Below are 57,671 nucleotides of genomic sequence, written 5' to 3'. Positions count from 1 at the left end.
GATTCCGGCACAGCAATAGTCAGTCACGTGACCCCATGTGCCCAGTACGGTACAATTGGTGAGTTGCTGATAAGCATCGACCACGTTGTGAGCCGTAGGTACTAAGGCTGGCAAACCGTAAGAATTGAGGTCCCACATACAGTTGTGATCTTCGCGGAAGCCGGGACCTTCGAGTCCGAAACTCTCGTGTCCAAAGTCCATATTGGTTGTCAGGCCGGCATAGATGTCGTGTTTCCGATGGTCGTAGGATATTTCTTGACCGCATCCGATGTGGGCGTTGACCGTCCAATTATCATCACCATGACCGCCGGGACCTGCCGAGAAGATGTGGGGACCCAAGTCTTCCTCAATGCGTCCTATGGCAACTGTGAGTTGTGTAGCGTGTTTGGTCAGGAACAAATTACCCCCTTCTTCAACATATTGAGTGAGAATACCGATAACCTTATCGCTAACCATGTTGGCCGGCAAATTCTTCCATCCCATTTCAATGCCCACACGGTCAATCTGTATCCACACCACATTGTACTCGTCGGGGTAGAGCGTCGAGAGCGTTCCGGGAGTAAGAATAGCACCGTTGGGATAGGTGGCATGAAACCACTCGGCAGCGGCTTTCTCGTCATCGTCCTCAATAGCGTCTATGGTTTCGGCCGTAATGAGCATGGCTGGCCGGGCGTTGGCCTCGTATTGGACGTTCTGTTTGATGGATTGTCCCTCAGACACGCGGCCGTCGCTATATTTGGCCTTGACCGTGTACCATAGGTCGGTATTCACGGCTACGTGGCGATCGAGGAAGGTGGTGAAAATGCTGTCGTAGTTGGCTAGAATGGTATTATTCTTCAATATCTGTACACCGGAAGCGTCAGCAGGGTTGGACCAACTCAGGGTGACATTGCGTCCGCTGACCGATGAAGTGAGCGAAGAAACCGTTTCGGAGGTTACTGCCTCGGGAATTTCTACATCCGAGCAGGATGTGAACCCCAGACAAACAGTCAACATACTGATGAAACCTACTAATATTTTTTTCATATCCTATGATGATTTTTGCGTGATAAATGGTGAATTACTTATAAAGTCCGTGGGAATTGTCTACCTCGGAGACAGGTACGGGCAAATAAATCTCATTTTCAGTGAGCGAGGCGCCGTCGTAATAGGTGCGGAGTTCGGCTTCGCTCTTCATGTAATCGTTGATTGTAGATACCACATTGCCCCAGCGAACGAGGTCAAACCAACGGTTGTCCTCCATAGCAAATTCCAATCGGCGCTCTGTGCGCACAGCCTTACGGGCGTAGTCTTGCGTCCATCCGGTAGCGGGATAGAGCGCTACGGCATAGAAAGCCTTGTTGGGGTCAAGCTCTACCGGCATATACCTGGCATCCACCGAGCGGGCTGCCTTTTGGCGCACCTGATTGATAAGCTCGCGTGCATCGTCCAGATTCTGCCCGAGTTCAATTTCTGCCTCAGCCTTGAGAAGCAGGATGTCGGCATAGCGAATAAGATTGAAGTTCAAGCCGGAAGCTCCCCAGGGGAAACCCTGCACCATGTCGGGCGACGATGGGTCGATAAGACCTTTCTTTCCACTATACTCGCCATAAACATCGTAGGCACGGCACCAGCCCTTGGTATAGAGGTGTCCTCTGAATGGAAAGCCGATGCGTCCCACCGTAAAGTCCACACGCGGGTCAATGTTGCCATCGTATGTCTCACTCACATTTTCTGCCGGAGCATCGCCATTGAGATAAGGCAGACCGTTGTCGTCAGTCTTGAAGGCATTCACAAGATTCTGACTTCCGAGAAAGAAATCGTCACCGTTGCCAAAAAGATTGCCGTCACTGTAGGTAGTGTTAAGCAGATTATTGTAATTGATGTGCCCGTTGTTGTTTGCCGTAGAGAATTGAATGGCAAGAATAGCCTCCTTCTTGTTGTTGAAAGCCAGTTTGCTCATATCAGCGTAGTTATCGTAGAGGGCATACTTGCCACTTTTAATCACGGCATCGCTATAAGTGATAACGTTGGCCCAATCGGATGTCTGCGCACAGACTTTAGCCATGAGTGCAGCAGCCACATATTTATTGAAGCGTCCAACCTGAGCCTGTGTTTCCGGCAAAACCTGATAGGCCTCCTTGAGATCCTGTTTGATTTTGTCGTAGATTTCAGCCTTGCTGAACTCCGAAGTTGTCTTGCTGTTGGGGTCTTCGGTCTCATCAAAGTAGGCGATGTTCTTGAAAACGCGGTTCAAATCGAAGTAAAACCACGCCCGCAAGGTCTTAAGCTCGCCGAGCAGGCTTTCCTTATCTTTGAGATTGGAGTTCTCTATGGCGTTCATTGCTTTGTGAACACGACTGATAGCATAATAATTGTTCTGCCACTTAAAGAGACAGGTGGCGTTGTCGGAGGTAATGTTATTCACCTCCAACTGATGGATATTGGCCTCCATCGACACTCCGCCGCCGCCTTTGTAGGCATCGTCGCTGCGCACGTCCATCACCCAGTTGGTGATGGGTCCTGAGAAACTCTCATTGTTGCCAAAGAAGTGACATTCCAGTCCGGCATAGGCCGAGGCCATGAGTGCACTGACGGCGGCAGTGTCAATCTGCTCTTCGGTGATTTGACCCTGAGGCTTCAGGTCGAGCATATCGTCGCAAGACACTGCACCTATTGATAGACAAACCATCGTCATGCCCATAAATATCTTGTTGAATAATGATTTCATCGTCTTTCTGTTTTTAGTTTTTAGTCTATTGCTTGATGTTTTCATTCCTCTGCTTTAATCAAAAAGTGAGGTTAACGCCCAGCGTGAAAGTTCTCGAACGGGGATATGGTCCCATGTCGATGCGTGCGCCGTAGCCGCCAATCGGCACTTCGGGGTCAAGACCGTCGTAACCAGTTATGGTGAACACGTTTTCCATTTGGCCGTAAACACTCAATGCGGTGGCGTGGAGTGCTTGTAGTACAGACTGTGGGAAACGATAGGCCAGCTTGATGTATTTCATCTTCAGGTAGCTGCCGTCTTCTATGTAATAGTTGCTCATGCGCATCTCATTGTTCTTGTCTACAACTGAGAGGGCGGGGATGTCGGAGCTGGTATTGTTGGTGCTCCAGGCTTTCAGAATATCGGCACTTCGGTTGGTGCTCGTTCCGCCATAACTCATGAAGAGCAATTGTCGCTTCGTGGTGTTGTAGATGTCGAAGCCGAATTCTCCCGAGAAGAAAGTGCTAAGCGTCCAGTTCTTGTAGTTGAAGTCGAGGCTCAAACCCAACGACAGGTCGGGATTGGGGTCGCCGATGATAGTACGGTCGGCCTCGTTGATGCTTCCTTTACCGTCAAGGTCGCGGAAAATCATACGGCCTGTGTCCTTGCCCTCCTGTATGGCGTGGTTGGCCACCTGCTCATCCGATTGGAAAATTCCATCGTAGATATAGCCGTAGTACACTCCCATAGGCTCACCTTCGATCAGTCGGAAGTCACCACCTATGGTGCTTACAAAGTCGTTGAGCTTCTTTACCTTATTCTTATATTGGGATAAATTCAGATTGCCATCCCAACTGAAATCACCGTATTTGGGCGAATGATAGCCAAGATTGAGTTCCCATCCGTGATTCTCCATATTACCGGTGTTCATCCACATGGCTGCATTCTCGCCGGCAACCGAAAGTGTTGGCGGAATGGTGAGCATATCGCGGGTGTTCTTCCAGTAGTAATCGAAAGTCATGGAGAGGGTCTGGTCAAAGAGACTGGCGTCGAAACCGATGTTGGTTTGCGTAGTAGTTTCCCATTTGAGATCCTTATTTCCGGTAGCGGCTGCTTTCAATCCAGCCATTGTCAGGTTGTTGGTGCCGTTAAGGTCATAGGCTCCGTTGCCTTGATCGTAGGCATAAGTGGTGTAGGAAGCGTAGTTGTTAGAGATGGCAGAGTTGCCGTTCTGTCCCCATGCAAGACGCAGTTTCAAATCGTTCACCACCTCATTCCTCGGGAAGAAGTTTTCTTCTGAAACGCGCCAGGCAGCGCTGAAAGCAGGGAATATGCCCGAATTGTTGTCCTTGTGGAGCCGTGAAGTCTGGTCCCTGCGCAGCGTGGCGGAGAGCAGATAGCGGTCCATGAAGTTGTAATCAACCTTTCCAAACAGAGAGAACAAGGCCCATTCCGACTGTCCGCCACCGTTGGTCTGTGTGCCCTCACCGGCATCGAGCTGCATATAGTCTACATCCTCGAAGGCAAACTGGTTGCGGAAAGCCGCTATGTTGTCATACTTATACTTGATGGCTTCCGTACCAAACAAGAAATTGAAGTGGTGTTTGTCGTTCAGGTCGAGGATGTAGTTGGCCGTATTGGTCCACGTCCAAGTATCTCCCTCACCATAAGCACGGTTGAGACTTGTGATATCAGAGGGCTGCATCTTGCGATTCAGCGTCTTGTTGTTATACTGCACATGCTCGTAGCCGAGATTGCTCTTCAGAGTAAGTCCCTTGACGGGATAAACCTCCAAATAGCCGTTTCCGAAGATACGCCAGCTGGCATTGTCGTTGTCACGACCGTTATAAAGCTCGTGCACGGGGTTAGCAATGTCGCTCGAAGCAAGCTTCATGGGATTGGCAAACGTGCCGTCGGCCATATAGACTGGGATAGCCGGATGTTGCCGCATGGCCGTATAAGGGATGCCTCGGTCGTCTTGTGTACCATATCCACGATTATTCCAGCGGCTCACCATGAGGTTTTCTCCCACTTTGACAAACTTGGAAATGTTGTAGTCGGAGTTCACACGAACGCTATAGCGACGGAAGAAGGTCTCGTTCATCAAACCGTCTTGATTGATGAAGTTACCACTGAACAGCATGGAGCCACGCTCGGAAGAATTTTGCACACTGGCATTGAGGTTGTGAGTCCAAGCTGAGGAGTAAACCTCATCCTGCCAATCGGTATCAGCCACAGGTGTACCGTCAGCGAACGTAGACAACAGTTTCGGTGTGTCGCCGGAACCATAGAAAGGATGCGAAGGCACAACACCGGCATTCTTGTTGGCCGCCCAGTAGGCTTCACCCCATTGCTGTGCGTTGAGCATATCGTAGGTTTTGGCCATTGTTTGCAACGAAGCTGAGTAGTTCACATTAACAGTCAAACGGTTACCCTTGCCTTTCTTGGTAGTGATGATAATCACACCGTTGGCAGCGCGGCTACCGTAGATAGAGGCCGAAGAGGCGTCCTTCAATACTTGAATACTCTCGATATCTGCGGGGTTGAGGGAGTTAAGATTCTCCGTTGTGGCCACACCATCTATAATATATAGTGGGTTGTTGGCGTTGATAGTGCTCATACCGCGTACACGAATGCTACTACTGCCGCTGCCCGGAGCCGCATCGGTCACAATGTCCACACCGGCGAGTTTGCCCTGCATAGAACTGAGAACGTTAGGGTCGGCCTCGCTCATCGCACCCTTCATATCCATTGCCGACACCGCACCAGTCAAATCGGCTTTGCGTTGAGTGGTGTAGCCGGTCACGATGACCTCGTTCAGGTCGTTGACATTTTCCTTAAGGGTTACTTTCATGCCTTCTGCGGCCGCAAGTTCAATCGTCTGATAACCGATATAAGAAATCACAAGCGTTGCTCCTCGTCTCACTTCCAGTTTAAAGTTACCGTCCAGGTCGGTCACTGTTCCATTGGCGGTACTTTTTTCCATGACCGTAGCCCCGATAACGCCTAAGCCGCTTTCGTCAACAATGGTGCCGGTAGCTACAGTTTTTTGAGCACTGGCGACCATACAAGCCATGATGAGTGTAAAACTCAATAGGATTCTTTTTAGGTTTTCCATTGATTAATTGTTATTGTTAGTAATCTGGTTTTCAGCAGCAAATTTATACCACAATAACCATCGTGTACATAAAATTTTCGTTCATCTGTCCCCAAAATATGTTTCATGTAACATTATTTGGAGCAAATGAACGAAAATTACAGTAGCCAGTGGCTATGATAGGTTTGAGGTAGACTCAGCCGTTAAGTTCGCTTGGACTGATGTTAAACTCGTCTTTGAAACATTTGGTGAAATAAGAGGGGGAAGTGAATCCTACGGCATAAGCCACTTCCGAGACAGTTTGGTCAGTGGTTTCGAGAAGTTTCCGACCCCGTTGCAGGCGGGTGGTGCGGAGAAGTTCAACAGGTGAGTGACCCGTGAGCGCCTTCACTTTGCGGTAGAGCTGCACCCGGCTCAGTCCGATTTCCTCACCGATTTGTTCCACATTGAGGTCTGAGTTGTGAAGGTTTTGTTGAATAATGTCGCGCAGACGGGCGATGAACGTTTTGTCTCTGTCGCCCAAGACGGAACCTGATGACGTCGTCGTACCATCAGGAGCTGTGTTTGGAACAGAAGTCTGCGCTTCGCCGTTGGCAAACAACTGTCGCAACTGCGCACGATTTTTCAGCAGGTTGCTGATGCGGGCCAACAGCACTTTGGCGCTGAACGGCTTGGTGATATACGAATCGGCTCCCGTTTCGTACCCTTCAGCCATCTGTTCGTTGAGCGACCGCGCCGTGAGCAGAATGACAGGAATGTGGCTGGTGGCGGTGTGCGTTTTCAGTTCGCGCGTGAAAGTCAGTCCGTCCATCACCGGCATCATCACGTCGCACACTACAATATCCGGCACAACCCTGCGCGCCAAAACAAGTCCACTCCTGCCATCTACGGCTTCGCTCACATGGTATTGATCCTTCAATACTGACCGCAGATAGGCGCGCACGTCGTTGTTGTCGTCAATGACCAGAATTTCGGGCTTGTCGGTTTCTTCGGCCGACACCACATCGTCCGTGTGGCGTTCCGTATTGACCTGTGTCCCGACATACTGTCCAGCTGCCACCTCGACCGATGCGGCCCGTGCCGACGACTCCTCGACCGCACCCTCCTGCCGTATGGGAAGTTTCACCGTGAAGCAGGTGCCCCGCCCTTTCTCGCTCTCCGCGCTTACCTCACCATGATGCAGTTCGGCAAAGGCCTTGACCAAAGCAAGACCGATGCCGGTACCACCGGAGGCTTTTCGTCCCTGATAGAATCGCTCGAATATCTTTGCAATATCTTTTTCCTCGATGCCCACGCCCGTGTCTTCCACACGAATGACATAGCGGTCGCCCTCGCGGCCGAGCGTCGTGGTAATCGTTCCGCCAGCGGGCGTGTACTTCAGGGCATTGCTCATGAGATTGAGATAGAGGTGGTTGAGTTTTTCCTCATCGGCGATAATCATATCGTCATCGCCAATATCGCTTTCTGTCTTCAAGCTGATATTAGCATTTTCGGCAACCGATGCAAAGGCTCTACACCATTCATGCAAGGCTGTGCCAAGCGAGAAGCGCGTAAGGCGAAGTGTCATCTTGCCATTCTGCACCTTGCGGAAATCGAGAATTTCATTAACCAGCTGCATCAACACATGTACGTTGCGTTGCACCATCCGGAGCATTTTGTGGCCGTTGTCATCCGTTTTACCGTTTTCCAACAGGCGGTCCACTGGGTCGGCAATGAGGGTGAGGGGCGTACGCAACTCATGGCTCACGTTGGTGAAAAACGTGAGTTGTGCCTGCGTCATGGCTTTTACCTCGTCGTTCAGCCGCTGCAACTCATGGTTACTATCGGACAGCTGTGTACTGAGTCTGGCCTTGGAAAGGTAGGCTCGATAAGTCACGAGGATGGCGATAGCGATGAGCGCCAATGCACCGACGAGCACTGCGATAAACCATCGTTGCATGGTGTACTGATTGAAGTAGGAGTCTACTTTTTTGTGCATGATGTCGAGGTTGGCATTCTGCCGTTCCATGTCTTTGGCCTGCATGAGCAGCAGTTCGGCATTATCGCTGGTGACAATCGTCGTTGTGAGCGGATTCTCTCGCTTGAACGGCTGTCCGCGTAGTATTCTCATGGCCAGCGCAATGACCTCATCGCCCTTGGTGGGGTAGAGATAGGATGCCTCAAACAGGCCGTCGCGCACCAGTTCGAGCCCGCCACCTTTTGTGGCCATGCCGTCGATGCCAGTGAATTTCACCTGTTGTTCCAGTCCGTGCTGCTTCAGTGCTATGTAGGCACCCCACGCCATGCGGTCGTTCTGTCCAAACACATAGTCGAAATTGCGGGTCTTCCGCAGGATGCGGTTCATGGCATCGATGGCACTTTCCTCTTTCCAGTTGCCGGCCTCCGAAGCCACCAGCTGCACACCGGGGAAAGCTTTCAGTCCGTCTACAAATCCGCGATGACGTTCCTCAGCGGGCGACGAGCCATCAAGTCCACGGATTTCCACCACACGTCCCTGTCCCTTGAGCTGCCGGGCTATGAACTGTCCCATCGTCTTGCCCATGTTGTAATTGTCGCCTCCGATAAAGGCGGTGTATTTGTCGGTGTCCACCTTGCGATCGAAAAGTATCACAGGTATACCCTTATCGTAAGCACGATTCACGGCATGGATGATAGATGTGTATTGGTTGGGAGCCACGATGAGCAGGTCTACACCATCGTCTACAAACTTGTCGATTTGTGCGATTTGCTTCTTGCTGTCGTCGTTGGCCGAAGCCAGACGCACTTCTATGGAGTCGTTGAAATATTCGCTCGTCTTCAATTCCCGGTTGAGTTTGTCTCTCCAAATGTCGATACTGCACTGCGAAACACCAATGACAAACTTGCGGGGTTGCTGTTGACAGGAGGTGAGCAGCAATAAAAATAGCCATAGATATAGAAAATTCTTCATGGTGTCATAGCTTCGTAATGCTGCAAAGATAGAAAAAAAACAGCAGTAGAAAAAAGCTATCAGGAAACAATTTAATCATATTTCATATCCAGTCGAAACGTGCAACTTCTGTATGACCTACTTTTTTCATCAACAGTTTGCTGTTGCCAGCAATCGCGGAATCCTTATTGAGCAAAGTTTTTTGTTCACAGAAATAAAATATGTCTTGCTTGTTGGCCTTTGGGTCGTTTTGTAACTTTAAGGTGAACAGCACGCTAAATATCAGGTTGACCAATTCATCTTCCTACCTTATTATATAACATCACTCTTGTAATCGCTGGTATATTGCTTTTTGGATTCCTGCTCATTGTTACCGAGCATGTCACAAATGTGAACAAAGCGGCAGGGGCTATCTTTGCGTGCACGGTGGGATGGGTAGCCTAATGATACATATAATATTTACTTGGTTTATCCGTTGTAGCTCCTGATAGCAGGAATCACATAACCAATGTAAGAATGTTCACCCTGAGGTTAAATTTGAAGGTAACCAGCTGTAAATATCTACCTAACGAATAGAAGCTTTCTACAATTCATTTGACCATGGATGAAATTGCAAACTTAACCACCCTCCTAATAATTCAGAACAGTCAGTCGAGTTTCTAGAGCTTAGCAAACAAATGGGCACACATTGTGAGATGAGAAAGCACGAAATCGCTGTATGCGAAACCGCATGTACGGTGGTGTGGAAGGTTGGTGGACACGAAAGTAGGAGATATACACCTGTGATTAGTGTTTACCTCCTACTCGATATACTTTATCAATCCTATTACTCATGCAGTTGTTTCATGGCAGTTCTCACTGTGTTTCAGACTGCATGGCAAAGATATATTAACTTCTTGAATATTCCGAATAAAATCAGCCTGCAATTTGAGCCATATGGTAAAAAACAACTGATTAATATCCTGGATTTTGTTGATTTGCTATAACATTGTTACCTTGCATCTCTGCTAATGGGATAGGCATAATGCGACGAATGTTGTCCACATCTAGTGTCTTATTAATCATTGGTTTATATATTGGTAGGTGGAATCTACGTAAATCAAAGAATCGGTGACCTTCAAAACACAATTCTCTTCTTCTTTCTAGAAGAATCTCTTGTAAAATTTCTTCTTTCGTTAAGTAATTCTTATCCGACCAGTCTTTTATGCGAGCACGTCGCAGTTGGTTCAGTAGGCTATTGGCCTCTGCGATGTTTGAAATAGCCTTACATTCAGCCATAATGAGAAGCATCTCTGATGATCGTATCATTTTTTGGTTCGATAAGCCTACATTCTCTTTTGTACCCTTGTATTTGTTAACTCGTTTTACAGGAACATTATCACGATCAACACCGTCACCAATAAAGGTCTTAAGACGTATGTCTTTTTCGTCATAACTTTTAATAAGTTCTGTTGATGGTTCGAAAGAGCTACTGTTATCAGCACTCCAAAACAAAGTCCCTATCGTTTCTTCACCAGGTAGTCGTGTAAGTTCAAATATAATCTCGTCTTTAGTTTCATCAGACCAAATTTTTGGGTATTGTTGGATGCCAACTATAGGTTTTTGGTTAAGAACTTCGGCTGCATACTGATAGGCCTGGTTATAGTTTCGGGCATATAAATTGATGCGAGCTAAGAGTGCTTTGGCTGCTAACTGAGACGCATAACAAGGAGTTTCTGGCACAACCTGAGATAATAAGGGTATGGCTGTTTCCAGATCTTTAGACATTTCTTGATAGCACTCTGCGACAGTGTTACGACCGAGTGTTTCAAGAACAACTTTTTGCTTAGAATAAGGTATGCCAAGATTTTCTTTTTTATCAAAATCTGCAAAAAATCGTAATAAGTCAAAAGAGGTGTATGCTCTAATAAATAGAGCAGTGCCAATGCAATTTTGTTTAATTTTCTCTTCAACTTGATTGTTTGTCTGTACGGTTTTTGCACCTTCAAGAACACGATTCGCCATATTGATGACACCATAATAAGAAGACCATAAGTTATTGTGGTCACCTGTAGCAGCACTATAGGTCCATTGATAAGAGTCGTCACCGGCGCCACCATTTTGTCCGCCTTTGTAAACATCGTCTGATAGTATCGCACTAACATTGAGTGTTGTTCTTAAGGACATTTTTGCATAAATTCCAGTGGTAGCCTGTTCAAGTGTAAATACTGAGCTAAATATCTCATGATCTCCAACTTTGTCTGTTGGTTTCAAGTCCGTGTAGGAACATGACATCATTCCAATCAACATTCCTACTATAATTAAATAATGATAAATATATTTCATTTGAATATGTATTTTAGAAGTTAAGGTTTAGACCAAAAGTGACATTAATAGGTAATGGATAAGTCATGTAATCAGTATCACCAGTTACTTCAGGATCTTGTCCACGGTAGGAAGTAAATGTAGCTAAATTTTCTCCTTGCAGATACACTGTCATTGATTTTACAAACTTCATCTTGTTCATCAGTCACTACTGTCCACGAAAATCTTTTAATAATCTCTTGAAACGCCTATAAATACAAGCTTGTAGGAGATAAAATAGACTCCCTACTTTTGAAAAGAGTATCTTTGCCACAAATTACAATTTGAAAGCAGATACTTATGAACAAAGGTCGATACGTATTTTCACAGCTGTGCGACTTTCTGCCGACAGACCATTTCAAATGGTTGATAAAAAAGTATGAAGGTAATAAATATGTGAAGAGTTTCACTTGTTGGAATCATCTGATGGTTCTTCTATTTGGTCAGTTGTCTAATCGTGAGGGATTACGAGACCTTATTGTAACCATCACTCCGTTCAAGTCAGCGTTCCACCATCTTGGTTTTGGAAAGAATGTCAGTAGAAGCAATTTGAGCAAGGCCAATGAAATACGCGAAGTCAAGATATTCCAAGAGTTTGCAGACAAGATGGTTTCCATAGCAAGAGAGAAACGAGGAGTCGTCAAGGACTTCTTCATATCGAACAATGTCTATGCGTTTGACTCCTCAACAATATCATTGTGCCTTTCTGTATACTGGTGGACTAAACTGCATCATGGGAAAGGAGGAGTGAAATTGCATGAACTGTATGACGTGAAGACAGACATTCCGACATTTTCTGTCATTACAGACGCTTCAGTTCACGATTCTCAAGTGATGGAGCTAATTCCCTATGAGAAAGAGAGTTTCTATATATTTGACAGAGCGTATATGGCAACTAGGAAACTTTATATAATAGAAGGAGCAGAAGCTTACTTTGTCGTGAGAGAGAAGCATAAAATGCCGTTTGAGGTCATAGAGGATAAAGAATACAACAACCCTTCATCTGGAATTATGGCTGACCAAATTATACGTTTCAAGGGATACAAGACTAAGAAGCAATATCCAAATAAACTTCGACGAGTGGTATTCTATGACTATGATGGTAATAGGACATTTGTATTTTACACGAACAATTTTGAAATTACAGCGGAACAGGTTGCTATGCTTTACAAATACAGATGGAGAGTAGAACTGTTCTTCAAATGGCTGAAGCAACATCTGCGCATCAAAGAGTTTTATGGAACCTCGGAGAATGCTGTAAAAATACAAATCTATGCAGCTATCATTGCATATTGTCTTGTCGTTATCGTACAAGAATGTATGGGGCTAAAGCTTCAAACCTATGATGTTCTAAGAATTTTAAGCACGGCATTGTTGACAAAAATGCCATTGTGTGACTTGCTCATTGAACAGAAAGAGGAAGAATTTACTGAAGGAAAAAACCTGCAGCTCTGCCTCAATTTTGATGGGTAACTATCAATTTGTTACTTTTTGAAATGTTAAAGGGTTTTCGTGGACAGTAGTGTTCATCAGTATACGAGAAGGTGTGTAGGCAAGTCGCAACATTTTAAATTTCAAGAAAGAAGCATCTTCTAAGAATTGTGAAGCCCAAGGACTCGGATTATTTTTAGCATCGAATCTGGGGACGTTAGTGATATCATCTGGTTTTTTCCACATGTCAAGCATATAAGCAGGCTTATTTCCATTGAAATTATGGTTATCCAAATACCAACGACTTGAATTCATGATGTAGTAATTGAGTGCATAAGTAAATTGTGCTGTCAACGATAATCCCTTATAGGATAAACTTGTGTTAAAACCTCCGAACCACGGTACTTCTGAAGATTTAAATTTATCCACAGCAGGCGCAGCTGAAATATCTTCTGTTTTTCCACCTTTTTGATCGTAGAACCACACTTCACCCGTTTTGGGATTTACGCCAGCCCACTCAACCATACACCAGGTTCCTAATGACTTCCCAATCTCATAAAGAACATCTCCATCTATAAATTTGTTGTCTTTATTTGCCCAAGTTCCTAAGTCAGTAATTTTATTTTTATTATAGGTGATATTTGCACTAACACTCCATTCAAAATCTTTGGTTCTTACGGGTACTCCATTCATTGCAAATTCTACACCTTGGTTTAAGATCGAACCTGCATTTGTCTGAATTTGAGTAGATCCTGACAACTGTGAAATCTTTTTCCACATTAGTAAGTCTTTAGTAGATTTATGGTAAAAATCGATGGTGCCATTTATCCGATTACTAAACATTCGAAAATCTAACCCCAAATCAAATTGTGCAGATGTTTCCCATTTCAAATCTGGATTGCCCAATTCGTTATTGGTATAACCTGGCTTTCCATTATAACTTACTTTATTGTATCCATCAAATGCGCTAAAGTCCGCAATACCATCCTGATTGCCAGTTGTGCCATAACTTGTACGTAACTTTAGTTGATTCAGGAATTGATAATCTTCTGCAAACTTCTCGTTAGCTATATCCCAAGCAGCTCCCAACGACCAAAATAAGGCTCCTTTATTACTCTTCACAAATTTAGAAGATTCATCATAGCGTAAACTTGCAGAAACATTGTAACGATTATCATAAGTATAGTTCCATTGTGTAAAATAAGAGAGCAAATTGCTGTGAGTTTTGTCACCGCCAATTCGAGGAGGATTTTTTGAGGTTCCTGTTTTATCTCCAATTCCAGCAGGTGTATTAGTCATAAACTCGTCTAAATCGAAACCTTGTTGATGAAATCTGGAGAAAGTGCCATCGAATAGTTCTATACCAGCAACCCCAGCTACAGAATGAATATCTTGAAATGTTTGATTAAAATTCAATGTATTTGTCCAAGTGTAGCGTCGAGTGTCAGACGTACTTTGTCTGAGATATCCATTGTTGCTCGCAGATTTTGGATGTCTTCGATCTAATGAAGTCATTGACTTCCTATTGTAATAATCAATACCGAAATTTGTTTTAAACTTGAGCCAGTCCGTGATGCGAATATTCATAAAAGCAGATCCAAGTAATCGAAGAAGACCTTTCTCTCTGTTAAAATATTTTGTTATTAAAGTAGGATTGTCACCATTAAACCACGTATCTGGATTTTCGTAAGGATAAGCTAAAAGAGAAGTAAACCATGGATTAGTCCAACCTATTCTTCCATCACCAGTGGATGGATCTGCAAAATGAGAGTCGGTATAGCCTACACTTGAATTGATGCCGAAATCTATGATTTTATTGACTTGATGATTTATATTAAAACGTGCAGAATAACGTTTCAGTTTAGATCCGATGAGAGAACCTTCTTGATCTAAGAGAGAGCCCGAAAGAAAGAATTTCGTTTTTTCTGTTCCACCAGATAAGGTTAGGCTATGATCTATTTGTAAGCCTGTATGTGTCATTTCATCTATAAAGTCAGTATCTGTAGACCGTGCTGTAGCCAGTCTTTCTGAGCCCGCGTTGAGTTCTGCAAGTTCTGTAGATGTAATAGTGCCAGCTGCTTTTTTTTGTTCTAATCCCAATAGTCTCATCAACGGGAAAGATTTTGAGTTAGGATTTTGAGCAACACAGTAACTTTGATAAAGAATATTCTCTGCCCCAGTCATCATCCTGCTTTTAGGTTTGCGTAGCATAGCAGCTCCTAATTTAAGATTGTAACTAATTTGAGTCTTACCTTCCATGCCTTTTTTAGTTGTGACAACAATTACGCCATTAGCTCCTCGTGAACCGTAAATGGCTGTTGCAGAAGCATCTTTCAAAACTTGAATATCAAGAATGTCATCACTATTTAGAGAGGAAAACTGACCAGCTTCAATCATGACACCATCTAAAATATATAATGGAGTATTTGAACCATTAATGGATCCTGTACCACGAATTCTGATTTTTACATCATCTGTACCTGGTTGACCTGAACCTGTAGAAATCATTAATCCTGATATCTTCCCTTGCAAACGATCCTCCAGCGTAGCAGAAGTTTGTTGGGCTATGCGGTCTCCTTTTACCATATCAATAGAACCTGTAATCTGACCGCGCTTTACTGTGTTATATCCTACTACTACTACATCCTGTAGGCTTACAACATCTTCAAAAAGAGTGACTTCAATGTTGGTTTTCCCAGTAACATCTACTTCTACGGGAGAATATCCCATGTAAGAGAATGTTAATTTATCTTGTTCAGTCTTTATCTTAATAATAAAATGTCCATTAACATCTGTTACTACTCCACCACCCCCATCTTTTGGTATTACAGTTGCACCAATAATAGGCTCATGATTTTTATCTTGAACTGAGCCTTGAATTGTTTTAGTATCCGTTTGTCTCAACAACAACTGTTTATGATTTGGCAATGATGAAAATGCTGATCCAGCGAATACTGATGAAGCGTATAGTGAAAAGATTCCTGCTATACATACGCCACGTGCAACATTCCTGGCTTGTAATAAAAAGGTTAATAACTTACTCATAATATTAAATTGTTATAGTTGAAATAAAATTTATTGTAAAGATATGTTAGCAAAGATATATTAATTTATTTCATAGTTAATCAGTGAAGTCGATAAAAATAAATAACATTATCAAAAATTAACACATTCTATCCGTTATTCGTTGGTAGAGAGGATAAGTTTTAGTATAAAAATTTACAATAATATTTGACATATAATGTAAGTAACATGGGATCCACCTCCTAGCGGCGCCCTGATTATCCCATTCTTGGTTTATATAATATTTACTTGGTTTATCCGTTGTAGCAATATGCAAGGGCATAGCTTTAACTTTTTGTTGAGCAGGAATCTATGATTTTATAAATCAGAAATCATCATGAAGTGTAATTTACCTTTTTTCTTTTCGTTGTTGATGGCATTACCCATGTGGGCTTCGCACCCTGTTTGTGTGAATAATCGTGCTGTTGTGGGGGCATCAGACCAGATGGTAATTAATCAGAAAAACAAAGCTAAATCCCGCATCCACGCTCCAAAGGGTTACAAAATCACTGCTCCAAAGGATTACAAACTGGTGTGGCACGATGAGTTTAATGGCACAGCACTTCGGAAGGATTGGATGCATGAGTTGAAGCCAGCTGGGTGGGTGAATCAAGAGTTGCAGACTTATGTGAACGACGGAAAAGTGACCCAAGTGTCTGATGGTACCTTGAAAATTAACCTCCGACAGGAAGGTGACCAGTTTTTGTCGGGGCGTGTGTATGCTAAACGACATTCGGGTTGGCAATACGGTTACATCGAAGCGCGCATCAAACTGCCAGAAGGGCGCGGTACGTGGCCAGCCTTTTGGATGATGCCTGTCAAAGATGGTCCGTGGCCAGGTAACGGAGAAATTGATATCATGGAGGCAGTGGGGCATACGCCCAACGTGATTTATTCAACCATTCACTGTAACAAATACAACAATGGTGGCACGCCAATCGAACATGGTTATGTGACTATCGAGCAGGCTGCTGACTTTCATGTCTATGCCATGGAGTGGACAGCCCATGAGATGACATTTTATGTGGATGGCCAAAAAATCCTTTCCTATCAGAATGACGGAACGGGTAGGGATTCTTGGCCTTTCGATCAGCCTTTTTATATCATTCTCAACTTGGCTTGGGGTGGCCAATGGGGTGGTCAGAAAGGGGTAGATAACAGTTTGTTGCCGCTTACGATGGAAGTTGATTATGTTCGTGTATTTCAGAAGCGATGACGTGAGGTCATCGCTATTGCTGTCGTCGATGCGGCTATAGGACAGGCACGAAGCAGACAAAGTCTGGTGGCATGTGTCGAGCATGCTATCATGAACACATCCAGGCGATTACGCTCTCTTGAAATTTTACTTATTTGTGTCAATCGAGAGAAAAATATTTATTCGTATGATTCGCGGATGAAGTTTTTTCGCTATCTTTGTGAAAACATGCTAATATCTATCACATGAAAAAATCATTACTCCTGCTGTTGTTCCCATTAATCACACTGGGAATCAATGCGAAACAGTATAAATTGGTTTCGCCCAATGGTAAACTTATCGTTATAGTGAATAACGACAAGAATCTTACCTACTCCCTGTCGCTCGATGGGCAACAACTCATTGCTCCATCCCAAATAGCCCTGACCCTTGATCAAGGAAAATCGTTTGGCGAAAACGCTTCTGTACAGTCTGTAAAGACCACTATGAGCCATGGAACCATCAACGCCTTGTTTTACAAAAAGAAGGTTGTTGAGGATCATTATAACCAATTGGCATTGAAATTCAGACAAGGATTCACCTTAATATTTCGAGCATACGATGAGGGTGTAGCCTACAGGTTCGTTTCTGATCGGAAGAAAGAGATTATCGTCAAGGACGAAAAGGCCGAGTTCAACTTTGCCAAGGATTGGTCGTCCCTAGTACCTTATACAAGTCCTAACGGCAGTTTTGAAAACCAATTCAACAATTCTTTCGAAAGTACTTATACCCAGGGACACCTCTCTCAACTCAAAACGGATAAGTTAGCGTTCTTGCCTATCTTGGTGGAAGCTGACCATGGCGTGAAAATTTGCGTGACCGAGGCCGATTTGGAGAACTATCCCGGCATGTACGTCAATCGCACGGAGGGCCATGCCCTGCGTGGTGTCTTTGCCAAATACCCCAAAGAAGTTAGGCAAGAAGGCCATAACAAGCTGCAACTCTTTGTGAAAAGTCGCGAAAACTACCTTGTCAAGGCCACGGCGAAACAACAATTCCCATGGCGCATCATCAATGTGTCTACGGATGATCGCCAACTTCTGGACAATGACATGGTGTATCGCCTGGCCTCCCCATCACGGATTTCTTCCACAGAGTGGATTAAACCTGGTAAGGTAGCATGGGATTGGTGGAACGACTGGGGACTATATAAGGTGCCGTTCAAGGCTGGCGTTAATACGCAAACCTACAAGGCCTATATAGATTTTGCCAGCAAGCATGGCATCGAGTATGTGATTTTGGACGAAGGGTGGGCCGTCAATCTGCAGGCAGACCTCTTCCAAGTGGTACCCGAAATAGATTTGAAGGGCATTGTTGATTATGGAAAACAGAAGAATGTAGGCATTATTCTGTGGGCAGGCTATTATGCATTTGCACGCGACATGGAGCGAGTTTGCCGCCATTACAGTGACATGGGTGTCAAAGGATTCAAGATTGATTTCATGGATCGCGACGATGCAGCCTGTGTCAATTTTCTCTACGACGCTGCCCGAATGGCTGCGAAATATCGTATGCTGGTGGATTTTCACGGAGTCTTCAAACCCACAGGACTGCAAAGAACTTATCCGAACGTCATCAACTTTGAAGGTGTTAAGGGACAAGAGAACACCAAATGGTCGTCCCTGGAATCCTACAATCAAGTGCAATATGACGTACAAATCCCATTCATCCGTATGCTGGCCGGGCAGATGGACTACACGCAGGGTGCCATGTTGAACAGTACCAAGGAAACTTTTCATCCCTCTAACAGCAACCCCATGAGTCAGGGAACCCGCTGTCATCAGTTGGCCATGTACACCATATTCTTCTCTCCGCTCAACATGCTTTGTGACAGTCCGACACATTACGAAGAAGAACCCGAATGTACAGAATTCATTGCCAAGATTCCTGTGGTATGGGATCAATCAGTAGCCTTGACCAGCAAGGTGGGTGAGTATGTGGCCATGGCGCGCCGAAGCGGTAATACCTGGTATGTTGGCGTTATCAACAATTGGACAGCCCGCGACCTCACAATCGACCTATCTCCGTTGGGTGACATTCCTACCCGTGCGGAAGCCTATTTTGATGGCGCCAATGCCACCAAGTTCGCGCAAGATTATGTGAAGAAAACCATCTGCATCCCATCCAACAAACAGCTCACCGTGCACCTGGCTCCAGGTGGTGGCTTCACTATGAAAATGAATTAAAGCGTAATCTCTCACAGCGTTCCTTTTCTTAGAGTGTTAGCTAAACTGTGATGAGGAGTTGATGAGCACGGCGAATAATCGTGCCCCCCTCGTAAAAAGTACAAGATATAATTTTTTGTTCTAACGCATTTCATTAACTTTGCAGAAACAACATTACAACTCTTACTTCTTATTATAAAAATCAATGGATATTACTAAGCGTAACGGCTCAACTGAGCAATATGACAAAGAGAAGATTGCTACGGCCATTAAGAAGAGCTTTATCAGTACGAAACACGAGATAGACGATGCCACCATCTACCAAATGGTACAATCGGTAGAAGATATTGTTTGTACCAACCACATCAAGCAAAACGTGGAGAGCATTCAGGATGAGGTGGAAAAGGCGCTGATGAAAAACGGTTATTACGCCGAAGCAAAGAGTTTTATCCTGTTCAGATGGCAGCGAACCGAGATACGCCGTACCTACAGACGCATCGCCGAGGATTTGCAAGACGAGCATATCACAGAGGTATTGAAAAACATTGCCGCAGACTTTACAGACAAAGAATATAGTATATTGCTGCTCATTGACAAGTATGCCAGCTTCAGCAAGGCGGGTATGACCGCCACTGAACGCATGGACGCACTTATCAAGGCAGCAGTAGAGCTTACCACACAAGAGGCTCCTGAATGGGAATTCATTGCGGCCCGACTGCTCAATTACCAACTCAACAAACGCATCGCACGCTTTGAAGACAGTGAGGGACTGATGTCACTGTATGACAAGATGAAGTTCTTGACAGACAGAAACCTATATGGCGCATATATCTTACAACAATACAGCAAAGCCGAAATAGAACAAGCGGCAATATTTATGGATGCCAGTCGCAACCACTTGCTCAACTACTCGGGACTGGAACTGCTCATCAAACGCTATGTGATTCGTAATTTTGATAACAGTCCCATTGAGAGTGTGCAAGAAATGTTCTTGGGAATAGCCTTGCATTTGGCGATGAATGAACCGCAAGACCGCATGACGTGGGTGCAACGCTTTTACAACATGCTGAGCAAGCTACAAGTAACCATGGCAACCCCCACCCTTTCCAATGCGCGCAAACCGTTTCACCAACTGTCAAGTTGTTTCATTGATACCGTTCCCGACAGTTTGGAAGGCATTTACCGAAGCATAGACAACTTTGCGCAAGTGAGCAAGTTTGGCGGTGGTATGGGTCTCTACTTTGGTAAAGTGCGCGCTGCTGGCGGCAGGATAAGAGGCTTCAAGGGTGCCGCAGGTGGCGTTATTCGTTGGATGAAATTAGTAAACGACACGGCCGTTGCCGTCGATCAGTTAGGCGTTAGACAGGGTGCGGTGGCTGTATATTTAGATGTATGGCATAAGGATTTACCCGAATTCCTACAACTTCGCACCAACAATGGCGATGACAGGATGAAGGCACACGACATTTTTCCCGCCATCTGTTACCCCGATTTGTTTTGGAAAATGGCGGAAGAAAACCTCAACCAAGACTGGTATATGTTCTGTCCCAATGAGGTGATGACCGCTAAAGGGTATAACTTGGAAGACTATTATGGTGAGGAATGGGAGAAACGCTATTGGGATTGCGTGGCAGACACCTCCATCTCTCGGCGCATCATGCCCATTAAAGAGATTGTACGTCTTATCCTTCGGTCGGCTGTGGAGACAGGTACTCCCTTCACCTTTAACAGAGACACGGTGAACAGAGCCAACCCCAACCACCACAAAGGCATCATTTACTGCTCTAACCTCTGCACGGAGATAGCACAAAACATGTCGCAGATAGAGGAAGTGTCAAACGAGATACGCACCGAAGAGGGCGACACCGTAGTGGTAAGAACCGTGAAACCAGGCGACTTTGTGGTGTGCAACCTTGCCAGTTTGTCGTTGGGACACCTGAAACTGGAAGACGAAACAGAGATGAAGGAGGTGGTATCAAGTGTGGTAAGAGCCTTGGACAATGTGATAGACCTGAACTTTTACCCTCTTCCTTTCGCAAAAATCACCAATCGCACCTATCGAAGCATTGGCTTGGGCGTGAGTGGTTATCATCATGCGCTGGCCATAAGGGGCATCAAATGGGAAAGCGAAGAGCATCTGTCGTTCGTAGACAAAGTGTTTGAGCGCATCAATCGTCTGGCTATTGAAGCCAGTTCGGACATTGCAAAGCAAAAGGGAAGCTACAAATACTTTGAGGGTAGCGACTGGCAAACAGGCGAGTACTTCACCAAGCGACAATATACATCGCCCCAATGGAAAGCACTTGCCAAGAAAGTAAGTCAGCAGGGCATGCGCAACGCCTACCTCTTAGCCATCGCACCCACCAGCAGTACCAGCATCATCGCAGCCACCACGGCAGGCGTAGACCCTGTGATGAAACGGTTCTTCTTAGAAGAAAAGAAGGGTGCCATGCTGCCTCGAGTAGCTCCAAGCTTATCGGATAAAACCTATTGGGTGTACAAAAGCGCATACCTGATAGACCAATCGTGGAGCATGAGAGCGGCGGGAATAAGACAGAAACACATTGACCAAGCACAAAGTGTCAACCTATACATCACCAATAATTATACCATGCGGCAACTGTTGGGACTGTACACCTTGGCTTGGCACTGTGGTGTGAAAACTATCTACTATATCCGAAGTAAATCGTTAGAGGTGGAAGAGTGTGAAAGCTGCGCCTCATAAGACCGATAAAGATTGATGTGATAACAAGTTGATGAGGTAAAAAACAGACTATCAACTCGTAAACTTGTAAACTATCAACTCGTAAACTCATAAACTTAAAAACTCATAAACTAAAAAACATGACACAATTAAAGCGCAATTCGCTATTCAATCCAAACGGAGATACAGACCTACGATTGAGAAGGAGATTGGGGGAAACACCACCAACCTCAATGATTTCAACAACATGAAATACCAATGGGCAAGCGACTGGTACAGGCAAGCCATGAACAACTTTTGGATTCCTGAAGAAATCAACCTCACCCAAGACACAAAAGACTATCCACGACTGGACAAAGCCGAGCGCACTGCCTACGACAAGATATTGAGTTTCTTGGTTTTTCTTGACTCCCTGCAAAGCAACAACCTGCCTTCGCTGTGCGAATACATCACAGCCAACGAGGTAAACCTATGCCTGCACATACAGGCTTTTCAAGAGTGCGTGCACAGTCAGAGTTACAGTTACATGCTCGACACGATATGCAGCCCCGAGCAACGCAATGACATTCTGTATCAATGGAAAACAGATGAGCATCTGTTAAGGCGCAACACCTTCATCGGAAATTGCTATAATGAGTTTCATGAAAAGCAAGATTTGTATGCACTGATGAAGACCTGTATTGCCAATTTCATCTTGGAAGGCATCTACTTTTACAGTGGTTTTATGTTTTTCTACAATCTCAGTCGCAACGGAAAGATGTCTGGGTCGGCGCAAGAGATACGCTACATCAACCGTGACGAGAACACTCACCTGTGGTTGTTCAGAAACATTATCAAAGAATTGAAAAAAGAAGAGCCCGAAATGTTTACGCCCGAAAAGGTGAAAGTGTACGAAGAGATGATGCGAGAGGGCGTTCGTCAGGAGATTGCATGGGGACAATATGTGATTGGAAACGACATTCAAGGGCTCAATGCGCAAATGGTTACAGACTACATTCATTATCTGGGCAACCTGCGTTGGCATAGTTTGGGCTTTGATTATCTGTATGAGGACAATCAAAAAGAACCTGAAGATATGAAATGGGTAGCGCAATATTCAGACCCGAACATGGTAAAGACCGACTTCTTTGAGGCAAAAAGTACGGCATACGCTAAGAGTACAGCCATTGAAGACGACCTATAAGTGCGAATAAACATGCTCAGTATTGCCGTTGTTGGTGGTGGACGTTGCAATATCACAAATTCGTTCGCGCAAGATTATGTGAAGAAAACCATCAGCATCCCATCCAACAAACAGCTCACCGTGCATCTGGCTCCAGGTGGTGGCTTCACCATGAAAATGAATTAACGCGTAATCACTCACAGCGATCCTTTTCTTAGAGTGTTAGCTAAACTGTGATGACGAGTTGATGAGTACGGCGAATAATCGTGCTCAGATGCAAGAAAACAGTACACTTCCTAACATTGTTGGAAAACGATATAAGGGAGACGCTGAGTAAAAGGCCAAAAACATATCGTCCAGAGCATCGCTCTAGACGATATGTTTTTGGGTTTTCAATACCATTTAGCCCAAATCGGTCATTAGAAAATTTTGCTTTCATTTTGTCTTGAAATAGAGTGAAAGATGCATATTGTGTTAGTATATAGATGCTATAACGATGGAACAGCCTGCTATAATCTGACTTTTTGCACGAAAAATCTCTAATGACCGATTTGGGTTTAGTACGTACAATACTATTTGATTTCTACAGCTGAATAGCTGTCTTATTACTGCAACCTTTATTCCTGTTCGATTTCAGCACCAAGTCGCAGCGTGTTGCCAAGGTCGGCCAGCTTGACCCAATAATTGGATTTGCTCAATCCCAAAAGTGACTCCTGAAGTTCAAACAGGTCGTGACTTCGATATTGTGAGTAGTATTTCATCTCGATTCTTGAATGTTTTAACATCCAAAGGTAGTCATTTTGGGCGAATTGACCAAATTTTATACAACATAAATAGTTAATTGTCAGATAGTTATAGTTGATTAGTAGAACCTAATTAATTATTTGATTTTTTCACCGAAGGGTATCTTTTATTTTTTCCTTATAAATACAAAAAATGAGATAACGACAAAGAATAGCGCATAGGCTATGTTTACATATTCGCCTTTCGAAAAGTTTATTATCCCGCTATAAAAACAATAGTTTAATCTCCACACTGTACTATAGGGTATAAGGTAGATATAATCTTTATTTTGAGCAATAATACAAAAAATCGTCATGAGGCTAGCAAACCCAATAGGTAAAACAAAACTCTTAAAAATCAAACTAAGATAATATTGTATAAATGAAACAGCAGAAAGTGCTATAAACAAATACGAAAAATAAGAAGCTATTAGGTTATTAACATTATAACTGGAGAATTCATATCCAGGTAATAACTTATCCAGAGCAAAACCAGACAGGAGGAAAGCAAGATAACCTATAAGGAAAGAAATAAAGTTAATCTCTAAAAGGAAGACTATTTTGCTCGAATAAATTGTCAGCTTGCTAATTGGTCTTGTAAAAAGAAGTCTAAATCCATAATTCTTATATTCTACATCGCATAAAGAATAACTCAAAATGGCTGCAAGAATTGGATAAAGCAGAGCATAGAAGTCGAAGATGTATCTACCCAACACCCATACCCAAGGATTATAATCAATAGTTATTGCCGGATTATAGATATCATCAGCATGTTTATGCAAAACATATATATCGACGCATAAAGTCATGAACAAAGGAAATAGCAAGAAAAGCCAAATGGCAATATTAAATCTTAATTTATAGTGTTCACTTTTAAGAATAGTAAAGAACGATATAGGTTTCATAAGTCGGTTTTTATTAGATGAAGGAATACAGACTCCAAATTTTCTTGGTATGTATCTGCAAATAAAATTTGAATGTGGTTTTGTTGCATTAATTTTTTAAAACTGTCAAAGGAACCATCTTGCTCTATTTCTATAATAAGCGTTCCATCAGAGATCCTTTTTGTGGGAATCAAGTGTTCTTTACATATCTTCATGCATCGTTCCGGTTGGTCCGTATGTATTAAATAAGATTGCTTTTTCTGATTGAGTAGACTATTAATTTCTCCTTGAAACAATAATTTTTTATTATTTAATATTCCGATGTGTGTGCATATTTTCTCCATTTCAGCTAAGATATGTCCTGAAATGAAAATGGTTTTTCCTTTACTTTTAAGTTTGAGCATTAGCTCTCTCATTTCAAAAACACCTTGAGGATCTAGTCCATTGAGTGGTTCGTCAAGAATGAGTAATTTAGGATTATGAAACATTGCCATCGCAATTCCCAAGCGTTGTTTCATTCCTGTAGAATATTTTCTAACTTTTTTGTCTTTATCTTTAGTCAAATTCACAAGCTCTAGAACCTCTTGAATGCGTTTTTGTCCACAATGATATAGTATATCCAAATAGTTTAGATTCTCATAGGCACTCAAATCTGCATAGAAGAATGGATGTTCAATCAAGCATCCTATATTTTGAAGGATATGCAATCTGTTGGAATGAAATTCTTTTTTATTGAAAAATACCGTATTTATTTTAGTTTGCTCCAATCCTAAAAGTATCTTTATCGTTGTTGATTTACCCTCTCCATTTTTGCCTAAGTATCCATAAATGGAACCTTCTGGAATCTTCAAGTTAATGTCTTCTAATACAGAATGATTTCTGTAGTTAAAAGTGAGATGGCTAGTTTCAAGTATATTCATAATCAACACTTTCTTTTAAAATTATTCTTATTTAAATGATTTAATATAATCCTGTAGCTCTCCTTTAGAACTATTTGATATTCTATACCCGTTGGCGAAATTAATTGAAGTTGATAAATATGAGCAAAAAGTTGCACATATCGTTTATTTTTAGTAACTTAGTAGTATTCAAAACGTTAAGTTCAAACCATCGTATGCACAACCTTTATACAAAATTCGTCAAAATACTTGAGATATGCAAGCAATTCTCTGAAATTCTCGTCAATGAATCGGGTAATGTTCCACGTCGTGGTCCTGTTCCTAAGTTTTCGGACTTGGAAGTGGTGGCATTATCCCTGACGGCAGAGGCAGAGAGCATTGATAGCGAGAAGTGGCTGTTCGACTATAAACTGCAAGAGTACAAGGACAGCATTCCCAATCTCATATCAAGGAGACAATTCAATGACCGTAGAAAGAAAACAGCTGGCTTGTGTGAGGAACTGCGCAAGAGGATAGCCATGGAAATGGATGGCGGAGAGGAACAGTTCTTTGTTGACTCCAAGCCAATAGAGGTCTGTAGGGTAGCAAGAGGAAAACGTTGTAAGATGGGACGTACTGGCGATTTCTCGCAAGCTCCCGACTTCGGCTTTGTGCTTCGCAGAATACATACTATTTTGGCTATAAGTTACACGCTCTCTGTGGCTTAAGCGGAGTTATCCATTCCTACGATCTGTCAAAGGCAAGTATGGCTGACCTCCGTTATATGAAAGATGTAAAACATACTTATCACGACTGTAGCATCTATGGCGACAAGGGATATGTTGGAGCTGACGTACAGCTTGACTTGTTCGAAACTGCACACATAAGACTGGAGTGTCCGTATCGGCACAACCAAAAGGACTGGAAACCGACATTCATTCCGTTTGCAAAGGCAAGAAAAAGGATTGAAACACTATTCTCACAACTTACAGACCAGTTCTTGGTCATCAGAAATTATGCGAAAATAACGAATGGTTTGTTTGTAAGAATCATTGGCAAAATTAGTGCACTGACCTTTCTGCAATATGTAAACTTCATTAACAACAAGCCCTTTGGCAAAATTAAGTATGCACTAAATTAATTCCGCCAACGGGTTAAGAGATATATGGTAAAGAGAGAATCTAGGCCGTTTCATGGTAGATCAGATAGTTATGAATTGCAGAACAGAGAAATACTGTTAAATTATTGCGTCTAAGACCGTTTTTCTATTTAGAAACGAGGTTATTTAAAATAAAAGTAGTAACATTGCAATTGATAACATATTATTATTAAGATAAAATATCTCAATTTTATGAACAATATATTATCAGTATTAGAGAACTATACGCTTGATAATGCGGATGACATTGCCAAGGCTATGGCTAATGACTTCAGAAAACGAAGAATAGAGAAGAATCTGACACGTGAACAAGTGGCAGAGAAAGCTAATGTGGCAGTAAGCAACATCGTGAGGTTTGAGCAGAAAGGACTTATCTCGCTCAAGAATCTCATTGGCATTGCCATGGCATTGGAATATACTACAGAAGTCAAAAACATCTTTGCTGAGCCAAAATATTCCACTATGGAGGAGTTGACTCAGATACGTAAGAATAGTGGTAAGACAAGAGCACATAAGGCATGAAGAAGATAGATCGACTGACCGTAAAATATCACAATGAGACAGTAGGCGTAATATCGCTTACACCCGATGACAAGCGACTGGCATTTGAATACAATCCTCGTTGGCTTGCCGAAGGATTCAGCATATCCCCTTTGGAGTTGCCTTTGAAGCCAGGACTGTTCCTTGCAAATCCAACACCGCTTTACGGCAACTTCGGCATATTCGAGGATAGCCTTCCTGATGGTTACGGGCGATACTTGCTGCACAAAGTTCTCCTTCGCGAAGGTATTGATGACAGAAAACTTTCTGTCATCGACCGATTGAGCATTGTAGGTGGTAGCGGTATGGGGGCTTTGACGTATCAGCCAGAGACGATTATCGGTAAAGAAAATGAAATCTCTGACTTCGACCTTCTTCAGGAGAAGGCATTAGAAGTGCTCAAAGAACAGCAAGATACAGATGCTGGTCTTTTGCTCTACAACAGTGGTAACAGTGGAGGTTGTCGTCCGAAAGCTGTTTTCTCGGACGCAGAAGGACATTGGCTTGTCAAGTTCCGACATACCTACGATTCTAAGGATATGGGTAGGAATGAATATCATTATAACGAGGTTGCTCGCAGTTGTGGTATTGATGTGCCGGATTTCAAACTAACCAATGGCAAATACTTCACCACGAGACGCTTTGATCTGTCAGCAGAAGGCGAACGCATACATACTGCAACAGCAGGAGGCTTGCTTTGTCTCTCGCTCTCAAATCCAGTACTCGACTATAGCAACTTGTTGGCATTGACTGGTTATCTTACCCAGGATGCAAAGTATGTTGAAGAGATGTATCGCCGTATGGTGTTCAACTATCTTACCGACAACAAGGATGACCATTGCAAGAACTTCAGTTTCCTGGTTCGTAAGGAGACAAATGGGAAATACGTATGGCATCTTGCACCAGCATATGACCTGACGCTTTGCACGGAGGGTTATAATGGACAGCATGCCACATCTGTCAACAACACCGGCTACCCTACACTCCAGGACTTCCTTGCAGTAGGCTCCAAGATAAAGATGAGCGAGAAGCGCTGTCGCGAAATCTTTGATGAGGTGTACCAGAACTGTGGTGATCTTCTGCTGAACAATTCCATTTAATAATTGCTCTGTAGGATAGAAATTTAAAGAATTATTTGGAATATGGTAATATAATCCCTATCTTCGCCTATGAATTATTGATAAAAATTACTATAAAAGAATGTTAATTGATTCTGGGAGTACAAAACAAATACTTGATCGCTTGAACAAGATGAAAGCACCTTGTGTGTGTTTTATCAGCGATTTTACTGACATAAGCAGTGCTAATTATGTTCAGCAGGTGTTGAGTATTGCAGAACAAAAAGGACTTATTGAGCGTCTGGCACCTGGCATATATTGCAAGTCTGTTATTACCAAATTTGGCCCTCTAAGACCGTCTATATATGAGATAGCCGAAGCCATTGCAAAACGAGATCAAGTAGAGATTATGCCTACGGGGGCTACGGCTCTCAACATTTTGGGACTATCTACCCAAGTTCCAATGAAAGTGAATTATTTGACGACAGGATCTTCAAGAACTGTAAAAGTGGATGGGCATGAGATTAAATTTGTTCGAAGTGTACCACGAAACTTTGCTTATAAAAGTAGATTAATGTCAATGTTGGTTCAGGCTTTGCGCAATATAGGAAAGGGAAAGGTTACAGAGGAAGATTTGTCTACCCTGTATAAACTTATTCAGGATAATCCTGCAGAGGTTCCATATATTAAAAAAGATATACCCTTGGCACCCGCATGGATGCAAAACGTTTTTAAGGAAATAATAAAATAGTGACATGAAACATTGGCAACTATATAGTTCTCAAGAACGTTTGGTTATGCTGGATGCTGTCAGCAGAGAGCTGCATCTCTCGCCAGTCGCAATAGAAAAGGATTGGTGGGTGATAATAGTGCTTAAAGCTCTATCTATGACCTCTATTTCCCATTTGCTCAATTTTAAAGGTGGCACTTCGCTTTCTAAAGGTTTCGGCTTGATAGAACGTTTTAGCGAAGATATCGATTTATCAATTAGGCGTGAAGGAGATTTCTCCATATTGTCAACATCTAAAAGTCAACGTGAACGACTTAGAAAGAAATCACGTTCTTATATTCAGGAGTTCTTGAAACCTGAATTAGAGCAAGCCTTGAATCAAATGGGTGTTGTTGATTTTGACGTGAGGAATGTGACGCATGTAGAAACTAAGGATGGATTTAAGCCTATAGATTCCGATAAGGATCCTACAGTAATCATGGTTGATTATAAAAGTGTCGTTCCCAACAGCAACAACTATGTTTCATCTTGGGTTAAAATTGAAATAAGTTGCTTGTCAATGGAAGAGCCTACGACTAATGTCAATTTACAATCGTATATATCTCAGCTTTTTCCGGATGATGATGCCGATTCCCAAGTTATGTTTGGGACAGTCCTTCCAACAAGGACATTCCTTGAAAAGGCTTTTCTGTTATGTGAGGAGTTTCAGAAGGAGCATCCGCGCGCAATGAGAATGAGTCGCCATTTATACGATTTAGAAAAACTAATGGATACCAGTTACGGTATTCAAGCGTTGAAAGACAAACAACTTTATGACGAAATTGTAGAGCATCGCCGTACTTTCTATGCCCTCAAATACGTAGATTATGACAAACTGAAAAGAGACACTATCGACTTTTATCCACCTTCATCCGTATTAGGCGACTGGAAAAAAGATTACGAACAAATGACACATGACTTCATATATGGCAATCATTTGTCTTTTGAGAGTTTGTTAGAAAGAATAAAGGAACTTATAGACAGATTTAGGGGACTGGCTGAATAATAAAATAGAAGTAGCGGTGAAAAATAGTATAGAAAAAGCTTCGGTATTAGCTTGGTATCAAAACAACAAAATCACTGCAGTCCGTATCATCAATGACCTTGAGTTTCTGCATCCAGAAAGTTCGGGTCAGTCGTAAAACCCAGTTGCAACCCTCTCCCCTCATGCACATAATTTCATAAGCCTGTAAAGGAAGAAAGGAATATCCGTTCCTCCCCTGAACTGTGCCCTGAAGGCTTTGACTTTTGCGTTGAAGGATTCAGCATTGGCATTTGTGGCTCTGTTGACAAAGAAATTGAGTATGGTATCATAATGGTTCTTAAAGGTGTCAATCACCGTATAGAAGTTGTCCACCCCCAATTTCTCCACCTTATTAAACCACCTTGCCAGTTTCAATCTTGCCGCATCCTTGATGCTTCTGGCATTATAAATGTCGGTAAGTTCCATAGCCAAGTCATAGGCTTTTTTGAGTTCCGGGTAGTTTTCAAAGATTATTTCAGCCCTTAGCCTTTGCGATTCTGTCCACTTGGACTTGTGTTTAGTCAGTATAAACTTCGCTCTGGCAAGTAGTTGCTTGCGGGTATCACCGTTGCTGTACCTGAATGGTCTATAGGGCTCGCCTCGCTCCTTGGCTTCCTTCATCTCCTCATTTTCTCTGTCCCTTGCCATCCACCGGTAGGCTATGCGCATGTCGTCCAAAGCGTCATAGTAAAGCTTCTGCACATGAAACCTGTCACTGGTGATGAGTGCCTTGGGGAACACCGTGCGCGCAATGATCATCATAGAGGAAGACAAGTCGAGCGTTATCTCCTTGACAGTCTTTCTTTTGGAAAGGTCAATCTTTTCCAGAACACGGATCACATCTTCGGCTTTTGTTCCCCTGACCACAGCTACCAGCGTACCCTTGCCACCTTTGCCAGCCTTGTTGGTCAGAAATGTATAGACCTCACCGCTGCTCAGACAAGTCTCATCGATACTCAGGCTCTCTCCCAGGTTCTCATCAAACAGCAGCCAGTCTCCAGCATGCGACAACTGCTCCCACTGGCGATAATCGCTGAAATGCTCCTTGTATTGTGTGGAAAGTTGCTTGCCGTCTACGCCATAGTGAGAGCCGATACCTGTAATGCTCTCCGCAGTAGACTCAATTCTATTCTTTTAAAAAAGAAACGAACTCAGGGGATAGTTTGCTGCCCTCAGCCGTCAAGTCATCGTAAGAATAACTGAATATCTCACCCGTGGAACTGTCACGCCATTTTCGACGGCGGACATGAAGGTAAACGGGCTTGCCACGAAGGGGAAAGTCTTGGACAACCCGTTCGGCGGTAAAGCCGTAACTGCTTACTGTGCCAGACTTGCGGTCTACCTCTTCCATAAAGTTACGCTCATCCAACCAGAAGTCTATCTGGGAAATACTCTCTTGGATATCTATCACATCAAAATAATCTGCGAGTATCTCTGGAAAGATACAACGCAACAATTGCTCGGTCTTCATGATGCAAAGATAACAAATACCTATGAAATTATGTGCATGAGAGGGAGAGGGTTGCAACTGGGTTTTACGACTGACCCGAAAGTTCACCAAAAGTTCACCGATGGAAATAAAAAAGGAGTTACGTTGCCGTAACTCCTTAATTCTCAATGTAGCGGGAACCGGGATTGAACCGGTGACCTCATGATTATGAATCATGCGCTCTAACCAGCTGAGCTATCCCGCCATATCACTCATTTGCGGCTGCAAAGATACTACAATCTTTTTAAATACACAATAAAAATATATTTTTTTATTTCGTTACAATAAATTTTGCTATATTTGTACGTAATACATGATTATCACCAAGAAACTACTCGACATGCCCAAACAACAAGTCAAAATAGAGAGAGAGTTAAAGTCTAATTCGCAAAGTATCATCTGGAATCTGATCAGTGAGCCAGATCAGTTGGGTCGATGGCTGGCCGATGACATACAGAAACAGGGTGACCTATTGAATTTCAGATGGGGTGAACTTTATGCGCATCATGAAACACGACAAGCTAAAGTGGTTGCTAAGGTTAAATTTCATTACCTGCGTTTCAGATGGCTGGATGAGGAAGACGCGAATGCATACGTGGAGCTGCGCATGGAAAAGTGCGACATAACGGACGATTACATTCTCGTGATTACCGATTTTGCCGACGATGACGATGTAGATACCTTGAAAGATTTGTGGGAGGACAACTTGTTGCGTTTGCGACAGTTCAGTGGTCTTTAAGTAGGCGGTTTGCTTCCTCAAACACGTTTCATCGCGACCCTAGATGTGGCGCTTTCTTCTTTTTCCCATTCTTGGCTTTGTCCGCAAAAATGACAAAAAAAAGCCTCCTGTAAAATGTTGAAATAGAAAAAATCAGTAGGCAAATGCGCTACAAACCTCGCTTGCTGAACAAGAAGAGCGGCTTGTTGGTGACAAAAGCATTGCATTATGATGCCAAACTGCATGCTTTTCTCCTCCTATCTACATCACTTTAGACCATCAAACGTATCCTTTTTGCGGCTAAAATGCGGTTTATAACGTGAAAAAACATGAGTAAAACGTGCCAAGATGAGTCGTGGCAGTCACAATAGCTTGATAGATAAGGAGATATGGTTTTTGTGTATAATTTCAATATTTGCGAGCACTTGGCAGGTCGCTGACAAATAAACAAAATATGAGAGGGTACTTGTCAAGAAAAATGATAACTTTTCATTAGGTGCCATTGCTCAGGCGTACCGTGATAATAAGTTGATGAGCAAGGCGAATAATCATGCCGTACGGGTTTGATGTATGGTGATGAACCATGTTGGTTTTTGACAACCAACTACCTTTTATCAATGCACGAGCCGTGGACATCATGCTTAAAAAAGCGAAAATAGGAGCATATCTTATTTTTTTATGCTATTTTTGCACATTGTTCGTACACGTGTACAACATAGTAAGGGCTTAGATGTTTCGTATCAAGAAATTAGATTTATTCATCGCCAAGCAATTTGGACTGCTGTTTGCCGGAACCTTCTTCATCTGTCAGTTCGTACTGATGATGCAGTTCTTGTGGAGGTATGTCGACGTGCTTATTGGCAAAGGACTGTCCATGGAGGTCATGGCGCAGTTCTTTTGGTACATGGGCTTGTTTCTCGTTCCACAGGCTTTGCCGCTGGCCATCTTGCTGTCGTCCCTCATCACGTTTGGCAATTTAGGCGAGAGTAGCGAGCTCACGGCCATCAAGTCGGCGGGCATATCAACCATGCGAACCTTTCGTTCGCTCATCCTCATTTCTGTGGTTGTCTGCTTTTGTTCTTTTTATTTTCAAAACTATGTAGGCCCCAGCGCTAACATGAAGATGGCGCAGCTGATGATTTCGATGTCGCAGAAGAATCCGGAGCTTGAGATTCCTGAAGGCATCTTCTACGACGGCATCCCCAACAGCAATCTTTATGTGCAAAAAAAGGACATGGACACCGGCAAGTTGTACGGCATCATGATTTACAGGATGACGGGCAGCTACGAGGATCAAGCCATCATTTTAGCCGATTCGGGCATGCTCCAGACTACGGCCGACAAGAAACACCTGCTGCTGACCCTGTGGAGTGGAGAATGGTTTGAGAACATGCAGTCGCAGGAACTGGGCGCCAGTGCCAGCATTCCTTACCGCCGAGAGACCTTTGCCGACAAACGAATCGTGCTCGACTACGATGGCGATTTCAACATGACCGATGCCGCTGCGCTGTCCAACAACGCCAAGGCAAAAAGTTTGTCGCAGCTCACTTCGGGCATCGACTCGCTCAGTATGACGTACGACAGCGTGGGACGCAGCATCTATGACGATGCGCAACGAATGTATTATCGCATACCGAAAGTCAATAAAAGAGATTCGCTGGCCGCTGTGAAATTAGCGCAAGGCAAAACATACCATTTCGACTCGCTATACAACAAATTAACCAAAGACCAGAAATTGAGCGCGGTGAACATGGCACTCAGTTCCGTTCAGTCGGAGATGACCGAGCTTAACTTCAGAAGCATGATAACCAGTGATGGCGACAGGCTGCTTCGGGAGCATTATATTGAGATGATTAACAAGTTTACACTGGCCCTGACGTGCATCATCTTCTTTTTCATCGGCGCACCGCTGGGCGCCATCATCCGTAAAGGAGGTCTGGGTATCCCCGTGATTGTGTCGGTGCTGGTCTTCATTGTGTATTACCTTCTTGACAACACGGGTTACCGAATGGCGCGTGGCGACATGTGGACGGTGGAATTTGGCAAGGGTCTGGCTCCTGCGGTGCTCATCCCCTTGGCGGGCTTTGTTACATACAAGGCCAACCGTGACTCTATGGTGTTCAACATCGATCAGTGGAAAGCCGTTATTATGAAAGCGCTGGGCTGGCGAACCAAGCGTCATGTATACGGCAAGGAAGTAATCATCGAAGATCCAAACTATCTCGAAGACAGGCAATTGTTGCTAAACATGAACGACGACATCAGACGATATGTCGAGGAACATCGGTTGAAATCGCTGCCCAACGTGGTGCAGGTGTTCTTTAGATACCAGCCCGACCACGAGGTGGAACGCATCAGCAATGAACTTGAAAAAGTGATAGATGACCTTACGAACACCCGGGACAAAGTGATCTTGAACGAGCTGAACAGCTATCCCGTGCTGGCTGTAAAGGCCCACACGCGTCCCTTCGAGCGCAAGTGGCTGAACATCGTTTCGGCCATCATCATCCCGCTGGGACTGTTCTTTTACCTTAGAATGTGGCGATTTAGGATTCGGTTGCTGCGCGACCTCAAACAAATCGTGCAGACAAATGATGCGGTGACCGAGCAAATTACGAAAATAATTCATTCAAAATAACACCTCTTTTATATATAGCTATATACGATATGGAAAACTTTAAACTGGCCAGCATCGAGGATGCGCTCAAAGATTTCAAGGAAGGCAAGTTTGTCATCGTTGTGGATGATGAAGACAGAGAGAACGAAGGCGATCTCATTATCGCAGCTGAGAAGATTACTCCCGAGAAAGTGAACTTCATGCTGAAACACGCCCGCGGCGTGCTTTGTGCCCCCATCACGTTGTCCAGGTGCGAGGAGTTGGATCTTCCGCATCAAGTGACAGACAACACATCGGTGCTGGGAACCCCATTTACCGTGACCGTAGACAAGCTGGAAGGATGCACTACGGGCGTGTCGGCTCATGACAGGGCTGCCACCATCAAGGCACTGGCAGACCCAACATCCACCCCGCAGACATTTGGAAGACCGGGACACATCAATCCGCTGTATGCGCAAGACAACGGTGTGTTGAGGCGAAGTGGACATACCGAGGCTGCCGTAGACCTGTGCCGATTGGCCGGACTTTATCCCGCCGGGGCCCTGATGGAAATCATGAACGAAGATGGCTCCATGGCTCGCATGCCCGAATTGCAAAAGTTGGCCACGGAGTGGGGACTGAAAATCATCACCATCGCTGATCTCATCGCCTATAGACTGGAAAAGGAATCAATCATAGAAGTGGGCGACGAGGTAGACATGCCCACCCGATACGGCCATTTTCACCTCATACCTTTCAGACAACAGAGCAACGGCTTGGAACACATGGCCTTGGTGAAGGGCAAGTGGGAACGGGACGAACCGGTGCTGGTTCGCGTTCACTCCTCTTGCGCCACGGGCGATACTCTGGGAAGTTTGCGTTGTGACTGCGGCCAGCAGCTGCAGAAGTCGATGGAACTGATTGAGAAAGAAGGGAAAGGTGTCGTCATCTACATGCAGCAAGAGGGTCGGGGTATAGGCCTTATGAATAAGGTGGCAGCCTATAAGTTGCAGGAAGAGGGCTACGATACCGTGGATGCCAACATACACTTGGGCTTCAAACCCGATGAGCGGGACTATGGCTGCGGCGCACAGATGCTGCGTCACCTCGGCATACACAAGATGCGACTGCTGACCAACAATCCCGTAAAGCGCGTTGGACTGGAAGCCTACGGATTGGAAATTGCCGAAATCGTACCCATTGAGGTGACCCCCAACCGATACAACGAGCGCTATCTGAAGACCAAACAGGTAAGGATGGGGCATAAACTGCACCTCAAATAACTGCCCGAATGTTACAAATCTAAAACAATAGTTGAAATAATATCACTTTTATTTCGCCTCAAAGAATAAAAATGCTACTTTTGCAGTCAACAACTATTCAATTGTAAAATAAATGGCACACCTATCAAACCGTCTGAACCGTCTGGCTCCTTCAGCCACGCTCGCCATGTCGCAAAAGAGCAGTGAGATGAAAGCTCAAGGCATCGATGTGATTAACATGAGTGTGGGCGAGCCTGATTTCAATACGCCAGACCATATCAAGGTGGCTGCAAAGCAAGCTATCGAGGAGAATTACTCGAAATATTCTCCCGTGCCCGGGTACCCCGACTTGAGGAAGGCTATCGCAGAGAAGCTGCAAAGAGAAAACCACCTCAGCTACGATGTTGCAGAGATCATGGTTTCCAATGGCGCCAAGCAGAGCGTTTGCAACACGCTGATGGCACTGGTTGACGATGGAGACGAGGTGATTATCCCAGCACCGTATTGGGTGAGTTATCCGCAGATGGTCAAACTGGCAGGTGGAAATCCGGTGATTGTGAAGGCTGGTTTTGAACAGAACTTCAAGATGACGCCCGAGCAGTTGGAAGCTGCCATCACGCCGAAGACGCGCATGTTGATACTTTGCTCACCCAGTAATCCTACTGGGAGTGTTTACTCGAAGGAGGAACTGGAGCAATTAGCCAACGTCATCAAAAGGCATGAAGACGTGTTTGTGCTTGCTGATGAAATATACGAGCACATCAACTACATCGGTCAACACGAGAGCATCGCACAGTTTCCCGGCATGAAGGAACGTACCATTCTTGTCAATGGCGTTTCAAAGGCGTATGCCATGACAGGCTGGAGAATAGGATACATCGCCGCTCCCGAGTGGATTGTGAAAGGCTGTAACAAGCTGCAAGGACAATACACCAGCGGACCGTGCTCGGTGAGTCAGCGTGCCGCGCTCGCAGCTTATGTCACAGAGCAAACGTGTGTGGAGGAGATGCGTCAGGCTTTTCAACGCAGAAGAGACTTGATTGTGCGGTTGGCAAAAGAGATTGACGGGTTTGAGGTGAATGAACCACAAGGAGCTTTCTATCTGTTCCCCAAGTGCAGCAGCTATTTTGGGAAGAGTGACGGTCAGCATACCATCAACAGTGCTACCGACCTGGCTATGTATCTGCTTGAAACAAGCCACGTTGCAACTGTGGGCGGTGATGCCTTTGGCGATTCCGAGTGCATACGCATGAGCTATGCCACCAGCGATGAAAACATTCGGGAAGCACTCAAGAGAATGAAAGATGCTCTCGCAAAATTGAAATAATGAAGTCGCAAACGGAGATAAATTGCAAGAAAAAGCAAAAAATCACTCGTTAAAACTTCTTAATTTCACAAAGATTTATCTATAAATTATATATCTTTGCGATGTTAAACCCAAAAAATTCTCCTTTTTGAAATCAGAATAGTGAGAATCTTGAAAAACGATTAAGCATATTAACAACTTAAATTATTAATAACCAAAAATTAAAATTATTAAATTATGGCAACAACAAAAGCAGCCCCTCAAAAGAAGTCTAAGGGCTTTCAGGGCGTTAGACATGCGTTCATTATCATTATCTTGGCATTCATTGTAGGATGGGGATTCTACAACTTTATTCTTGGTGATCCTGCCAACTTCGCTAACGGCGATCGTGAAGGTCATCCTTTGAATATGCTGGGTACCGTTTACAAAGGTGGATGGGTTGTACCTATTATCTTTGGTTTGTTGTGTACCGTAATTGCAATGTCTGTTGAGCGTTGGATTGCTATCAGCGCTTGCTCAGGTAAGGGTAGCGTGACCAAATTCACAGAAAACGTAAAGGCAGCTCTGAGAAATGGTGACATCGCCAAGGCAGAAGAGCTTTGCCACAAGCAGGGTGGTTCTGTAGCTAACGTGGTATTAGCTGACTTGAAGTCTTACAGAGAGATGGAAACAACAAATATCAAGTTGAAGGAGAAAGTGGCTACCATTCAGAACTCACATGATGAGGCTACCGCACTTGAAATGCCTACCATGACGATGAACTTGCCGATTATCGCTACGATCGTAACATTGGGTACACTTACTGCTTTGTTCGGTACCGTGCTTGGTATGATTCGTTCGTTCGCAGCTTTGGCAGCTGGTGGTGGTGCTGACTCTATGGCACTTTCTACTGGTATTTCTGAGGCCTTGGTTAATACAGCTTCTGGTATTGCTACATCTTGGTTCTCTGTAGTTTCTTACAACTACTTCACCAACAAGATTGACAAGTTAACATTTGCAATGGACGAGATTGGTTACACAATCGCTCACACATTCGAAGAAAAGCATCCAGAAGCTTAATTTTAGCTAACCCTTTTAAAATTATTCAGTTATGGGTAAGTTAAAAATTAAGAAACATGACATCTGGATCGACATGACTCCTATGTCGGACGTGATGGTGCTGTTGCTGACGTTCTTTATGTTGACCTCAACATTCGTTAAGAACGAGCCAGTGAAAGTAAACCAGCCATCGTCTGTCTCTGAGATCAAGGTTCCAGAAAACGACGTGCTAAACATTCTTGTCAATGACAAGGGCAGGGTGTTTATGAGTATGGATAATCAGAACGACTTGCTTTCGCTCATCCAAGGAATGAATGAGACAGGCAGCCTCGGACTGACAGATACTGAAATGAAGAAGTTCCAGACCGACCCAATGTGGGGCGTTCCTTTGGACAACTTGAAAGGCTACTTGGGTTTGCCTACTGAGAAGATGACAGAGGTAATTACCAGCGCTGAAGCTGGCGTTCCTTTGGATTCTATTGATGGTGGAAAGAGCGAATTCCAACACTGGGTGACCGAAGCATTGAATGTCAATGAAGACATTAAGATAGCTATCAAGGTTGATGCGAAGACACCCTATGCTAATATGAAGAAGGTGATGTCTGAACTTCAGGATATGAATCAGAACCGTTATTACCTTATCACTACATTAAAAACGGGGGAGGATAAATAAGTATGGCAAAATCAAAAGATACAAGTAAGCAGAAGAAAATCAATGTTCGCGTAGACTTTACGCCTATGGTGGATATGATGATGCTTCTTATTACTTTCTTCATGCTCTGTACTTCATTGGCCAAACCACAAACGATGGAGTTGAGTATGCCTAGTAACGATAAGAACATTACTGATCAAGACAAGTCGGTAACAAAGGCTTCATATACGATTACCGTTTATGTGGCTGGAAACAACAAGATCTTCTACACGGCAGGTTTGCCTAAGTACGACGATCCTTCAACCCTCAAGGAAACTACTTGGGGTAAAGATGGAATCCGCAAGGTCTTTATGCAGCACGTGACCGAGGACAACACACAACCCGTGCTACAGGTGATGAAGGCCAAGGCCGAGCTTGACCAGAAGAAAGATCAAATGCCCGACTCCGTATATAAGGCGGAATTGTCTAAAATCAAAGCCGGTGAAATTGGTGGTCAGAAGATTCAGACAATGACGGTCATTATTAAGGCAACGGATAAAGCGTTAGCACAGAATGTTATTGATGCTCTCGACGAGATGCAGATTTGCAGCATAGCTAAATACGTTCTCGACAAGATTTCCCCTGACGACGAAAAGTTGTTGAAAGCAAAGGGCGTTGAGTAAGAGAACAAAGTATTAACTATTAAAAAAGAGAAACAATGTCAAAAATTGATTTGATCTCTGGTGAATGGACCGACCTCGTTTTTGCCGGTCGTAACCAGGCTTACGGTGCCTATCAGCTAAGGAAAGGTACTGGTAAGAGAAATGTTATCTCTATCATTGCTGTAGTCGCATTAGTGTTGTTGTGTCAAATCGGTCTTTCTTTAAAGAAAGCCGCTGACGCAGAAGCCAGAAAGAGAGCAGCCATGACAGAGGTAGTTGAACTTTCTAAGTTGGAACAGCCTAAGAAAAAGGCCGAAGTAAAACAACAAAAGAAAATTCAAGTTGAACCTGAAAAGGTTGTTGAGCGAGTAAAGAGTTCTATCAAGTTTACCGCACCTGTCATCAAGAAAGACAACGAGGTGAAACCTGAAGAAGAATTGAAAACTCAAGACGAATTGATGAATACGAAAACCGCCATCGGCGCCATTGACGTAAAAGGTAATGACGACAAGGGTGGTGAAGTATTGAAACTTAAAGAAGCAGTGGCTCAGCCAGAGCCAAAACCGGAAGTTGAGAACAAGGTATTCGATGTCGTTGAGCAGATGCCATCATTCCCTGGTGGTCCTTCTGCCTTGATGAAGTATTTGAGCGAAAACGTTAAGTATCCTGTAGTGGCACAAGAAAATGGTGTGCAGGGACGTGTGGTTGTTTCTTTCGTTGTAGAGAAAGATGGACATATCACTGACGTTAAAGTAGTTCGTTCAGTAGACCCTTCATTGGATAAGGAAGCAGCTCGTGTTGTAAAGAGCATGCCTAGTTGGATTCCTGGTAAGCAAAATGGCTCAGCCGTACGTGTGAAATACAACGTGCCTGTTTCGTTCAAATTGCAATAATATGAATTGTAAATTATCTTACATCATCGTAGGATTAATACTCTCTGCTTCTCTTTTGGCTTCTTGCCAAAACAAGAAGTCAAAAGATGGCAGAACAGATACTTATTCGTCAGGAGCAATAACTTTTGCTTCTGACGAAAGTTTTAGTCCTGTTATCGAAGAGGAGCGCGAGCTCTTCGAGTTTACTTATCCAGAGGCTAAGCTGACTCCAATCTATACGAACGAGTCAGATGCCATTAACAAACTTCTCAAGGGAGAAGTGTTTATGGCAATAACGTCGCGTGATTTTACAAAAGACGAGCTGGAAAGTTTGAAAGCTAGCAAACAGTTCCCTCGCTCTATCAAGTTCGCTTATGATGGACTTGCTTTGGTTCAGAATATAAACAACACAGATTCTTGTATCAGTGTTGACAATATAAGAAAAATATTTAACGGAGAAATCACTAAATGGAGTCAAATCTATCCTCATTCCAAGATTGGAGACATCACGGTAGTATTTGACAATCCTAACTCTTCTGCCGTGCATTACGTTGAAGATTCCATCCTCGGAGGAAAGCCTATCGCGAATAAAAATGTAGCCGCAGTTAAAAAGACAGAAGAGGTTATTAAATATGTAGAAGAAAACAAGGGCGCCATTGGCATTATTGGAAGCAATTGGCTCAATGATAAGCGAGATAGCACCAACCTTACTTTCAAGAAAGAAATACGGCCGATGGCTGTTTCTTCAATTCCGGTGGCCAATGTGCAAAACAGTTGGAAGCCTTATCAGTATTACTTCTACAATGCTAATTATCCTTTGGTGCGTACTTTATACATTCTATTGAATGATACTCACATGGGCCTACCCACAGGATTTTCCAATTTTATTATCTCGCAAGACAAGGGCCAGAAAATAATTCTAAGGTCAGGCTTGCTGCCCGCTTATGGAAATTTAACTATACGAAACGTCCGTGTTTCAGAATAAAAATGTACTTTTGGCACGAAAATACTGACAAACAAAACGTGAGGAGCGTTGAATTATCAACAAAACCAAAGAAAGTAGAAGATTATGAAAGCAATTAAATATTTACTGATTGGAGCCTTGTTACTAGGTTTTTCAGCTCCATCAATGGCGCAGAATGATGTAGCCATCAAACAAGCGACTCAGATTATCAAGTCAACAAGTCCTCAGACTGTCGAAAAGGCGTTGAAGGATATTGTGAAAGCAAACAAAAAGAACCCAGCAGTATTAGTGGGCATTGGCCATGCTTTCTTGGATCAGAAAAATACGGAATTAGCAATGAAATTTGCTGAATTGGCCATGGCTCGTGATAAGAAATATGCTCCTGCTTACATTTTGGCTGGTGATGTTGAAGTAGCCAAAGACGATGGCGGTGCCGCAGCAGGATGGTATCAGCAGGCCAAATATTTTGATCCCAAAAACCCAGATGCCTACTTCAAGTATGCCAATATCCTCCGTGGTCGTAGCCCCGAAGAGGCTGTAGCAAATCTCAATGAGCTTCGTGCACAGCGTCCAGATATAGCGGTTGATGCGCTCGCTGGTCGAATTTATTACAACTCCAATATGCTTGACAAGAGTATGCAAGCGTACGAGAAAGTAGACAAGAGCAAGCTCGAAGATGTAGATATCACCAATTATGCCATGGCAGGTTACCTGTCGCAGAAGCGTCAGAAGAGTTTGGATATGGCGCTTTATGGACTCAATAAGAATCCACGCAACGCAGCTTGGAACCGTCTGGCATTCTATAACTACACTGACGAAGGTAAAGTTGAAGAGGCCCTGAAATATGCTGACCGCCTTTTCAATGCTTCTGATAGTGCGAAGATTTCTGGATACGACTATACTTATTATGGTCAGGCATATCTAGCCAATAAGCAGAATGACAACGCCATTGATATGTTCAAGAAAGCCATGAACGCCAATGCTGATAATAAGGACTTGGCCAACAGCAACAAGAAAAGTCTCTCTGATGCTTATTTGGCTAAGGGCGACTATGCCAATGCCATTACTTATTACGAAGAATATCTGATTAATGTTAAAGAACCTACTGCAACAGATTTGGCAGGACTAGGCTCAATCTACACCACCATGGCAGCAAGTCAGACAGGCGAAGAACAGAAAGCTACCTATCTGAAAGCAGATGAGGTGTACAAGCAGTTGGGTGAGAAATTCCCAGCCAACATCGATTTCGCTAATTTCTTGCGTGCACGTGTAAATTCTAATCTGGATCCCGAAACAAAGGAAGGATTGGCCAAACCATTCTATGAGGCACTGGCCAGCTCTTTGAGCCAAAAGACTGATCGTGATAATGTGGATAATACTCGTTTAATCGAGGCTTACAGATACTTGGGTTACTACCACTTGCTTAAGGACGACAAAACAACAGCTGACAGCTATTGGAAGAAAGTTTTGGAGTTGGATCCAGAGAACGAAACAGCCAAGCAAGCTTTGAATATGAAATAATCAATAAATAAACGAATAAGTTAAGGAGGGTGAAATCACATTTCATCCTCTTTTTGTTTGGATGCTCCATTATTAGTTTATTGTGATCATCCAATATTTGCCGCCTTTGACAATACAAATAATCCTTATGTGTCTGGTAGCAAATAACTGTTACTTGGTAACCATCCAACATTAGTTTATTCAAAATACAGACCTAGTACAGGAAACATCAAATAATAAGAGGCTGTTTTGACTTGCAAAACAGCCTCTTAAACTTTCAACCCTAGTGAGTTGTTCAATCTTTTTCAGATTTACCTTTCATGTGTCACCGGGTTGTGACTTTCGTTCATTCCATGTTTTTATTCCGGAAGAGAAATAGCCTCGTTAGGGCATACCTCTGCACAAGTTCCGCACTCTGTGCAAGCTTCAGGATCAATAGAATAAATGTCGCCTTCAGAGATGGCGCCTACTGGGCACTCATCGATACATGTACCGCATGCGATACAATCGTTTCCAATTACGTAAGCCATAGATGTTAACTTTTAAGTATTCAATAATGTTTTTGTATAATAGTCTTGGTAGATACCTACTTTTAACCATGCAAAGATACATCTTTTTATTTTGAATACCTATAAGTAGGTAGTGTTTTTTTGTTAATTTATCTCTATATCTCTCTTCTGCGTTCTTTTAGTGTTGTTAAAGTGTAGATTGGCACGTTGTAAGGATTCGCTTTTGGACATTCAGTTCTGTTTTTCGTAATAATCCAATATTTGCCAACTTTCACACTAACAAATAACCCTTATATGTCTGGCAGCATATAAGGGTTATTTATTATTTGAAGTTTGAAGGTAGCATTTTCGTGAGTTCGCCCTCCGTCATGTCTGGCAGGGGCTTTGAAAATACTTCCTTCCTCCACCTATATGGCTCTATGTTTACTTCCCTGCAACACACCATGAAGGTATAGAAGATAGAATAGTTCTCTGCTCCCTCTTTGTTACCGCAGAACAGGTAGTTTTTTTTCTTCCAAGCGTGATGGGCCTGATGGCCTGTTCCATGAGGTTGTTGTCTATGTTGAAGCGTCCGTCCTGCATATACAAATAGGGTTTATTCCTTCTATATAGAGTGCCAATTCGTCCCAGCTAAGTTCATAAAATCAAGCTCTCGCTCGTTTGATATTAGGACTCAAGCAGTCCTATTCCATCTGCTTGTGATAGATGACAAAATCACAGCGCTCCCAGTGAAGCAACTTGATTCGATTACGGGATCGATAATAGAAAACGTAGACAATAGCATCAGAAGAATTGAAATTATTGCTGCGTACCAATTGGAACAGGCGAAGAATTCCCTGACGCATGTCTACAGGAGTGCAACAGCCCCGAAAAACATTTGTTTCGTTGAGTACAAATATAAGTTTTTCAGGCAAAGATAGTAAAGATGGAAAAGCATACAAAGGCTGTTAATATTGGATAATTACAAAGCTGCGTAACATTAAAAAGGGGTATGCCTGACAGTTTGCAGGCATACCCTGTGTAATGGCTGACTAAAAAAATATTTGCCTATTTTTCAGTTTGCTATTTGCTTTATTTCATAGAATCGTATAAGGCCCTTATCTCAGCAGCACTCAGGGCGCGACTGTAGATGACATAGTCGTCAATACATCCGTCTAAGAAGTTTTCGAACAATCGGTTTGTTTCTGCTCCACGATACATCGCACCAATGTAATAAGGCTTGGCATCGATTTCCTTCAAACCCTTATTTAGTGCCTCAGATACTTTTACGCCGTCTATATAGAGATAGGTACTGCCATTACTGTGTACACAGACGTAATGATGCCACTGCCCGTCTGTCATTGGATGAGCCTTGTAATCGGTCCAGTTGCCTGACTTTTTGCTGTACTCAACAACATATCTCAGATAAGGACTGTCCTTCTGAAATCTGAACCAGGTCTGCTTGTTCTTGCCGTCCGGACTTGCGTTTGGTCCTGAACCCTGTTGGAATACACCCATTTTGGAGGCTGTTTTATTGGAAGTCTTCACCCAGAAAGCAGTTGTAACTGGTTTGGCCTGGAAGTTTAGTAAACTATTGTCAGGTAGTGAGAGAATGGCATAGCGATCATTGCTCACGTTCTGGAATTCAGCCGAATTCGTTCCTTCCTTTCTTGATGGCGCATTGAAATTGACATTGACATTGTCACCCTTCTTCAGAATCTGCGAATGAATGCCGTTTGGACCCACGTCCTTGCCGTCACCATCGAAAGGATAGAAGGCTACGAGATCCTTGGCTGGAAGCACGACGATATAGCCTTCTTGGGTTGCTGTTGATGAGTTTACCTCATTCGATGCTGTGAGCTGAACTTTGTATCGTCCAGCGTTCTTGAAGGTAACAGTAGGCGACTGTGCCGACGAGGTTGCCGGACTTCCTCCCTCAAAGGTCCAGTTCCACTGCGTTGCCCTTCCGAGGCTAATGTCAGTGAATTTTACACTGTTGCCCTCCACTATCATTCTGTGGTCGGCGGTGAAATTAGCTGATACGGCATTTTTGTCGATGACATTCAGAAAATCAGTTTTCTCTATTGAGTTGGAAGCCTTTGGGTTGCTTGCCTCCAGTTTTACGGTATAGAGCCCAGGCTCGAATTTCAGTAGCGGGTTTTGTTCTGCTGATGTCACCACTGTTCCCTTGTCGGACATGAAGGTCCATTTCCAAGCCGAGGGATAACCAGTAGTGAGGTCGGTGAACTGAATCATTTCATCATTCATAGCAACGGTCTTGTCGGCTGTGAAGTCGGCCGTCATTTGCTTGGGATAGTCCACGGTAATGTATTGCTTCCGTTCAACCATGCTGCTGTCGTCAGAGCGACCTACGGTGAGAGTCACCGTATATACGCCAGGTTTTTCGTAGATGATTTCCGGACTGAACAACTGCGATATGGCTGGTGTTCCTCCTTCGAACACCCAGTTCCATCGGGCAGGATTGCCAGTCGACTGGTCCTTGAACATTACTTTCTCACCCGCTGTCACTTCTACCTTGCTGGCACTGAAGTCGGCATTGAGTATTGTCTGCTCCTCATCTTTACACGAGGCAAACATCGTGAGAGAGACAAACAGGCCGATTGCTGTTTTTATTGATATTTTCATATTATCGTCATTAAAAGTTGTTGCAAAATTATTTCAGTTGTGACAGATTTACTTCCTGGAAGGCAATGCCTCCGATGTTCTTAAAACCAAATTCATAGAGTACGCCGACCGTTCCTTCGGGAAACATGGAGATGTCTGAATAGCCTCCGAAATCTGAGCCTGTATATGAAAACGATTTTGTCCAAGTCTTTCCATCATCCTCGCTCATCTGCAATGTGTTGTTGTTGCGTCTGGTTATGCTGTTGGGATTTGAGAAGAGGATGCGTCCCATTCCGTTGTCTCCCGTGCCGGCATAGAGGATTGAACCCTGACAAATGGGGTCGAGGAGTGTAGACTGATAGGAAGGTCCCCAACTTTCTCCACCGTCGGTGCTGATGGCATGAATGCGGTAGCGCTTGTTGTTCTGCGACTTGGCGTCCTGATTTCGCATGTCAAGCAGTAGATTTCCGTTGCTCAGCTCGGTCACAGAACTTTCATTGGTGTTGAACTTGTCTACAATACCTCCTATATGCCAGGTTTCACCGCCATCATCCGAATAGATGACGTGCGAACGTCCTTGTGGCTGATTTTTCAGATGGTGGTTGCAGGGCACGATGATGCGTCCCTTGTGTGGCTCAAACTGTTTCACGATACCGTGGCAGGGACCGGTGGCATACCATCGGTCGTTGTCGAACATCACGCTTGAGGTGATTTTCTTCTCGGCCGACCAGGTCAGCCCCTCATCGTCAGAGTGGGTAACACAGATCTGTATACCCTTCACATCTTCAGAGTCCCAGCACGAAACTAACAATATGCGGTTGCTTTCGGGCAGGTAAATAGGCACCTGGTTGCGGCATCTATTCTTACCGTCGTCCTTCACCTTGATGATGTTGCTCCAAGTTTTTCCCCTGTCGGTTGACCGTTTTAGCACGATATCGATGTCGCCCTGATCGGCCACACTGTTTACCCTGCCTTCGGCAAAGGCCAGAATGGTTCCGTTCTTGGTAATCACCATGCTCGGTATTCTGAAAAAAGCGTAGCCGTCACTATGGATGGAATATGGCTTGCCGGTCATGACTGGCAGGTCGGCAATACTGGGATCCTCGTTGTAGCAAGATGTTGTGAGGCAGAGGTATACCAAGCTTGCAATTATGATTTTAATAGTTTTCATTTTCATAGAGTTTTAATAGCCTTGGGTTTGAGTAAGATTTGGATTCTGGTCAATCATCTTCCGCAGTATAGGAAAGTATAACGGGGTTGACTTGCCCACCAGATTGGGAACATAATTATAGATATCAATGGTCCCTGCGGCATGGGCACGCATCAGGTCGGGCCATCTCTTCAGCTCGAAGCATAGTTCACGTCCTCTCTCGTTCAGCACTTCCTTCTGGACTGACAGCTGGTCGGTCGCACCCATGTAATTGCTTACGCCAGCCCTATTGCGTGTCACGTTTAGAATGTCGATAGCTTTCTGTACATTTTCTCCACCGAGATAGCAGAGCAGCTCGGCCTTGAGCAGTAATATTCCGCCCAAACGATATACCACGATATCGTTGTCGAAGTGGCGGTCGTCAGAATAGACGGCTCCGCGATACTTGTTCTGTGAGGTGAATTTCACTTGTCCGTCTTTTGTCACGGCATCGATATAGGCTGAGGCAGCCCGTTTATCTTTGACATCGAAAAGCGACCTCAGACGAGGTGAGGGTGCGTACACGTGACGCGCAATAGTGGAATTGGTGTACGGAATATCTTCCTTGTTCACCACGTCGGCCGACAGTGTTCCGGCAGCAGCCGACATCGACAGGCGCGACATATACATATCATTGTATTCATCCAGCTTGAGATAGATCGAGAAGATAATCTCACTGTTCTTCTCATGATTCACGTCGAATATGTCGGCATAGTTGTCCATCAGGCTCACACCGCTGTTCTCCACTTCCTCAATGGCTGCGATGGCATCGATGAGATTCTGTCTGTCGTTGCTTTTCTGCACAGTGTATTTCCAGGCCAGTGCCTCTGCCTTGACACAGAGAGCAGCAGGCTTCGACATTTTGTTTTTGTCGGGAATCGATGACTCTGGATACAGTTCGATGGCCTTGTTGGTATCTTCGAGAATTTGATTCATCACTTCCTGCTGCGATGAGCGGGCAGGACGTGCATCCTTGTTATAAGTCTCGGTGGGTTCGAGAACCAATGGAACGTCACCCCACGACTCAATCAACGTGAGATAGGTCTTTGCCCTGAGTGTATAGGCCTGCGCCAGGATTCGGTCGCGATCTTTCGGCTGGCCGAATGAGATTTTGGGTGCATGCTTGATGAGCATGTTACAGTGGTGGAGCATCTTGTAGAAGTCAACCCAGTCGTAGCCGTATTCCTCATTCAGCTCATGCTGATGTGCTCGGCTCACGCCGCCAATTACGCCTGATACCATTGCGTCGCCGCGGTCTTCACCATAGAGGGTTTTGTTAGTCAGCGTACGGTTGAAGCTGTAGGCTCCGACAAGATAGCCCTTCACGTCTGATTCTGATTTCCAATAGTTACTGTTGGTAATTTCTGAAATGGGGTCTACCTCCAAAATAGATTCACAACCGGAGAGGATGAATATTGAGGTTAGAGCGAAAATGCTTAAAATATATCTTTTCATTTCGGTCTCAGTTATTAAAATGTAAAATTGACTGTGAATAAGAATTGTCTCGGACGTGCGTATTTACCCGCATCGGCACCGATAACTTCAGGTGTGAGTCCGTCGTAGGCAGTCCAGTATCCCAGGTTGTATACGGCGGCTGAAAGATCCATGCGACTAATCTTGATTGCCTTCAGCCAGTTGGTTTCCAATAGATAGGAAAGCGACAGCTCTCTGAAAGCCAGATAGTCGCCCTTCTTGATGTAGAGCGTGTTCACGCTTCCTCCTTTGAATCCGATGGTAGCAGAGTTGGGACGTCCGTGGTTTCGCTTGCCGTTGTCCCAGTCAGATTCAACGTCGTATCTTGGAATGGTAGCGATGTCGCCCGGCTTATGCCACATCTTGTCGCTGACTACGTCATGAATAGTGGCGTAGTTGTTGCGCGAATTGGCGTTGGCCTGTGCCCTGAATTGGTTATCGATGACATTGCCCATAGAGAAGTCGGTCACGAATCGCAGCCTGAATTTCTTGTAGCTGAAAGTCTGTGAGAGTCCGCCCAGCTTGTCGGGATGCAGGTATCCAACGAATACCATGTCCTTTGAGTTGATGATGTCGTTGTGGTCAACGTCTCGCCAGATGGCGTCACCTGCCTTCTTGCCCTTGCCCAGCCAGTCTGACGACACACCTTCGTCATAAGGGGCGTTGGCAGCGTCTTCGTCGGTGGCATATACGCCGTCGAGCTGATAGGCAAACCGTGCACCGAAACGCTCTCCTTCGGCAAAGCCTCCTACTTCAATATATTTGCCAAGTGTTGGGTCGAAGATGATTCCTCCGCCTGTGCGGTTCTTGTCGGCTCCATTGTTGGGCAGCTTGCTGATGACAGTTCTGAAAATGGTGAAGTTGGCATCGATGGTCCAGTTGAAGTCGTGTGTCTGAACCGGCACTGCGCTCAGGGTAAACTCAAGCCCCTTCGTGTTGAGCGAGCCAAAGTTTGACTTGATGGAGGAAAAACCGGTTTCCGACCATAGTTTCTCATCAATCAGTCGGTTGTTGGTAGTCTTTGTATAGGCATCAGCCGAGAACATTAACCGGTTATTGAACAGACCCAGGTCGAAGCCCAAGTTGGTCGATATGGTCTCTTCCCACAGCAGGTCGCGGTTCATCAGTACATCGTTCAGAATACCTGCCTCACCTCCATAGTTGTGTCCTGCGGCATAAGATCCTTCTGTGTCGCTCAGCGACAGATTGTCGTAACCGGTCTTACCCCAGCTTGCCCTCAGCTTCAGGTTGTTGATGACGTTGGTGTAAGGCTTGAAGAAATTCTCGCGGTGGATGTTCCATCCTGCCGATATTCCTGGAAACATGGCATACTTGTGGTTGGCGGCGAAGTGAGAGGATCCGTCATAACGGAGACTGGCCGAGAAGAGATATTTCATGTCGTAGTTATAGTTCACACGGCCGAAGTAGCTGCTCATCTTCTTGTAGGTCTGCTTAGAGGTTGTCTTGGCGGTCTCGGCCGCAATACCGTTCAGGGTCTCGATATAGTCGGATGTTCCTCCGTAGCCCGATCCGTTGAAACGATACCAGCTGTCGTATATGTAGTTGCCTCCGAGCATGAAATCGAAGTTGTGTTTCTGAGCGAAGGACTTGTTATAGTTGAGCACCAGGTCATACTGGTAATGCAGATCCATGTTGTGAGCCTCGTAAACAGGGCGGTTTTTTACCACCTCGTTGTAACGCTCAAAATTGTGATCCTTGCCTTCGTTATTGGTGAACGAGAACATCGGCTTGAGATGTAGGCTCGGCAAGAGTTCCCAGTCCAGCTCTACGGCCAGATTCAGTCGACTCACCTTGTTTTCCTGCTCCTGATAATAGATTTCATGCTGTCGTGTTCGAAACGAGCTGGTGAGCTCTCCCGGTGCCGGCGTTCCGTCTTCGTACCACTGTCTGATGGTTGGAGGCATCTTAGATGCACGTGACATAACATTTTTCTCGTTGATGCCTCTTGAGTTGTGAATGGAGTAGTTTAGCATAGCTTTCACCTTCAAGTTGTCGAAAATCTTATAGGAAGCATTGGTCAGGAAGCTCCATCGGTCGTAGTTAGATCCTACAACGATGCCATCTTGCGTGAGATAGCCGAGGCTCGTGTAGAACGTAGAGCGGTCGTTTCCTCCACTGAAGGTCAGGTTGTAGTCGTGATTCACGGCCGTCCGGAATAGGTTTTTCTGGAAATCGGTGTCTTTGAATATGAGCATCTTACCTGGTGTAGCGGGATCTTCCATGATTTCCCATCCCTGATTGGTGAGTAGGTTTTCCACATAATCCTGTCCGTATTTGGTGATATAGTCGTCGAGGAAAGCTGTGGTTGTCAGTGCGTTGCGCGCATTATTGGTGCTCATGCCGAATGTTCCGTTGAGATATTTTCCGGGATTGTTGGCGTGCAAGGCTGCGAATCGGGTAGCGGTAAGATATTCACGTGCGTTGGACAGTGGCATCAGCTTAGGCTGGTTGTCAATTGACAGACCATATTTGAAAGAAAGAGTTCCCTTGCCTACCTTTCCCTGCTTGGTGGTAATCATAATGATACCTCTTGAGGCTTTCGATCCGTAGATGGCTGTTGAGGCGGCATCCTTCAATACCTGAATGGTTTCGATGTCAGAGTAGTTGATGTCCTTCACCATTCGGATGACACCATCGATGATAACCAGCGGCGCATCTGATTCAGGACTGGTCGTAGTTCCTCCTCTGACGATGATCTGTGGATTGCTGCCCGGCTGCCCGGAATTGACTCTAATCTGCATACCAGGTACTTTTCCCTGAAGCATCGACATGGGGTTGCCCGACGGAGAGATGGCCATATCCTTCGAATCGACCTTGGTGATAGCACTGGTTAGGGTTGCCTTCGACTGCTTACCGTAGCCAATGACTACCACGTCCGACAATGCTATCTGATTGCTTTTCATCACAGTTGTCAAATGTGTGCGACCTTTGACCGGAACTTCCATCTTGTCCATACCGAGATAGGTCATCACCAGTACGGCGTTGGAAGCTGTTTGAATGGTGAATTTTCCATCTATGTCTGTAACGGTGTTACCTTTCCCATCCTTGGTTGAGACTGTAACGCCCACGAGTGGTTCCTGGTTTTCATCAAGAACAGTCCCCGTCACCGTAATGCGTTTCTCTGTATTGCTTTGCTGAAAATCGGTTGTTCCCGATCTCACTTCTGGAACAAAGAGGAAACAGACGCAAAGAAAGAGGAGCATTCTCACGACAGAATGACTTTCTCTTGTAGTTTTAGGTTCAATTATCATAATAAGGTGGTTATAAATTGTTAGTATTAGTGTAAAAGAATTTATGTTGTTCTTCATTCTTATTCGCTGCTTTTATGGACAGCTGGATAGAACGAGAGGGATGAGAAGGTTGGTGAGGTCTACTGCTTGTCGATTGTCTTGGGACGAAGCAGGTAGCCAACGGCAAACATGGCGATGAGCACAGTCAGGGCCATGATATTGAAATCACGGGTTACGTGCCCCGAGTCGAGCGACTTTCCGATGATGCTGGTGATACCTGCACCAGCAAACACGCCGCACATATTCATCAGTCCGTATGCCGTAGATCGGTATTTGGTAGAAACAAACTGGCAGAGAATCGGCATGTTATTGGCATCGAAGAAGCCGAAACCTATTCCGAATAAAACTGTTCCCAGCATGATGGTGAACATGGAAGAGCCATTGCCGATGAGTAGCAGCGCAGGAGAAATCATGCCCAGTCCCAATACGCCTGTGAAGATACGTCCCCTGATATTGCGGTGTACCCAGCGGTCGGAAATGTAACCGCCAAGAATAACTCCTAAGAGCGATGACAATGCGATGGATAAGGTAGACAACGGACCAGCAACAGATGGTGACAGTGCCAGGTCGTTGGCATAGAGCGTTGGCAGCCAATTCTTAATGGCCCAGCCGGGTGTGCCGGGAATGCAGAAATAAATGAGGATGATGAGGAAGAACTTGTTGGTGAGCAGCTTCTTCAGACTCTGCGTCACGGATGGCTGAGTCTGGTTGGAAACGGCCTCAGTCTCGCTCACTGGTGCGTCTTTCAGGAAGATACTGAGCATCAGACCGTAAGCAATTCCAATGATGCCAAACCAATGGAAGGTGGTCTGCCAAGAGTACATCATCGACAGTGTGGCGCCGAATCCACCAATCGACTGGCCGAAGTAGAGGCCGGTCATGTGAATACCTATCGCCAGAGAGCGGGTTCGGTCTTTGTGGTAGTCGGCTATCAATGAGAGAGCTGCAGGCAGATACAGGGCCTCGCTCAATCCCATGATGCCACGGAGCACAAGCAGCTGGTTGAAAGAGGTGGCATAGCCCATCAGCAACGTGACGGACGACCACACGCACAAACTTCCCACAATGAGACGCTTTCGGCTGAATCGGTCACCAATCAAGCCCGATACCGGACTCATCAAACCATAAACCCATAGGAAGATGGCCATGAGGTGACCGAAGTTGACGGCCTGTTGCAGCTCACTGATGTCTTGCATCATCGGAACACGCATGGTAGATAGCATCTGCCGGTCCATGTAGTTGAGGAATCCAACTCCCCAGAGCAGTCCTACCACCACCCAGGGATAGGCTTTGCTATGTTGTTGTGTCTGTTTCATCGTTTCAATATTTCTTTCAGACTTAGTTTAAGGAATACCAGTTGGGCCTGACTACTCTCGAAAAGGATGCCGACCGACTGTTCATCTATCGACGTGATACTGGAGTAGGCGGGACTTCTGAACAGGTCGAGCATAATCCAGTATTTCTCCGGCCAGCTCATTCCGTCGTCAAAGCTTACCTTCAGCGTAATCTTGTCTCTGATAGATGTGTCGCTGGGATTGACAAACAGCAAGATGCTCTTCCGTTCTCCGTTCTCGGTGTAGTAATGACGGTAGAGGCTTCCCATGCAGGTAGGCTCCACAAGTGCTTTCTTGGAAGTGGGATGCTCGGTCCATGTCTGTCCAAGGTCGTCAGTGGTCGATATTCTTCGTCCGTTGGTTTGAGTGTTGCCCTTGTTGGTGTTGTCGCGCATATTGAGCATAATGCTTCCGTCGGTCAGCTCCACCGCGTTGCTTTCGGTGGCGTTATGATAGGCCGGATTGCTTGTTTTCCACGTCCTACCATGGTCCAGGCTGTACGTGATGTTAGAAAAAGGCATGCCGGTAGAGTCGCGTCCATCGGTTGGGAAGATTAGTTTCCCGTCGCTCGTACACAGTCCCTGGCCGGGTGCGGGAGCTAAGAGCCACCAGTCTTCTTTCTTTACCTTGGGCGTGATGTTGTCGGGATAGCCCCATGTGGCACCATTGTCGGTGCTCTTGGTGATCAGGAATTGCGAAGTTTCCCTCAGTCCAAACCCACGCTGTGAGCCTTTGTTGCGCCATTGGTGTTCCCATTCGTTGTTACTTTCGGTCAGTCCCTGCATCCATTTCCCCTGCTTGTCCAACAGTCCGTGCATCCATAGACCGGCCACGTAAATGTCGCCGTTCGAGCGGTCTACCAGAATGCAGGCATCGCTTACACCGTTGTATTTCTGCGGCAGATCGCCCCATGTCCCCATGTCGATGACCTTTTGCATGGGTCCCCATGTCAGTCCCTTGTCAAAGCTGCGGTGCATGGCAATGTCTATGTCGCCTTGCAAGTCTCTCGACGATTGATATCGGGCATCGAAAATAGCCATGAGGGTGCCGTCATTGGCCGTCGCAATGCCTGGAATGCGCGAGGTGTTGACACCATCTTGTCCCTTCTGTCTTACCGCAACGCCTATGCGCAGTGGATTGATGTTGGCTGTGGCGCTGCGGAAGGTGAGTTTTCCTCTATTGGTTATCACCTCTTTGCACTGTATGACGACTTTATGGTCGAGACTGACCTTTTCCCTTAGTTTTACTGCTATCCAAAGTGAGAAGGTGTCGGTTGCCACGTTGATGGGGTTGGTGAAAACAATCCTGCCTTTCGGCGCCTGTGGCTTATTGAAAATTTGAAGCGTGTCAACCATACCTTTCTTGCTGGAGCCATAGACTCCGACAGACAGGATGTCGTTCGGGTCGGTGCTCTTCAATGCGTCCACTATTATCTTCTGGATGGTATAGGGGCGTTGGCCATGCTGAATGAAGTTCAACTTGATGGTCGGATTGATCTCTTTTTTAACCAAAACCGGTATGGTGGGAGATTCTATTGTGAGCCGTATTTTTTGTGAAAATGCGCTTTCGGAAAAGGCCAATACGAGCATAAAGAGGATATAATACATCTTCTTCATTTGTGCAAAAATCTATTATTGATGGTTAGTAATATTTCTCGGCAGTCTCTTTCCTGACAATGGTTTTAGGGTCTGATACCCAGGTCTTCCCAATCCTTGCGGATGCAGGCCAGTTCGTCTTCGGTATAGGCTGGCAAGGGGAGTCGGCAGTTGCCGCAATCAATACCGATGAGGCTCATGATGGCCTTCCCACCGCGCACACCACCGCCGTATCTGATGATGAGTTTCACCATCTCCACTGATTTCAGTTGCCATTGTCGGGCCTCTGCCATGTTGTTCTTGCGCATGGCATCGAATACATGCTGGTAGACAGATGGGATATAGTTGTAGGTGCTTCCCACTCCTGCGACTGCTCCGATGGAGATTCCAGCAATCAGAATCTCGTCGAATCCGTTTAAAATCTCAAACAAATGATTTTCCAGATTTATGCACTGCTGCATCTCCATGAGGTTGTTGTGGGTGAACTTCACGCCCACAAGGTTGGGAATTACCTTGCTTCCTTCGGTCAGAAATTCATCTACCGGCAGGTTCACTCCGGTGATCGAGGGCATATTGTAGTAGTAGAATGGCGTTTCGGGGGCTGCTTCGCAGACGGGTTTGAAGTAGTTCACCAGGTCGTTGACTGTGCCTGGCTTGAAGAAGCTGGGCGCTATCGAGGCAATGGCGTCGGCATGACAGGCTGCAGCATGGCGAGCCAGTTGAGCAGAGTCTTTCTGGCAATTGGATCCTACGTGAGCAATGACCTTGAATCTGTGCTTGGAGGCTTCTATCCACCGTGCTAAAATCTGTTGTCTCTCCTCAATGGTGAGTGATGAGAATTCGCCGGTAGTACCGCATACAAATACGCCTTGGATGGTTGTTGACGCAATCCAGTCGGCATAGCGGTCAATCATTTCGAGGTTTACTTCATCTTCTTTGGTAAAAGGAGTAAATACGGCAGCAATCATGCCTTCTAAACGTGTGTGGGTAATCATATTTTTGTTTTTAGTTATTATTTTCGTTTCAGGGTTCCAGTAATTATTTCGGGCGTTCGTATGCCTGGTTGAATCTCGCCGCTCATGATATAGAAGGTGTTGCCGATGACGACGGTATTGGTTGTTACGGCCAGAGGGTAGGGAGACAGGATGGGCGGGTCGAAGGCTTCTTTCCTGGTGTCGTAAACTCTGACCAGCCTGCTGAATCCAGGATGGTTGGGCGTGGTTGGGAGCAATTGTTCCACTCCTCCGAGGAATACCAGCTTCTCCCCTTGGGCGATGGCCGTTCCAGCCATGACAGGGAAATGCCCCTTTAGCCTTCGCCATGTTTGTTTTCGGGTATCAAATACATAGCCGTCTTCGTGCATCGTGGTGGGTTGGTTGCCTGAATAGCTTCTGCCACTGAACAGATATAGACTTCTTCCCTGACCGGCACAGACGGCATAGCCTCTGGAAGGCCCCGGCCAGGATGGCAATTGCTGCCAACCCGCTTTCGGATTGTTAAGGTCAAGGCAGTAGAATAGGTTAGTAGATGCGTCATCGGTCATGGAGGTCTGTCCACCGAGAATGTATATGCAGTTTTTGATTTTGGTTGCTGCCATGTTGGCCAGTTTGACCGGTAAGCGTGGAAAGCGGGTTGAGTCGACTACAATCCTGTCGTTGTCCATTGTCAGATAGAACACAAGGTCACTGCATGCCGTCTTATTGCATCCGCCGATGCACAGAAATCCGTCTCGAAGCTGGATGGATGCACCGTAAGCCAGTTCGCCTGGCAGTGTTTCCTCACAGCAGTTCCAGCGGTCGCTTGACAGCCCATACCGTAGGATTTCCCTGTACCATCGTTTCTTTCCACCTTCCCAGGGGTAGGCTTTATCAAAGTTGGCACCCCCAATGATATAGAGGTGTTTCCCTATACGTCCTGAGAAAGCGCCCGCAAGCCCTCTGGAGAGTGGAGACTGTCCGAGGCTTTTCAGCGACTGAATTGTTTTCCAGTCTATTATCATAGTGCTTTTTGCTATTTTTCCGTTGCCTGCATACAAGGAAGTTGAAACAATCATTTGGGTAATCATTGCTACAGTCAATACTCGTGTATGTAGGTTACGTTTCATCATTACAGATTTCCTTGTTCTTTCATCAATATCCTGTAAACCTCGAAGTGTTGTTCTATTTTATCACGATAGCCCTTTTCATCGCGGTTCTTGATACATTCCAGCAGATCGGTGTGCGTAACGAGCCGATTCCGTTGTTTCAGTTGGATGTTGATTTCGCGCAGTTCTTTGGTATAATTCTCCCGTATATAGGTCAATACAGGATGGATGATTTCTTGAAATTCGGAGATAATGGCGTTTCGGGTAATATTGTACAACTTTACGTGGAATGAGAACTCACTGACCAGTGCATATTCATTGTTCTCCGAAGCGATGCCTATTTTGACGATTTCATCGAGTTCCTTGACTTCTTCGTCGGTAATCCTTCTGAAAATGTCGTTGGAGATTCCGATTTCCAGAGCAATACGGAAATTCAGAAGGTTCCAGATGGTCTTGTCACTGAGTATGCGTGGGACCACAACTCTCCTTAGTCCCTTGAGTACAGGAGGCTCGGATAGTACCATCCCCTTGCGTGGACGAGAGTTGATCATTCCCATCATCTTCAATCCACTCAATGCCTCGCGCACCACACTTCTCCCTACACCAAACTCGTCGGCCAACTGATGTTCGTTCGGAATCGGGTCA

The 57,671-nt window shown here is 44.8% G+C and carries 42 protein-coding genes, 1 tRNA gene and 3 pseudogenes (2 of these 46 running past the window's edge); 21 read left to right on the top strand and 25 right to left on the bottom strand.

Annotated features, from left to right (window positions below; genetic code table 11):
* The 6 genes from NQ518_RS07295 to NQ518_RS07270 all read right to left on the bottom strand — a co-directional run.
* Window positions 1-1,026 carry the 5' portion of a DUF4960 domain-containing protein gene (locus tag NQ518_RS07295; RefSeq protein ID WP_227960253.1) on the bottom strand. It extends 150 nt beyond the left edge of the window, so the window shows 1,026 of its 1,176 coding nt (coding positions 1-1,026); the start codon lies at window positions 1,024-1,026; its stop codon lies off the left edge, out of view.
* 34 nt (window positions 1,027-1,060) lie between these two features.
* Window positions 1,061-2,710, bottom strand: a complete 1,650-nt coding sequence (locus NQ518_RS07290; RefSeq protein WP_227208141.1) for a RagB/SusD family nutrient uptake outer membrane protein — start codon at window positions 2,708-2,710, stop codon at window positions 1,061-1,063.
* 58 nt (window positions 2,711-2,768) lie between these two features.
* Entirely contained in the window at window positions 2,769-5,807 is a 3,039-nt protein-coding gene (locus tag NQ518_RS07285; RefSeq protein WP_227208143.1) for a SusC/RagA family TonB-linked outer membrane protein, read from the bottom strand.
* Between the two features lie 175 nt (window positions 5,808-5,982).
* On the bottom strand, window positions 5,983-8,715 hold the full coding sequence (locus tag NQ518_RS07280; protein WP_227208145.1) for a substrate-binding domain-containing protein: 2,733 nt from the start codon (window positions 8,713-8,715) through the stop codon (window positions 5,983-5,985).
* 933 nt (window positions 8,716-9,648) lie between these two features.
* A complete protein-coding gene (locus NQ518_RS07275; RefSeq protein WP_227208147.1) occupies window positions 9,649-11,019 on the bottom strand; it encodes a RagB/SusD family nutrient uptake outer membrane protein in 1,371 nt (456 codons plus the stop codon).
* A 13-nt stretch (window positions 11,020-11,032) separates the two neighbouring features.
* Window positions 11,033-11,200 (bottom strand): hypothetical protein, encoded by a 168-nt coding sequence (locus NQ518_RS07270; protein WP_260107720.1) that lies wholly within the window; start codon window positions 11,198-11,200, stop codon window positions 11,033-11,035.
* A 137-nt stretch (window positions 11,201-11,337) separates the two neighbouring features.
* Between NQ518_RS07270 and NQ518_RS07265 the strand changes: the two genes are divergently transcribed.
* Complete coding sequence (locus NQ518_RS07265) at window positions 11,338-12,510, top strand: IS4 family transposase (RefSeq protein ID WP_227208630.1); 1,173 nt, start codon at window positions 11,338-11,340, stop codon at window positions 12,508-12,510.
* 3 nt (window positions 12,511-12,513) lie between these two features.
* Here the strand turns inward: NQ518_RS07265 and NQ518_RS07260 are convergent, their stop codons facing one another.
* Entirely contained in the window at window positions 12,514-15,513 is a 3,000-nt protein-coding gene (locus NQ518_RS07260; protein ID WP_227960257.1) for a SusC/RagA family TonB-linked outer membrane protein, read from the bottom strand.
* Between the two features lie 355 nt (window positions 15,514-15,868).
* On the opposite strand from NQ518_RS07260, the gene NQ518_RS07255 reads away from it, so the two are divergent.
* From NQ518_RS07255 to NQ518_RS07235, 5 genes and pseudogenes are all read left to right on the top strand, one after another.
* A complete protein-coding gene (locus NQ518_RS07255) occupies window positions 15,869-16,747 on the top strand; it encodes a glycoside hydrolase family 16 protein (protein ID WP_227205338.1) in 879 nt (292 codons plus the stop codon).
* 224 nt (window positions 16,748-16,971) lie between these two features.
* Window positions 16,972-18,951: a glycoside hydrolase family 97 protein gene (locus tag NQ518_RS07250; RefSeq protein ID WP_227960260.1), complete on the top strand. Its 1,980-nt coding sequence runs from the start codon at window positions 16,972-16,974 to the stop codon at window positions 18,949-18,951.
* Window positions 18,952-19,135: 184 nt separating this feature from the next.
* Window positions 19,136-21,655, top strand: coding sequence for a ribonucleoside-diphosphate reductase subunit alpha (locus tag NQ518_RS07245; protein ID WP_227960262.1), 2,520 nt, complete (start codon window positions 19,136-19,138; stop codon window positions 21,653-21,655).
* Window positions 21,656-21,774: 119 nt separating this feature from the next.
* A pseudogene (locus NQ518_RS07240) lies at window positions 21,775-22,817 on the top strand (ribonucleotide-diphosphate reductase subunit beta).
* Window positions 22,818-22,829: 12 nt separating this feature from the next.
* Window positions 22,830-22,982 (top strand): hypothetical protein, encoded by a 153-nt coding sequence (locus NQ518_RS07235; RefSeq protein ID WP_227960265.1) that lies wholly within the window; start codon window positions 22,830-22,832, stop codon window positions 22,980-22,982.
* A gap of 431 nt (window positions 22,983-23,413) precedes the next feature.
* On the opposite strand, the gene NQ518_RS07230 is transcribed toward NQ518_RS07235, so the two are convergent.
* The 3 genes from NQ518_RS07230 to NQ518_RS07220 form a co-directional block, all read right to left on the bottom strand.
* Window positions 23,414-23,557, bottom strand: a complete 144-nt coding sequence (locus NQ518_RS07230; RefSeq protein WP_227960268.1) for a hypothetical protein — start codon at window positions 23,555-23,557, stop codon at window positions 23,414-23,416.
* Window positions 23,558-23,706: 149 nt separating this feature from the next.
* Window positions 23,707-24,483 (bottom strand): ABC transporter permease, encoded by a 777-nt coding sequence (locus NQ518_RS07225; RefSeq protein WP_227205347.1) that lies wholly within the window; start codon window positions 24,481-24,483, stop codon window positions 23,707-23,709.
* Window positions 24,480-25,382 carry an ABC transporter ATP-binding protein gene (locus NQ518_RS07220; RefSeq protein WP_227205349.1) on the bottom strand — a complete coding sequence of 301 codons (903 nt, stop codon included), beginning with the start codon at window positions 25,380-25,382 and terminating at the stop codon, window positions 24,480-24,482. Before NQ518_RS07220 ends, NQ518_RS07225 begins: the two co-directional genes overlap by 4 nt.
* A gap of 119 nt (window positions 25,383-25,501) precedes the next feature.
* Here NQ518_RS07220 and NQ518_RS07215 point away from each other — a divergent pair.
* From NQ518_RS07215 to NQ518_RS07195, 5 genes and pseudogenes are all read left to right on the top strand, one after another.
* Window positions 25,502-26,481 (top strand): annotated as a pseudogene (locus NQ518_RS07215) (IS982 family transposase).
* Window positions 26,482-26,691: 210 nt separating this feature from the next.
* Window positions 26,692-27,021 (top strand): helix-turn-helix domain-containing protein, encoded by a 330-nt coding sequence (locus NQ518_RS07210; RefSeq protein WP_102697564.1) that lies wholly within the window; start codon window positions 26,692-26,694, stop codon window positions 27,019-27,021.
* The gene (locus NQ518_RS07205; RefSeq protein WP_227960270.1) at window positions 27,018-28,139 is read left to right on the top strand and encodes a type II toxin-antitoxin system HipA family toxin; all 1,122 of its coding nucleotides are present in this window, start codon (window positions 27,018-27,020) and stop codon (window positions 28,137-28,139) included. Before NQ518_RS07210 ends, NQ518_RS07205 begins: the two co-directional genes overlap by 4 nt.
* Before the next feature lie 100 nt (window positions 28,140-28,239).
* Window positions 28,240-28,848 (top strand): DUF6088 family protein, encoded by a 609-nt coding sequence (locus NQ518_RS07200; RefSeq protein WP_227960271.1) that lies wholly within the window; start codon window positions 28,240-28,242, stop codon window positions 28,846-28,848.
* A 4-nt stretch (window positions 28,849-28,852) separates the two neighbouring features.
* Window positions 28,853-29,872 carry a nucleotidyl transferase AbiEii/AbiGii toxin family protein gene (locus NQ518_RS07195; protein ID WP_227960272.1) on the top strand — a complete coding sequence of 340 codons (1,020 nt, stop codon included), beginning with the start codon at window positions 28,853-28,855 and terminating at the stop codon, window positions 29,870-29,872.
* A gap of 159 nt (window positions 29,873-30,031) precedes the next feature.
* Here the strand turns inward: NQ518_RS07195 and NQ518_RS07190 are convergent, their stop codons facing one another.
* The 3 genes from NQ518_RS07190 to NQ518_RS07180 all read right to left on the bottom strand — a co-directional run bounded on the left by NQ518_RS07190 (window position 30,032) and on the right by NQ518_RS07180 (window position 31,584).
* On the bottom strand, window positions 30,032-31,015 hold the full coding sequence (locus tag NQ518_RS07190) for an ISAon1 family transposase (protein ID WP_419471401.1): 984 nt from the start codon (window positions 31,013-31,015) through the stop codon (window positions 30,032-30,034).
* A 1-nt stretch (window position 31,016) separates the two neighbouring features.
* Window positions 31,017-31,361, bottom strand: a complete 345-nt coding sequence (locus NQ518_RS07185) for an ISAon1 family transposase N-terminal region protein (RefSeq protein WP_227960275.1) — start codon at window positions 31,359-31,361, stop codon at window positions 31,017-31,019.
* A 149-nt stretch (window positions 31,362-31,510) separates the two neighbouring features.
* Window positions 31,511-31,584, bottom strand: a tRNA-Met gene (locus NQ518_RS07180).
* Between the two features lie 135 nt (window positions 31,585-31,719).
* On the opposite strand from NQ518_RS07180, the gene NQ518_RS07175 reads away from it, so the two are divergent.
* The 10 genes from NQ518_RS07175 to NQ518_RS07130 all read left to right on the top strand — a co-directional run bounded on the left by NQ518_RS07175 (window position 31,720) and on the right by NQ518_RS07130 (window position 42,949).
* The gene (locus tag NQ518_RS07175; protein ID WP_227960277.1) at window positions 31,720-32,118 is read left to right on the top strand and encodes an START-like domain-containing protein; all 399 of its coding nucleotides are present in this window, start codon (window positions 31,720-31,722) and stop codon (window positions 32,116-32,118) included.
* Between the two features lie 709 nt (window positions 32,119-32,827).
* Window positions 32,828-34,735 (top strand): LptF/LptG family permease, encoded by a 1,908-nt coding sequence (locus NQ518_RS07170; protein ID WP_227960279.1) that lies wholly within the window; start codon window positions 32,828-32,830, stop codon window positions 34,733-34,735.
* A gap of 29 nt (window positions 34,736-34,764) precedes the next feature.
* Window positions 34,765-35,976 carry a bifunctional 3,4-dihydroxy-2-butanone-4-phosphate synthase/GTP cyclohydrolase II gene (locus NQ518_RS07165; protein ID WP_227960282.1) on the top strand — a complete coding sequence of 404 codons (1,212 nt, stop codon included), beginning with the start codon at window positions 34,765-34,767 and terminating at the stop codon, window positions 35,974-35,976.
* A 112-nt stretch (window positions 35,977-36,088) separates the two neighbouring features.
* Complete coding sequence (locus NQ518_RS07160; RefSeq protein WP_227960284.1) at window positions 36,089-37,282, top strand: pyridoxal phosphate-dependent aminotransferase; 1,194 nt, start codon at window positions 36,089-36,091, stop codon at window positions 37,280-37,282.
* A gap of 216 nt (window positions 37,283-37,498) precedes the next feature.
* Complete coding sequence (locus NQ518_RS07155; protein ID WP_227205367.1) at window positions 37,499-38,320, top strand: MotA/TolQ/ExbB proton channel family protein; 822 nt, start codon at window positions 37,499-37,501, stop codon at window positions 38,318-38,320.
* 31 nt (window positions 38,321-38,351) lie between these two features.
* Window positions 38,352-38,972, top strand: a complete 621-nt coding sequence (locus NQ518_RS07150; RefSeq protein ID WP_227205369.1) for an ExbD/TolR family protein — start codon at window positions 38,352-38,354, stop codon at window positions 38,970-38,972.
* Window positions 38,973-38,974: 2 nt separating this feature from the next.
* Window positions 38,975-39,613 carry an ExbD/TolR family protein gene (locus NQ518_RS07145; protein ID WP_004351049.1) on the top strand — a complete coding sequence of 213 codons (639 nt, stop codon included), beginning with the start codon at window positions 38,975-38,977 and terminating at the stop codon, window positions 39,611-39,613.
* A gap of 35 nt (window positions 39,614-39,648) precedes the next feature.
* Entirely contained in the window at window positions 39,649-40,485 is an 837-nt protein-coding gene (locus tag NQ518_RS07140; protein ID WP_004351048.1) for an energy transducer TonB, read from the top strand.
* A gap of 1 nt (window position 40,486) precedes the next feature.
* Window positions 40,487-41,449 carry a PstS family phosphate ABC transporter substrate-binding protein gene (locus tag NQ518_RS07135; RefSeq protein WP_227205371.1) on the top strand — a complete coding sequence of 321 codons (963 nt, stop codon included), beginning with the start codon at window positions 40,487-40,489 and terminating at the stop codon, window positions 41,447-41,449.
* An 84-nt stretch (window positions 41,450-41,533) separates the two neighbouring features.
* Window positions 41,534-42,949: a tetratricopeptide repeat protein gene (locus NQ518_RS07130; RefSeq protein ID WP_227205373.1), complete on the top strand. Its 1,416-nt coding sequence runs from the start codon at window positions 41,534-41,536 to the stop codon at window positions 42,947-42,949.
* A gap of 338 nt (window positions 42,950-43,287) precedes the next feature.
* Here the strand turns inward: NQ518_RS07130 and NQ518_RS07125 are convergent, their stop codons facing one another.
* The 12 genes and pseudogenes from NQ518_RS07125 to NQ518_RS07070 form a co-directional block, all read right to left on the bottom strand.
* Entirely contained in the window at window positions 43,288-43,458 is a 171-nt protein-coding gene (locus tag NQ518_RS07125; protein ID WP_081454892.1) for a DUF362 domain-containing protein, read from the bottom strand.
* A 301-nt stretch (window positions 43,459-43,759) separates the two neighbouring features.
* Window positions 43,760-44,019 (bottom strand): annotated as a pseudogene (locus tag NQ518_RS13630) (IS66 family transposase); the annotation flags it as partial.
* Window positions 44,020-44,120: 101 nt separating this feature from the next.
* The gene (gene tnpB / locus NQ518_RS07115; RefSeq protein WP_227205457.1) at window positions 44,121-44,351 is read right to left on the bottom strand and encodes a transposase; all 231 of its coding nucleotides are present in this window, start codon (window positions 44,349-44,351) and stop codon (window positions 44,121-44,123) included.
* Window positions 44,352-44,508: 157 nt separating this feature from the next.
* Complete coding sequence (locus tag NQ518_RS07110; protein ID WP_227205375.1) at window positions 44,509-46,062, bottom strand: PKD domain-containing protein; 1,554 nt, start codon at window positions 46,060-46,062, stop codon at window positions 44,509-44,511.
* A gap of 28 nt (window positions 46,063-46,090) precedes the next feature.
* Entirely contained in the window at window positions 46,091-47,212 is a 1,122-nt protein-coding gene (locus NQ518_RS07105; protein ID WP_227205377.1) for a sialidase family protein, read from the bottom strand.
* A 12-nt stretch (window positions 47,213-47,224) separates the two neighbouring features.
* Complete coding sequence (locus NQ518_RS07100) at window positions 47,225-48,685, bottom strand: RagB/SusD family nutrient uptake outer membrane protein (RefSeq protein WP_227205379.1); 1,461 nt, start codon at window positions 48,683-48,685, stop codon at window positions 47,225-47,227.
* A gap of 14 nt (window positions 48,686-48,699) precedes the next feature.
* On the bottom strand, window positions 48,700-51,975 hold the full coding sequence (locus NQ518_RS07095; RefSeq protein ID WP_227205381.1) for a SusC/RagA family TonB-linked outer membrane protein: 3,276 nt from the start codon (window positions 51,973-51,975) through the stop codon (window positions 48,700-48,702).
* A 119-nt stretch (window positions 51,976-52,094) separates the two neighbouring features.
* Complete coding sequence (locus tag NQ518_RS07090; protein WP_004351041.1) at window positions 52,095-53,330, bottom strand: MFS transporter; 1,236 nt, start codon at window positions 53,328-53,330, stop codon at window positions 52,095-52,097.
* Window positions 53,327-54,964 (bottom strand): sialidase family protein, encoded by a 1,638-nt coding sequence (locus tag NQ518_RS07085; RefSeq protein WP_227205383.1) that lies wholly within the window; start codon window positions 54,962-54,964, stop codon window positions 53,327-53,329. The genes NQ518_RS07090 and NQ518_RS07085 overlap by 4 nt, the downstream gene beginning before the upstream one ends.
* Before the next feature lie 65 nt (window positions 54,965-55,029).
* Window positions 55,030-55,938, bottom strand: a complete 909-nt coding sequence (locus tag NQ518_RS07080; RefSeq protein ID WP_227205385.1) for a dihydrodipicolinate synthase family protein — start codon at window positions 55,936-55,938, stop codon at window positions 55,030-55,032.
* Window positions 55,939-55,955: 17 nt separating this feature from the next.
* Window positions 55,956-57,050 (bottom strand): hypothetical protein, encoded by a 1,095-nt coding sequence (locus tag NQ518_RS07075; protein WP_227205387.1) that lies wholly within the window; start codon window positions 57,048-57,050, stop codon window positions 55,956-55,958.
* Window positions 57,050-57,671, bottom strand: partial view of a FadR/GntR family transcriptional regulator gene (locus NQ518_RS07070; RefSeq protein ID WP_227205389.1) — the 3' portion only. 89 nt of this gene lie beyond the right edge of the window; 622 of the gene's 711 nt are visible here — the last part of the coding sequence; the start codon falls outside the window, past its right edge; its stop codon occupies window positions 57,050-57,052. The genes NQ518_RS07075 and NQ518_RS07070 overlap by 1 nt, the downstream gene beginning before the upstream one ends.

This window comes from Hoylesella buccalis ATCC 35310 (genome assembly GCF_025151385.1).
In the GTDB taxonomy this organism is placed as follows: Bacteria; Bacteroidota; Bacteroidia; order Bacteroidales; family Bacteroidaceae; genus Prevotella; species Prevotella buccalis.
The sequence above is the reverse complement of the archived record's forward strand: the minus strand, read 5'-3'. Positions and strand labels throughout refer to the sequence as shown.

Excerpts from the sequence above, each read along its gene's own strand:
- NQ518_RS07155 (WP_227205367.1), top strand. The coding sequence starts at position 37,499 with ATGGCAACAACAAAAGCAGCCCCTCAAAAGAAGTCTAAGGGCTTTCAG.
- NQ518_RS07255 (WP_227205338.1), top strand. The coding sequence starts at position 15,869 with ATGAAGTGTAATTTACCTTTTTTCTTTTCGTTGTTGATGGCATTACCC.
- NQ518_RS07250 (WP_227960260.1), top strand. The coding sequence starts at position 16,972 with ATGAAAAAATCATTACTCCTGCTGTTGTTCCCATTAATCACACTGGGA.
- NQ518_RS07205 (WP_227960270.1), top strand. The coding sequence starts at position 27,018 with ATGAAGAAGATAGATCGACTGACCGTAAAATATCACAATGAGACAGTA.
- NQ518_RS07110 (WP_227205375.1), bottom strand. The coding sequence starts at position 46,062 with ATGAAAATATCAATAAAAACAGCAATCGGCCTGTTTGTCTCTCTCACG.
- NQ518_RS07290 (WP_227208141.1), bottom strand. The coding sequence starts at position 2,710 with ATGAAATCATTATTCAACAAGATATTTATGGGCATGACGATGGTTTGT.
- NQ518_RS07140 (WP_004351048.1), top strand. The coding sequence starts at position 39,649 with ATGTCAAAAATTGATTTGATCTCTGGTGAATGGACCGACCTCGTTTTT.
- NQ518_RS07080 (WP_227205385.1), bottom strand. The coding sequence starts at position 55,938 with ATGATTACCCACACACGTTTAGAAGGCATGATTGCTGCCGTATTTACT.
- NQ518_RS07200 (WP_227960271.1), top strand. The coding sequence starts at position 28,240 with ATGTTAATTGATTCTGGGAGTACAAAACAAATACTTGATCGCTTGAAC.
- NQ518_RS07130 (WP_227205373.1), top strand. The coding sequence starts at position 41,534 with ATGAAAGCAATTAAATATTTACTGATTGGAGCCTTGTTACTAGGTTTT.
- NQ518_RS07150 (WP_227205369.1), top strand. The coding sequence starts at position 38,352 with ATGGGTAAGTTAAAAATTAAGAAACATGACATCTGGATCGACATGACT.
- NQ518_RS07125 (WP_081454892.1), bottom strand. The coding sequence starts at position 43,458 with ATGGCTTACGTAATTGGAAACGATTGTATCGCATGCGGTACATGTATC.
- NQ518_RS07135 (WP_227205371.1), top strand. The coding sequence starts at position 40,487 with ATGAATTGTAAATTATCTTACATCATCGTAGGATTAATACTCTCTGCT.
- NQ518_RS07285 (WP_227208143.1), bottom strand. The coding sequence starts at position 5,807 with ATGGAAAACCTAAAAAGAATCCTATTGAGTTTTACACTCATCATGGCT.
- NQ518_RS07185 (WP_227960275.1), bottom strand. The coding sequence starts at position 31,361 with ATGAAGACCGAGCAATTGTTGCGTTGTATCTTTCCAGAGATACTCGCA.
- NQ518_RS07095 (WP_227205381.1), bottom strand. The coding sequence starts at position 51,975 with ATGATAATTGAACCTAAAACTACAAGAGAAAGTCATTCTGTCGTGAGA.
- NQ518_RS07175 (WP_227960277.1), top strand. The coding sequence starts at position 31,720 with ATGCCCAAACAACAAGTCAAAATAGAGAGAGAGTTAAAGTCTAATTCG.
- NQ518_RS07235 (WP_227960265.1), top strand. The coding sequence starts at position 22,830 with ATGCTCAGTATTGCCGTTGTTGGTGGTGGACGTTGCAATATCACAAAT.
- NQ518_RS07270 (WP_260107720.1), bottom strand. The coding sequence starts at position 11,200 with ATGAACAAGATGAAGTTTGTAAAATCAATGACAGTGTATCTGCAAGGA.
- NQ518_RS07145 (WP_004351049.1), top strand. The coding sequence starts at position 38,975 with ATGGCAAAATCAAAAGATACAAGTAAGCAGAAGAAAATCAATGTTCGC.
- NQ518_RS07075 (WP_227205387.1), bottom strand. The coding sequence starts at position 57,050 with ATGATGAAACGTAACCTACATACACGAGTATTGACTGTAGCAATGATT.
- NQ518_RS07085 (WP_227205383.1), bottom strand. The coding sequence starts at position 54,964 with ATGAAGAAGATGTATTATATCCTCTTTATGCTCGTATTGGCCTTTTCC.
- NQ518_RS07275 (WP_227208147.1), bottom strand. The coding sequence starts at position 11,019 with ATGAAATATATTTATCATTATTTAATTATAGTAGGAATGTTGATTGGA.
- NQ518_RS07225 (WP_227205347.1), bottom strand. The coding sequence starts at position 24,483 with ATGAAACCTATATCGTTCTTTACTATTCTTAAAAGTGAACACTATAAA.
- NQ518_RS07230 (WP_227960268.1), bottom strand. The coding sequence starts at position 23,557 with ATGAAATACTACTCACAATATCGAAGTCACGACCTGTTTGAACTTCAG.
- NQ518_RS07280 (WP_227208145.1), bottom strand. The coding sequence starts at position 8,715 with ATGAAGAATTTTCTATATCTATGGCTATTTTTATTGCTGCTCACCTCC.
- NQ518_RS07170 (WP_227960279.1), top strand. The coding sequence starts at position 32,828 with ATGTTTCGTATCAAGAAATTAGATTTATTCATCGCCAAGCAATTTGGA.
- NQ518_RS07195 (WP_227960272.1), top strand. The coding sequence starts at position 28,853 with ATGAAACATTGGCAACTATATAGTTCTCAAGAACGTTTGGTTATGCTG.
- NQ518_RS07105 (WP_227205377.1), bottom strand. The coding sequence starts at position 47,212 with ATGAAAACTATTAAAATCATAATTGCAAGCTTGGTATACCTCTGCCTC.
- NQ518_RS07165 (WP_227960282.1), top strand. The coding sequence starts at position 34,765 with ATGGAAAACTTTAAACTGGCCAGCATCGAGGATGCGCTCAAAGATTTC.
- NQ518_RS07100 (WP_227205379.1), bottom strand. The coding sequence starts at position 48,685 with ATGAAAAGATATATTTTAAGCATTTTCGCTCTAACCTCAATATTCATC.
- NQ518_RS07210 (WP_102697564.1), top strand. The coding sequence starts at position 26,692 with ATGAACAATATATTATCAGTATTAGAGAACTATACGCTTGATAATGCG.
- NQ518_RS07160 (WP_227960284.1), top strand. The coding sequence starts at position 36,089 with ATGGCACACCTATCAAACCGTCTGAACCGTCTGGCTCCTTCAGCCACG.
- NQ518_RS07265 (WP_227208630.1), top strand. The coding sequence starts at position 11,338 with ATGAACAAAGGTCGATACGTATTTTCACAGCTGTGCGACTTTCTGCCG.
- NQ518_RS07260 (WP_227960257.1), bottom strand. The coding sequence starts at position 15,513 with ATGAGTAAGTTATTAACCTTTTTATTACAAGCCAGGAATGTTGCACGT.
- NQ518_RS07220 (WP_227205349.1), bottom strand. The coding sequence starts at position 25,382 with ATGAATATACTTGAAACTAGCCATCTCACTTTTAACTACAGAAATCAT.
- NQ518_RS07090 (WP_004351041.1), bottom strand. The coding sequence starts at position 53,330 with ATGAAACAGACACAACAACATAGCAAAGCCTATCCCTGGGTGGTGGTA.
- NQ518_RS07245 (WP_227960262.1), top strand. The coding sequence starts at position 19,136 with ATGGATATTACTAAGCGTAACGGCTCAACTGAGCAATATGACAAAGAG.